This is a genomic window from Parabacteroides sp. PF5-6 (genome assembly GCF_029504695.1).
In the GTDB taxonomy this organism is placed as follows: domain Bacteria; phylum Bacteroidota; class Bacteroidia; order Bacteroidales; family Tannerellaceae; genus QVMG01.
In genome coordinates this window covers 403,699-461,369 of record NZ_JAQFIN010000001.1, presented here as the reverse complement: position 1 = coordinate 461,369, position 57,671 = coordinate 403,699, and the positions used below count along the sequence as shown (strand labels likewise).

Below are 57,671 nucleotides of genomic sequence, written 5' to 3'. Positions count from 1 at the left end.
GCTTTGCAACGGAAATGCCGGAAGAGCCGGTTGCGCCTATTGCGTTGGATGCGGAAGACCCAGGCGGCCGACGGCTCGTGGACGCCCCTTTGGTTTGGCGATCAGGACGCGGAGGACGAACGTTCACCGGTCTACGCCACGGCGATGACCATCGAGTATCTTTCCGGCTGCGAAGAACCTATTGCCCGGGAGATGGTACGCAAAGCGACCGCTTACCTGCTCGCCACGCAAAATGCCGACGGCGGCTGGGGAGGTGCCAAAGGCGTATCTTCGAAGATAACCCTGACCGCCCGCGCGTTGAGTGCCTTGGCTTCTTATCGCCATACGGACAACGAAGCGAAGAAGCGGGCTTTCGACTATCTCTACGGCATGTATAAAAGCGGTGACTTGTTCCGTGCCGAGCCCATCGGCCTCTATTTCTCCCGTTTGTGGTACTCCGAAGAGATGTATAACCTCACCTTTGTACTCAATGCTCTAAAGAAATACAAACTTAATATCTCATGATCATGAAAAAAGCGCTTATCCTTTGTTTATCGGTCTTTACCTTTTCGCTTTCCGCCCAGGAGGTGATTCAATGGCGCGGAACCGACCGTACCGGGATCTATAACGAGACCGGATTAATGAAATCATGGCCTGCCGACGGTCCGAAGATGCTTTGGCATTTCGATCAGTTGGGCGAAGGCTACTCTTCTGTGGCCATTGCGAACGGTAAAATTTATGTTGCCGGATCGGTCGACGGACAAGGCACCCTGTTTGTTTTTGATGCAAACGGGAAATTGCTCAACAAAAAGATCTACGGCCCGGAATGGACCACCAATTATGTCGGTGCCCGCTGTACGCCCACCATCAGTGAAGGCAAGATCTATCTTTATAGCGGGGAAGGCGATCTGGTGTGCCTGAATGAGAGTACACTCGCCACACTATGGAAGAAAAGTATCATCCATGATTTCCAGGGCGAGAACCTGCGCTTCGGCATCAACGAATCACCGTTGGTGGTCGACGACAAAGTATTTATCACTCCGGGCAAGAAGAACAACGTAGTCGCCCTGAATAAAAACACCGGCGAGGTGATCTGGACCTGTGCCGGAGAAGGCGACCTGGCCGCCTATTGTTCGCCCCTGTACCTGGGTGATCAGCCGGTTCCGCAGGTCGTAACGATCATGGGCAAGCATGTGTTGGGCATCGATGCCCGGACGGGTGAAAAGCTGTGGTCGTTTCCCTACAATAATCAACGGGATATCCATCCCAATACGCCCATCTACAGCGACAATATGCTCTTGTGTATCTACGGCTACGGCAAGGGTTCCATCATGTTGCGCCTGACCGACGGCGGCCGCAAGGTAGAGCAGGTATGGGAAAACAAAGAACTCGACTCCAAATTCGGCGGTGCGGTGAAGATCGGCGACTATGCCTATGCTTCGGGCGATAACAACCGCTACTGGTTCTGTGTGGATTGGAAGACCGGCGTAAACCAATACAAAGAAAAAGGATTAGCGATGGGTAATGTGATCTATGCCGACGGCATGCTCTATTGTTATTCCGACAAAGGCGAGATGGCGCTGGTCAGACCGACGCCCGAGAAGTTCGATATCGTCAGTCAATTCCCCATTACCCTGGGTACGGGAGAGCATTGGGCGCATACGGTGATCCATAACGGAGTGTTGTATGTGCGTCATGGAGATACCTTGATGGCTTACCAGATTAAACAGTAAAACAAGAAGATATGCGAAAGAGTTTTTTATTGCTTTTAGTGGCAAGCGTTGTTTTGTGTGCCAGAGCGCAGATCGGATGGCGAAACGACCATACGGGCATCTATAACGAAACGGGACTGATGCAGTCGTGGCCGGCCGATGGTCCGGAGCTGCTTTGGCATTTCGATGGGCTGGATCTGGGTTTTTCTTCGGTCTCGATAAACGGGGAGAAATTGTTTGTTACCGGCTTTACCGACGCCAAAGGTTACCTCTATGTCCTGGATAAGACAGGGAAATTGCTCAATAAAGTAGAATACGGTACGGAGTTTACCGGCGACAACTTCATCGGTACGCGCAGTACGGCGATCCCTCACCAGGGGAAAGTCTATGTGGTAAGCGGCATAGCCGAATTGTACTGCTACGATATGCAGACCTTGAAATTGTTGTGGAAAAAGAACTACGCGGCCGACTACGGTGCGGAGAATACGAAGCACGGTTGGAACGGTCCGCCGCTGATCCTCGATGAGAAATTGATCATCGCCCCGGGAGGCCCCACGCATAATGTGGTGGCGCTCGACAAAACCACCGGAGAGCTGCTCTGGTCGTCCGAAGGCATGAAAGGAATCTCCGGATACGGCACGCCGATCTTTCTCGACGACCAGGAAGTGCCGCAAATTGTCATTATGATGGGCGATCATATCCTGGGCCTGGATCCGACCAACGGCAAGATGCTCTGGTCGTACGCCCATACGAATCGTTTCAGCGAGCATCCCAACACACCGGTCTATAGTGATAACTGTTTGCTCTTTATGAGCGCCTACGGGCAGGGCGCCTTGATGTTGCGCCTGACCGACGGCGGACGGAAGGTCTCGCCCGTCTGGGAGATGAAGGAGCTGGGGCATACGATGGGGCACGTGATGAAGGTAGGCGACCATGTGTACGGCCCGGGCAACCGCACGAACTGGTATTGTGTGGATTGGCAAACGGGCGAAGTCGTCTATGCCGACAATACATTGGCCGTGGGCAATATCATTGCCGCCGACGGCCTGTTGTATTGTTATTCCGAAAAGGGAGAGATGGCGCTGGTCAGACCCAATCCGGAGAAGTTCGAGATCATCAGTAAGTTCCCCATTACAATGGGAACCGGACAGCATTGGGCGCATCCCGTGATTCACGAAGGGGTTCTGTATGTGCGCCACGGAGATACCTTGATGGCATACAAAATAAAGTAGAATACAGATATTGCCGCCGGATCATATTTTTGCCAAGGCGGTGGCAAAGTTTTGCCATGGTGAAGGCAAAGTTTTGCCAAGGTGGTGACAAAGTTTTGCCATGACGTTGGCAAAGTTTTGCCAAGGCGGGGCAAAAGCTAAAAAAAACGGAGAATAGTTTAAAAGACTTCATTTTATATGAAAAGAAACAGGATAGTATATGGTATTACCGCCTTTACGGTAGTTCTTTACACCGGATTGATCGTCGGGTGGCATCTTTATGCGCCTTATGCGGACCTTACTATCCAGGCTCCGGGTGCCGATAACCGTCCGGAAGGAACAGCGCGCAAAGCCGACGATGTCTTGATCGGCGAATTCTTTATGCAATATGAAGTCCTCGACGAAAACCCTTCGCTGACGGGCAAATGGAGCAGTTTCCGGGGCGAACAAACGACTAATATGATCCGCACGCCGGAAGCGATCCGCACCGGCGAAGGCGAATATCCCGAAGTTTGGAATATAGAGACGGGCGAAGGGCATGCGGCGCCGGTGATCTACAACGGCAGGGTTTATCTTTTGGATTATAACGAGCAGTTGAGCTCGGATGCGCTCCGCTGCTTCTCGCTGGCGACGGGACGGGAACTCTGGCGCCGGTGGTATCGCGTGCCGATCAAACGCAATCATGGCTTCTCGCGCACGGTTCCGGCGATCGGCGACAACTATATCATCACAATTGGCCCCGAAGGGCATGTGATGTGCTGCGATCCGGTGACGGGCGATCTGCGGTGGACAGTGGATATGCAGAAAGAGTACCAAACGGAGGTGCCGTTCTGGTACACCGGGCAATGCCCGCGTGTCGACAACGGCATCCTGATCCTTGCCCCGGCAGGCGAAGAGGTGTTATTGGCCGGCTTGGATTGCCTGACGGGAGAGACGCGCTGGACGACGCCAAACACCTTGGGTTATAAGATGTCGCATTCGTCGGTCATGCCGATGACGCTCGCCGGCAAGAAGACCTATGTCTATATCGGCGTAGGCGGGATCTGCGGAGTGTCGGCAGAGGCGGACGACCGGGGCACGCTTTTGTGGCAGACCTCGAAATGGCAACCGTCTGTCGTTGCTCCTTCCCCACTCCAGGTATCGGCCAACCAAATCTTCGTGGTCGCCGGTTATGGCACGGGAGGCGCGCTCTTGCAGGTGGACCGTTCGGGCAATCAATGGACGGCAACCGTAACCGATCAGTACAAACCCAGTGAAGGGCTGTCGAGCGAACAGCAAACGCCCATCTTCTACAACAATATGATCATCAGCGTGATGCCGAAAGACGGGGGCGCGAATCGGGGAAAGCTGGTGTGTTATTCGCCTTCCAACCTGCGTTCACCGGTATGGACCTCGGCGGCCGACGAACGCTTCGGGCTCGGTCCTTATCTGCTGATCAACAACAACCTGTTTGTCTTTAAAGACGACGGGGAGCTCTATGTCTATGAAGTGGGCCAACGGGAGATGAAGCTGCTCCGGAAGCAACGCATTATGGACGGCGCCGATGCCTGGGGACCGCTGGCGTATGCCGACGGGAGGCTGATCGTGCGCGATGCCCATGTAGTCAAATGTCTTAACATTGTATCCGATGAAGAATAAGATCTCACGAAAAGAATTCATACGGCTCTGCGGATCGATCCTGGCCGGCGGCAGTATATTGGGCGTCTCGGCGGTCTTGCTGATGAAAAGGAGAAACCCTAACCTGGCAGAGGGCATCCTGTCGACACGGGAGGCAACCGGGACATCTCCCTACCGGCCGGTATCGGCATTTACGGTACCCGATCCGATCGATGCCTTTGCCTTGTCCGGCGATAAACTGATTGTTGCCGCGGCCAACCAGGTGTATATCTATTCCCAGGAAGGTGTGTTACTAAATAACTTCGCCATAGGCAGCCACCTGCGCGATATCGCTGTGGCAGACGGACTATTCTATCTGCTCTTTCCGGCACGTATCGAGGTGTACGACGAAAACGGCGAACCGGTGCGCGACTGGGAAGCTTGCAGCGAGGAGTCCGACTATTGTGCGGTTGCGGTAAGCCCCGATGCGGTATTCGTTACGGACGCGGCCGGCAAGAACATCTGCAAATACACCTTGGAAGGCGGCTTGGTCAGGTTTATTCAAAGCCCTAACCGGTTTATCGTTCCCAGCTATTCGTTCGGTATCACCTATGCCGACGGCGTAGTCTATTGCTCCAACCCCGGACGGCATCAGGTAGAGAGCTATACGCCGGAAGGCGACTACCTGGGTGCCTTCGGTCAGGCAGGAAATGAAACAGGTATGTTCTGCGGATGCTGCAATCCGGTTCATCTGGCATATACCTCTTCCGGCGAAATTATTACTTCGGAGAAAGGCAATCCGCGAATCAGTTGTTACAGCGCCGACGGAACGTTCCGCAACGTGCTTCTCGACACAAAAGCCCTCGGAGGAGGCAATGCTGCTTACGACGTAAAGGTACAGGACGACAAACTATTCATCGCCGGAAAGAACAAAGTCTCCACCTTCCGTTACGATCAAACCCTGGCGAAAGAAACAGCCTGTTCCGTCTGCGGTGTCAGGAACTGCCCGCTGCGGAAAGGCCTGACAATATGATATTCAACTCTGCATCGGCAGAGAAAAGATAAGTGTTCTTTGACATATTGGTTTACACGTTTTATTCGTACCTTTGTTGTTGATAACCAACCAACAAAAAAGATATGGATCGGAAAGAATTGGAAGCGCAAAAGGCAATACTGGCACGCGAAATACTCAACACAGAGAACGAAGAACTGGAAATGGATGCGGAAGAACTCGAGAGGATCATTGATAATCTTCCCTTCGAACGCATTCCCGGCCTCCCCTATACGCATGAGGAGCGTATGGCTTCTCTGCGGAGGGCGGAGGAGCAACATCGGCTCGGCTTAAGTATTACAATGGAAGAACTTGAAGAGGAGATGAAGTCATGGTAGTACGCTGGGATCCGGAAGTTATTGACAACCCGCTTTCTGAACGTATTCCCGGCTTAGCCTATACGTACGCAGAACGCATTGCTGCGGTAAGAGAAACAATGGATGAAATACGTGCGGGTGTCTCTGGCATGGATTCCGAAGAAGTATACGAAAGGCTTCAAGAGCTTTACAAAAGATAATCTGAAATTATCCTGCAAGAGGGGCTTCCCTCCACAAAACGTGTAAACCCATATATAAAGTTTACACGTTTTTTTTTATTTGTATGAGATTTAGGAATAAGGATGAAGCAAAACGACGAAAATAGAAACAGCCCTATCGCCCGAAGGAAGTTCCTGCGGATCGTTGGGTCGGCCGTGGCGGGAGGAAGTATCCTTGCCGTGACGGGCGGACTGGTATATAAAGCCAAAGGCCGGCAGGCCAGCCATTACTGGCAGATCGATCCGCAGAAATGTACCCAATGCGGACGTTGCGAGACGCATTGTGTATTGCCGGTTTCGGCGGTCAAATGTATTCATGCCAATAAGGTATGCGGTTATTGCGACCTTTGTGGCGGATACTACCGTTCCAATGTGAAAGAGCTGAACACGGCGGCCGAGAACCTGATGTGTCCCACGGGCGCTATCGCTCGGAAGTACGTGGAAGATCCTTATTTTGAATATACGATCGACGAAGACCTGTGCAACGGCTGCGGCAAATGTGTGAAAGGGTGCAGCTCGTTTGGCAACGGATCCCTTTACCTGCAAATCAAACGCGACCTGTGCAAAGACTGTAACGAATGTAAGATCGCTACCGTCTGTGCCTCCGGAGCAATTACGCGTGTGCCGTTGGACTTCGCTTATAAACTGAAAGACTGATGAAGAAGATATTGACCTCCATATCCCTTTTACTGCCTACATTGGCAGCGGCGCAGAACAGGTTCCCCAAACCTGATTTTGAGTCGGGCTACCAGTATCCGGACATCTCTTATCCGGTGCCCGATGAGACCCTTTGGGTTACTTTAGACTTGATTCTTCTTGTCGTATTGATGAGTATTGTGGCCTGGGCGGTCATCAAAAAGCGAACGCGCAAGCCTATCCTCTGGGTATCGGTCGTCTCGGTGGCTTATTTCGGCTTCTATCGCAGCGGATGCGTATGCAGTATCGGTTCGATTCAGAATATTGCCCTGGCATTGGTCGACAATACCTACGTATTGCCCTTGTCGGTATTCCTTTTCTTTATGTTACCGATCGTGTTTGCCTTTCTGTTCGGCCGGGTGTTCTGCGCCGGGGTCTGTCCGTTCGGCGCTTTGCAGGAACTGGTGAATATAAAGAATTACCGGTTGCCCAAAGCATTGACTGCCGTCTTGGGCATGATCCCCTGGCTCTATCTGATCTTTGCCCTACTCTATGCCGTGACACGAAGCAGTTTTATCATCTGCCGGTTCGATCCGTTTATCGGCATCTTCCGCCTGGGGGGCGATTTGGGACTGATTATCTTCGGGGGGCTATTGCTTCTCGCGGCGGTGTTTACGGGTAGACCGTTCTGTCGCTTCATTTGTCCGTACGGGGCGCTGCTTAGTCTTTTCTCGCGCGTATCGATCTGGAAGGTGGAGCTGACGAAGAAGCCCTGCATCAATTGTGAGCTTTGCCATAACGCCTGTCCGGTAGATGCCATACGGGCGCCTTACGATAACAAGGTCAAAGAGAGCCGGCCGATGGGCGTACGCCGGATCGCGAACTACTTTATCCTCTTGCCGTTGATAATTGCTGTCGGGGCTTTCCTGTTGCAGTCGGTCAGTGGCGACCTCAGCCGGGTGCATAAAGACGTAAAATTATATGATCTGGTGGTGCAAAACGAAACCGATCCGCAGGATATCCTTTCCGTCGAGCTCGAAGCTTTTTACGGGCAGGGAGGAACGATCGAAGAATTGACGCAGCGGTATAATGCCGTGCAGGCGGATTTCCGGTTGTACGCAGCGATTGCCGGCGCCTTGATCGGACTGGTGATCGGGCTGACATTGATTAATCTTTCCCTGAAGCGCTCCCGCAAACAGTACGCGATCGATCAGGCAGCCTGCGTGGCTTGCGCCAAATGTTTCAGTTATTGTCCACAAAACAAGATAAAGCCTACTAATTTGATACGGAAATGAAAAAGATAGTTCTCAGAAACATACTTATTGTCTCGGCCATCTTTATCGTGGCCTTCTCCATCATGCTGATCACCAACTATTTTCAGGTGAGGGGAGCGACGCCGTTGCAGACCGAAGTGGTGGAAACACTCAAAGAGTTGAACGACACAAATGCCAATAACCCGGCTTTGCAGGAACAGATCCGCCAACTGGATCTCCTGGCGCGCAAAGCTTATTTTGTGCGGATGGATCATCTGATGGCCGGGGTATATATCCTGTTGGGCATGCTGGCGGTGTTCATTATCTGCTCGCGCTTTTACTTTGCCCGCGACAAGGATATCCCCGATAAGGCGATTGATCCGATCGACGAATGGGCGATCAAGACCCAGGCGCGTAAGTATGTGATCTGGGGCGCTTCCGGGCTGGCAGCCGTCGCCTTGGTCTTTGTCATCCTGTCTTCGCCTTATCTGCGCCCGTCGCAAACAGGGGAACAGCACAAAGAGACCGAACACGTGAGCCTGGCGCAGGAAGATGTAACGTATGAAGTCATCGCCGAGACTCCGGCGCCGGTCCCTACCGAAACAGAAGAAGATACCCCGGCGGAAGAGACGCTTCCGATTGCACCGGAAACCGAAACAACAGAAACACCCGTTGCCGAGGCCGCCCCACAACCGGCAGTATCGAAAGTCACCCATAACGCTTTCCGGGGAAATCACTCCAATGGCATTTCTTCAGCCAAAAGCATTCCCGTCAAATGGGACCTGAAGAGCGGCACCAATATTCTCTGGCGACAGGAGATCCCGCGCAAAGGATACAACTCGCCGGTGATCCATGGCAACCGGGTGTTCTTCTCCGGTGCCGACGAGCAGGCACGCGAATTGTATTGCTACGACCTGAACACCGGCGAAAAGCTTTGGTCATTGGCTGCCACGAATATCCCGGGTTCCCCGGCCCAAGTACCCAAGACAACGGAAGATACCGGATTGGCCGCTTCGACAGTAGCCACCAACGGCAATCAGGTGTGCGCCATCTTTGCCACCGGCGATCTGATCTGTGCCGACAGGGACGGCAAACAGCTCTGGGCAAAAAACCTGGGCGTTCCCGAAAACCATTATGGCTATGCCTCTTCCCTATTGATCTTCGGCAATGTGCTCATTGTGCAGTACGACAACCAGAACGCGCCGAAGGTGGCCGCCTTCGATCTGGCAACCGGCACCGAACGCTGGAGCAAGAACCGGACGGAGAAGGTGACCTGGAGCTCGCCTATCATTGCGACGGTAGGCAGTAGCCCCCAACTGGTCTTAATGGGCAATCCGGCCATCACCGGTTACAATCCGAACAACGGCGAACAGCTCTGGCGGGTGGAATGTCTGAGTGGCGAAGTGGCATCCAGCGCGTGTAGCGCCAACGGCATCATCTTCGGAGCCAGTGAATATGCCAAATTGGTGGCGATCAACGGTGCCGACGGCAGCCTCTTATGGGAGAGTACGGAATACCTGCCGGAAGTATCCAGCCCCGTGGCCACAAAAGACAACCTCTACCTGGCCACCAGCTACGGTGTAGTCGCTTCCTTCGACACCCAGACCGGCGAACTGCGCAAGGAACATGAACTGAACACCGAATTCTATTCTTCCCCCGTCATTGCCGAAGGCCGAATCTACCTCTTCAGCAACGATGGCAAGATGTATATATTCTCGGCAAACGACGAGTTCAATCTGATCGATTCCTTTGAAACCGGCGAGCGGACCTTTGCCACACCTGCCTTTACGGACGGTAAGATTGTGGTGCGTACCGAACAAAGTATTTACTGTGTAATAGCAAACGGAGATGGCGTGTCATTGTGAAAACAACCCAATAGAAACCCAAGAGGCAATGATTGCCCGTGTCGATGCCCTGATCGATCGGATCGGCACGTCGCGGCAGATCATTATCCCGCTATTACAAGCCCTGCAGGAAGAATTCAGCTACCTGCCGTCGGAGGCTGTCGAACGGATTTATGAACGTACGGAGATCGACCGGGCACAACTCATCAGTGTGTCTACCTTCTATTCCCAGTTCCGTCATATTCCTTACGGCAAACACCTGATCAAGGTATGTACGGGAACGGCCTGCCATGTCAAGGGGGCAGGCAATGTGTACGACTCTTTCCGCCGGGAACTGAAGATGGAAGACGACTCGATCACGACTGCCGATCAGTTGTTCTCGATCGAAAAGATTGCCTGCCTGGGCTGCTGCACGTTGGCTCCCGTGGTGCAGATCGATGAAAAGATCTACGGCCATGTCCTGCCCGGCAAGGTCAACGAAGTGATCGAGGACTTCCTGGCTCAGATAGAGAAAAAAGAACAAGCTTCCGCCCCAAACGCGCTGCGGCAAGTGGCCGGAGAGATACGCCTGGGCATGGGTTCCTGTTGCCAGGCAAGTGGCTCGGCCGATATCCTTAAAGAACTACATACGGCTTCCGCTGAATTGGGGATCGAGGTCAATATCAAATCCGTCGGTTGCGTGGGCGTATGTAATAAGGTGCCTTTGATCGATGTAGTGCTTCCCGACGGCACAGTTACCCGTTACCCCAACGTAAAAGCTGCCGAGATCAAAGAGATTCTATATCATCACTTCCAACCTGCCGGACGGTTGAAGCAGTTGAAGAACAAACTATTCAATCAGATCGACACCTTCCATACGGATACCACCTGGGAAAATGTGATCTGGAAAACAGAAGCGGAACGAACCGGCGTGATCGATCGTTTTCTTTCGGGACAAAAACATATCTCCACCGAAGGCTATGGTTTCCTTGCCCCACTGAATCTCGAAGAATACACGGAGTCCGGCGGATTCGAAGGATTGAAGAAAGTCCTTGCTTCCGGTAACCGGCAGGAGGTGATCGAGAGTATCCTGTCGAGCGGTATCCGTGGACGGGGCGGAGGCGGCTTTACTACGGGAAAGAAATGGGAGATCGTTGCCGCTTCCGAGAAAGAAGAGAAATATGTGATCTGCAATGGAGACGAAGGGGATCCCGGCGCCTTTATGGACCGGATGATGCTGGAGTCGTACCCCTTCCGCATCATCGAAGGCATGCTTATCGCCGGATATGCCGTAGGGGCCGACAAAGGCATCTTCTATGTCCGTGCCGAATACCCGTTGGCGGTCGTTCGGATCCGTACAGCGATTGAGTTGTGCCGCGCACAAAACCTGATCGGGGAAGATATTGCCGGAAGCGACTTCTCTTTCGACATCTCTATATTCGAAGGCGCCGGTGCCTTTGTCTGCGGTGAAGAGACCGCACTGATCGCTTCGATCGAAGGGGAACGCGGTTTTCCGAAACAGCGCCCACCTTATCCCGCGATAGAGGGCTTGTACGGCAAACCCACCTTGGTGAACAACGTAGAGACGCTCAGTCAGATCCCTTATATCCTTCGTAACGGCGCGGATTACTATAATAGAATAGGAACGGACCATAGTAAAGGCACCAAAGTGTTTGCCCTGGCCGGGAAGGTGCGCCATGGCGGACTGATCGAAGTGCCGATGGGCGTTACCCTGAACCAGATCATCCACGAGATCGGCGGCGGTGTGGAAGGCGGAGAGCAACTGAAAGCCGTACAGATCGGTGGTCCGTCGGGCGGTTGCATCCCGGCTCATCTTTGCGACGTGCAGGTCGACTTCGATGCCTTCAACCAGATGGGCGCCATGATGGGCTCCGGTGGGTTGGTCGTCTTGAGCGAGAGCGACTGCATGGTTGATATGGCCCGGTACTTCCTGAGCTTCACCTGCGAACAGTCTTGCGGCAAATGTACCTTCTGCCGGGTAGGGATCCGCCGCATGCTCGACATCCTGGATAAGATCTGCAGCGGAAAAGCCGTAATGGAAGATATTGATAAGTTGGAAGAACTGGCATTGAACGTAAAGAAATCCTCTCTTTGCGGACTTGGCAAGACAGCACCCAACCCGGTATTGACTACCCTGAAATACTTCCGCCACGAATACGAAGAACATGTGAACGGACGCTGCAAAACAGGCACCTGCAAAGAGATGGTGAAGTTCGTGGTTACCGAAGACTGCATCGGCTGTACCAAATGTGCGAAAGCTTGCCCGGTAGAAGCGATTCCCTATGCGCCCTATGAGGTACATACCATCAACGTAGAGGATTGTGTCTTATGCGGCCTTTGCATTGACGAATGTAAGTATAACGCGATTCAAAAAGTATCGATATGCAACTGACAATAAACAATACAGCGGTTGAGATCCGGGAAGGAGAAACCATCCTGGAAGCGGCCCGGCGCGTCGGATATACGATCCCTTCCCTCTGCTACGCCCCGGGGGCACGGCATAAATCGTCCTGCATGGTCTGTGCCGTCCGGAATACGGCAAACGGGCAAATCATCCCTTCGTGCACGACCTATCCGACCGACGGCATGCAGATCGATACGGAAAATGAGGAGGTGAAGCTTGTGCGCACCCTCTCACTCGAGCTCTTATTGAGCGACCATAAGGCCGATTGCGAGGCACCTTGCTCGATGGTCTGCCCCAAAGGTCTGGATGTGGAACGGATGTTGGCGTATTATGATACGGGAGAGATGGAAAAAGCTCATCTCCTGATCGCCGCGGCTTTTGCATTGCCGGAAGTGGGTTGTACCGATTGCAAAGCCCCTTGTGAGAAAGCCTGCCGGCGCGGTTCCATCGATCAGGCGGTGGCCATACGGGAGATCATCCAAGACGTTATCGCCCGATCCACCGAAACGCCCGGACAGGAAGGGCAGCCCATCCCGAAGAACGATAAGAACCAGTATTATTCCCGCCTGGGCCGGTTCACGGCGAAAGAGAAAGAGCGATTAAAAGAGACAGTCACCACCCCTTCCCGCTGCCTGCATTGCGCCTGTGCCGGACGGACGGACTGCAAACTGCGCCGGTACGCGACGGCCGAAGGCATCAAACGTCCGCGTTACGAAGCCTCTACCGCCCTTCCGGTGATGGAAAAGCAACAGATATCCGAACATCTCTGGTTCGAACCGGCGAAATGTATCCGCTGCGGCCTCTGCGTCTATAACAGTACGAATGGCTTCACCTTCCAGGACCGCGGATTCGGCATGCAGGTGGTTCTTCCCGAAGCGAACCGTTCCCATATCGGAGATGAATTCGCTGCCCTCTGCCCTACCGGCGCTATTTATCTGAAAGAAAACGAATCATGGAAGTGAGTTATGAAAACAAAAAAGATCTTATCCTCCATATACCATTGCCTCTTGTGGGTTGTTCTATTAACTGCCTGCAACAGGAATGTCAATACCCCGGTCAATACCGGTTCCATGGACTGGAAGCTTTTCCGGGGCAATCCGACGCTGAGTGGATATACCGACACGCCACTCCCCGAAAAACCGGTATTGAAATGGAGCTACAAAGGAGACACACGAACCGTCTCTTCGCCTGTGGTCGACAGCGGAACGACCTACTGGTCTGACAAAAGAGGGCTGGTCAGAGGAGTAGACATACACGGTGAACTGGTCTTCGAATACGACCTTAAGACCGCGGTAGAAGCAACCCCAATGATCTACGACTCCATCCTTTATATCGGACGGATCGATGGTTTCATGACCGCCATCTCCCTCGCCCGGAGAGATACCGTGTGGACATATGAAACGCTCGGGCAGATCTCCGCTTCACCCAACCTGATGAAATTCTCAGGCCGCAAAGCTATTGTCTTCGGCAGTTACGACAACTACCTCTATTGCCTCGATGCCAAAAACGGAGAGGAACTCAAGAAGTTTGAATCGGGCTATTACCTCAACGGTGCCGCCGCCCTGTGGAAAGGTCATGTCATCTTCGGCGGATGTGATGCCTGGGTGCGGATCATCGACTGTAAAACAGGCCTCTCGACCGACTCCTTGCAACTCGAGGCCTATGTGCCCGCCTCGCCGGCCATCAAAGGGGATTATTGTTATATCGGCGATTACTCCGGAAACATTTATAAGTTGATGCTGGAAGATGGGAAGATCATCCGCCATAAGAAAATCATCTCCGAAGACAGCGAAAACGGTTCATTCGTCTCTGTGCCCGCCATTTCAAGTGACGCCTTTTACTTCTTCTCCGGCGACAGGTACCTCCATGCCATTAGCCGCATGAACGGCAAACTGAACTGGAAATACCTCTTGAAAGGAAAGGTAGGCGAAAGCTCTCCAGTCGTATGCGACAATAAAATCATCGTATGCACGAAAACCGGTATCGTCTCCATCCTGAACGCCGACAACGGAGAACTGGTTTGGGAATACGATACCGGTGAACAAATCGTCGGCTCGCCCGCGATCATCAAAGATCATTTTATGATTCTAACCGCAAAAGGAACACTGTTCTGCTTCGGGAACAATAAAAAGTAAACCATTATGCCATTAGTTCAATTAGTCGATATACAAAAGAGTTTCCGCGATGGGGAGAACCGCTTGAACCATGTATTGCGGGGGGTGAACATGGGAGTAAACAAAGGGGAGTTTGTAGCCATCAAAGGGCAATCCGGCTCGGGCAAGACCACGCTCTTGTCGATCCTGGGCACGTTGCTTCCGCCCGATTCGGGCAGTTTCCTGTTAGACGGGCAGGAGATGGTGCGCGACGCCATGGATCACTCGGAAATCCGAAATAAACAGATCGGTTTTGTGTTCCAGGACCATCGGCTTATGCCGCAACTGACTGCCTGGGAGAATATCCTGTTGCCCACGCTTGCCTATCAACCGAAATCGACAATGGAGCAGCAGGAATATGCCCGCCATCTGATGGAGCTGACCCATATCTCAGGTATCCGCCAGCAGTACCCGCCGACCTTATCGGGCGGAGAAGCCAGCCGGGTAGCCGTTTGCCGCGCATTGATGATGAAACCTCTGTTATTACTGGCGGATGAACCGACCGGACAACTCGATACGGAAAACGCCCGCAACATCGCGACCTTATTGACAGAGATCAATCAACGCTTGGAAACCACCATTATCATGGTGACGCATTCCGACGAGACCTCTGCTGCCGCCCATCGTACACTCACTTTGAAAGAAGGCGTATTGCAATGACTCTCCAACAGCTGATCCATAGAAATATCGCCTATTTCACCCGCTACTACCGCTTGGTTGCCGTAGCGGTGGTGATCACGGTGGCGGTTATTGTCGGCAGTCTGGTGGTCGGCGACTCCGTACGCACGACCCTGATCAAACGCGTGACGGAGCGGCTGGGCGATACGGAAACGATCCTCTTTTCCCGCCAAGCCTTTATGGACGAGCAACTATTGAACGCGCCACTATGGGGTGAAGCGGCTAAAGGTTTTCTCTTGACGAATGGTTTTATCTCACAAAACGGCAAACTAATGCCTGTCTTTGTCTGGGGAACGGACGAATTCGCATTGGCGAAAGGGACTGCCAAAGTCAATCCCGCCCTGGCGAAAGAATTGGACATTGAGGACCAAACATCTATCGTATTGCGCTTGCCTGCTTCCGGTCTGGTGCCTTCGGGTTCCCTTTTCGTGACGGAGAATTACACCACCAGCCTGCGCCTGGATTACGATGGAGTTATCGAAGCCCAGGACGGTGGCAATCTCAATCTGAAGAACGAGCAGATCATGCCCCTCAATCTCTTTGTCAACCGCGAAGAACTGGCCGAAGCGATGCAAACCGAAGGCAAAGTGAATCTTATACTGACCGACCGGCACATTACTTCCGAAGCCCTGAACCAGGCCTGGCACTATACCGTTTCGGGCTTATCGCTCCACGCGAACAATGATTTTATGGAACTCCTCTCCGACCGGGTATTCCTGCAAGAAGAGGTGACGGAGGCGATTCGCCGGAATAATCCGGAGACCAACCGCCTCTTCTCTTACCTGGCCAATGCGCTGGGACGGGAAGGGCAGTCCGTCCCCTACTCCTTCGTGACGGCGATGGACCGTTTCCAGGGAGAGACTTTACAACGGAAGGATATTATCCTGTCGGATTATACCGCCAAACGCTTACAAGCTCAAACCGGCGATACGATCGATCTCAGCTTTTTCACCTCCGCCAATCTGAAAACATTGGATACCCAAACGATCAGGCTGAAGGTTAAGCAGATCGTGCCGCTATCGGATTTACAGAGCGACCCCACACTAAGCGCCGCTTTCCCCGGCCTGTCGGATGTAGAGAGATGTACCGACTGGGACAGCGACCTGCCCATCGATATGGAGCAGATCACCGATGAAGACGAGAGGTATTGGGAGCTTTACCGGTCTACCCCCAAAGCCATTCTCGCCTACGAGGCGGTAGCTGCCGACTGGGGTAACGCTTACGGCAATGCGACAGCCCTCCGAATCGGCAATGCCCGACCGGATCTCTCCGCATTGCGTGCCGAGATGTTCGGGATCCAGGTGATTCACCCGCGTGAGGCCGGGCTTTACGCGGCAAAGAACGGCGTGGACTTCGCAAGCCTCTTCCTCGCCTTGGGCTTCTTTATCATTGTGTCGGCTATCTTATTGATGCTCGTGCCCCTCTCCGAGATGCTTTGGCAACGACGACACGAGATCCATCTTTTGCAATCGCTCGGTTATACCCGCAAACGGATCATCCGGATCCTTTGGAGGGAATCGGCACCTATTGTTTTTCTTTCCGCTATCGTAGGTGTTGTTGCCGGACTACTCTATACGGCTCTGATCATGTGGCTGCTCGGCAACGTCTGGAAAGGAGCGACGCATACGGAAGGGTTCGCGGTGTATCCCGGAGGCATAACGATTGTGCTGGGACTTATCACCGGCATTGGTTTATCCCTGTTATTATTACGGTGGCGGATTGTAAGATCGTTGAAGGCGTATCATCCCAGCTCCCCTCCTTCTCTCCCACCACCCCGTCACGTCTTTGGCGTGCCATCCCTCCTCTGGCAGAAGGGGAATTTGGGGGGAGTATACCCCATCCTGGCCAGCGCACTTGCCATAGGCATTCTCGTCCTCAACCTGTTTACTCTACACTCCGTTGTTCTTTTTGTCTTGGCGGGAGTTGTTCTGATCGGCACAGCCGCTCTATGGGGTAACTATCTGATATGCCGGAACGGGGCTGTCTCTACTGCGGCCTTCCATTCCGAAAAGATCATCTGGAGCTCCCTTTTCGCAAACCGGAAACAGGCATTGCTTTCCTTTTTCGCCCTGACTACCGGCGTATTTATCGTCTTCTCCGTCGGGCTCAACCGCAAAGGCTTTGCCGACAGTGCGCAGATCCGTACCGGCACCGGCGGTTACTCCCTCTGGTGCGAGAGCAGCGTTCCGGTCTATCACAATATGAATACCCCGGCGGGGCAAGCCAAACTATCCCTGACGGATCTGCCGGCCAACACTTCCATCCTACAATGCCTGCGTTACGGCGCGGATGACGCGAGTTGCCTCAACCTAAATAAGGTAAGTACTCCGACTGTTCTGGGTGTCGATATGCAAGCCTTGTCGAAAAGCGATTTCCAGATCGAACAGAACCTCTGGTCGGCAGATAGAATAAATGTATTCCAACAGATGCGGACAGCCACCGATTCGGTTTATCCTGCCTTGATCGACGCCACCGTACTGACCTGGAGCCTGATGATGCACCTCGGCGATACACTCCGTTATACCAACGACAAAGGCGAAACGGTGGCTATCCGCCTGGCCGGTACGCTCTCGAACTCTATCTTCCAGGGGCATATCTTAGTCGACCGCCCCCTCTTCTCCCGGATCTGGCCGGAGACGACCGGCAGCGAGGTCTTCCTGTTGAAAGTAGACGAAGCAGAAAAAGAAGAAGTGAAAACCCTATTCGCGCAAGCCTTAAATGAATACGGCGTACGCGTGACAACGACAAACGACCGGCTCCGCCAGTTCCATACGGTAACAGACACTTACCTGACGATCTTCCTGACGTTAGGCGGCTTGGGACTCCTACTCGGCATTATGAGCTTTATCATTGTCGTACGCAAGAACCTTTCCATGCGCCGGCAAGAGATCGAGCTGTATCGCACCATAGGTTTCACGGACCGTAAAATCAGACAAATACTGAACCGCGAAAACCTGTTCGTGCCCTTGTATGCCGTCGCCACCGGCGTAATAAGTTCCTTGGTGGGCGTAAGCGCCGGTTTCGCGCATACGTCCACAGGCGTATGGCTACTCGCCTTTGGTTTCGCCTGTTTTTTTGTGGGTTGCATCCTGGTCTTCGTGCGCCAATCCGTCGAAAGAGAAATAGAAAGAAATAGAATACCACTAATATAAATATGTATGATGATTTTTAAGTTCAAAGAGAAATGCGTTTACGCAAGCGTAGCCGTGGCTTCATTTCTGATGATCACGGAAGCAACAGCACAATCCCAATACGGCTGGCGAGGCCCTAACCGGGATGGTATCTATCCCGAGAGCGGATTGTTGAAAACCTGGCCTGCCGAAGGGCCGCAACTGGCATGGGAAACCGAGGATGCCGGCAAAGGCTATTCCAGCCCCGTGATTGTGGGCGATCGCCTGTACCTCACCGGCATGAATGAAGACGAAGACAAAGAGATCTTCTCGGCCTATACACTCGACGGAAAGAAGATCTACGAAGTAGTCTACGGCTCGCCCTGGAAAGACTCCTACCCCGAAACCCGCACCACCCCGGCGATCGTAGGCGATAAAGCCTATGTCATCAGCGGGAACGGTGAAGTCGTTTGCCTGCGTACCGCCAACGGCGATATCGTCTGGACAGTCGATGGGAACACCAGCTTCGGACGAAAGACCGGTACCTGGGGAACATCCGAATGCCCGTTGGTGTTCGATAACAAAGTGATCTTCTGCCCCGGGGGCGAGCAGACCGCGATGGTGGCCCTAAATGCCGAGACCGGCGAGACCGTTTGGAAAAGCCCTTCCTTGAACGATATCAGCAACTACGCCTCTCCCCTATTGATCACCCATAACGGCAAACGACAGATCGTCGCGTTGAGCGGCAAAGCGGTGATTGGTGTTGATCCCGATAATGGCCGCATCGCTTGGACCTTCGATGACTGGGGACAAAGCGCGACAGCACAGGGATGGGAAAAGATATCGCCCAATATGCCGCTGTATAAAGACGGCCGGATCTTTAGTTGTAACGGATACGATATGAACTCTTTTCTGTTGGAACTCAACGACGACGCCACGGCAGTCAAGCTGGTGTGGAGAAACGACGACCTCGACACCCATGTCGGTGGATTCGTCCTGGTCGACGGCACCATCTACGGCTCCAACTGGATCAATAACGGCCAGGGCAACTGGCTCGCCGTGGATTGGAAGACCGGCAAAACCCTATACGACACCGCTTGGGGTGGCGGAAAGAGCAAAGGCTCCATCATCGCTGCCGACGGTATGCTCTACTGCTACGACGAACGCCGGGGTGCCGTAGGCCTGGTGAACCCGACACCCGAGAAGTTCGATGTGGTCAGCGAATTCCGTATCACCAAAGGCGAAGGTCCCCACTGGGCACATCCCGTGGTTCACAACGGCATCCTCTATATCCGCCACGGCAACGCGCTGATGGCCTATAAAGTCAAATAATTATGGGATAGCTGCCGACAGATGCAGCCGGTTTCGCTTTCAGCCTTTGATTTTTCGCTTTCCTGCATATTTCGTCATCGGGAAAGAAAGAATTGAATAAATTGCATTCAACTTTCTATACGACAAACAAATAAAACATGAAAACAAAGGTTCTTTTTGCCGTAATCGGTCTGTTCTTTTTGGCTTCCTGTCCGGCTCTTAAAGCACAGGACTGGCCACAGTTCCTCGGTCCCGACCGGGATAGTAAATCCACACAACAGGGCTTGTTGAGAAATTGGCCGACAGAAGGCCCCGAAGTATTGTGGGCCGTAGAGGTCGGTATCGGTTATGGCGGCCCGGTAGTCAAGGACGGCAAGGTGTTCCTGCTCGACCGCGACGAGGAAGTGGGAGATATAATGCGGTGTTTTGATCTGCAAAGCGGCAAAGAACGCTGGAAGTACAGTTACGATGCTCCGGGAGACATTCCTTTTCCCGGCTCACGCAGTGTGCCCGTTGTCGATGATCGCCACGTCTATTCCTGTGGCCCTTATGGTGATCTGTATTGCTTTGATGTACAAACCGGACAGCCGGTATGGAAGAAAAACGTATGGACTGACTTCGGCGGTGAAAAGATCCCTATGTGGGCCATCTCGCAATGCCCGGTTCTCTATGGCGATCTGTTGATTGTGGCTTCGCAGGCTCCGGAAGCCGGGGTGGTGGCCTACAACAAACAGACCGGCGAGGTCGCGTGGAAAACACCCAACCTCGGCAATGTCAGCTATGTCAGTCCCAAAGTATTGAAGATACACGGGCAAGATCAGGTAGTATGGCTTAGTTCTTCGACCAATACTTTTCAAAACCGCGATGCGGAGATCACGATGGGTAAGGTCGTGGGATTAGATCCCCAAACAGGTAAACAACTGTGGCAGTACGCGAACTGGGATTGCCATATCTCCGTGCCTTGCCCGGTTGCCGCCGGCGATAATAAACTACTGATCACCGGCGGATATGAACGGGGAGCCACGATGATACAGGTAAACAAAAAAGCCGACGGCACATTCGATACCGCTGAACTCTTCACCACCTTGGAATTTGGCGACCAGACCAAACCGCCCCTCTTCCATAACGGTCATTTCTATGCGATGTACCGCACGAACCAGAAGCGCGATGGCCTGGTATGTATGGATACCGAAGGGAATATCAAATGGAAGACCGGGCGCAACCCGAATTTCGACCGGGGCAGTATGATCCTGGCCGACGGTCTCTTATTAGCCACCGACGGATTGAAGAGCCTTTACCTGATCGAACCGGACCCGACGGCTTTCAAACAAATAGCGAAAGCGGATGTATTGACCGAAGGCGGTGCCGGTATTGAAGGCATGGCACGCATGGGTGGCGGCACGCAGAACTGGGCGCCTATCGCATTGGCCGATGGTAAACTCTTAGTGCGCGACCAGGCCAAGATGGTTTGTGTCAAAGTGGTTAAGTAATCCGAAAGATAGATGAATAAGAAAGAATTGAAACAGCGTACGGTAGCCTATTTTCCTTCGGCTGCGATCCTGACCATCAGTGCACTCGACGGAACCGGTATCGACGAATGGCTGAAAGAGGCTACCTCCAACCCGGACGCCCGCAACCGACCCATCGGTTTACGGAAGTGGTATAAAATATTTGCAAATTCTCAAAAGCCTGCTTACCTTGTCCGAAATTTCAAAAAAGGGTGGGAAGGATAAGAACATATTCACAACGAGAGGAACTCTTCAACAGCCTATCGCATGCCGCAGGTATTGCGTTGGGGCTGGTGGCGGCGTATATCCTTTTATCCAAAGCTTATCAGAGCCAGGACGGCTGGAAGATCTACAGTGTATGGGTGTATCTTTTCGGGATGCTGTCGTGCTACATCATCTCGACATCCTATCATGCCTGCAAAGCCGGAAAAAAGAAATGGCTATTACAGAAGTTCGACCATGCCTCCATCTACCTGCATATCGCCGGAACCTATACGCCGTTTACGCTGGTCACGCTCCGAAACGAGGCCTTATGGGGCTGGTCGTTATTCGCCTTCGTCTGGCTAAGCGCGATAGCCGGCATAGTGATTAGCTTCAAGAAGCAGAATGGACATAGCTACATCGAAACAGCCTGTTACGTTCTTATGGGCTGTTCCATCATCGTCGCTTTCAAGCCCTTGATCGATGTGTTAAGCCATACCGGAGAAATGGATGCGCTCTACCGGCTCATTGCCGGTGGCGCCTCCTACATTACGGGTGCTTTGTTTTATTCGTTTGCCCATAAGGAATATATGCATACCGTTTTCCACTTCTTCGTACTCGGAGGAAGTATATTCCACATCCTGGCGATCTATGTGATCCTTTGATTACCAGACTTTCGATAATTCTTCTTTGATCTTGTCATTTCCCGGATAACCGGTCGCTTCAAAGACTTTATTCCCGTTCTTATCGAAGATCATATACGTGGGAATTCCCTGAATATCATATTTATCTGATAACGTCTGCCATTGATCTCCTTTCAGATAATAGTGCAGACCGCCGATCTCCGGCAGCATGGTTGTCCATTTGCCTTGCGGCGAAGAGGTATTGGTAATATAAATAGAGACCACTCCTTTCTCTGCCATTTCCGGTTTAAACGGTTTGATGGTCTTCATCGCATTCAGACAGGGTCCGCACCAGGTAGCCCAGAAGTCGACAAAGACCACTTTGCCTTTGTATTCCGCGATAATGGCATCCAGGAGCTTGTCGCCGGCAACCTCCGGTGTCGCCTGAATCGTGAAACCGCCCTGGCTCAGGGCCGCTTCATATTGTTTCTTTACCGTTTCGGCAAGGTGTTTATACATCTGCGTGAAATAAGGTGAAGAGGCCGACGCCAACGCGCTTTCCATCTCCGGTTTGAGTGGTTCCCGGTTGATCGCCTGTGTCATCGCCGGAATACTTTTACGCAGGTCTTGCAACAGCCCGTTTTCAGAGCCGGTCAGCTCGTTCAATACCGTTTCCGAAGAAACCTTTGTCGCCAAGGCTGAACCGGCATAAGGGAATGCGGTCGAATAGATCCAGTTCCGATCATTCAGACCAATCTCTTTCAACAGAAGCAATTCTTTATCGGTCAACGCCGGTATTTTGAAATCAATCGGTTCATTATAATCGATCTTGTTCTTTCTGCGGTACAGGCTCTCATAGACCAAGGGCATATTCAATGCCGTATTGACCAGGCTACTTTTAAGTTCTTCGGCCAGGAACTGTTTGATTGGCGTGGAGAAGGCGGACTGATCGATCTCATTCCTTTTCTCTTTGTAGAGCGCGATCAACGCTTTGATAAAGTCGGCGGCATTCAGGTTCAGTAAGGCATAATTCTCCCTGACATTGATCTCATAGTCGCGCAATTGACCGGCCACCGTAAGCAATTGATTGTTCACGTCAGCATAGTGTCCCCGGTATCCGGCATAGACAATCTCCGGTTGCGGATGATAACGGGAGCTCTTTCGGGCATAAGCCTTCAGGTCGAAATAAACTTCCGCCTCTTCACCGGGTTCGAGCAACAGAATCTCAAAGCTCTGACCGACCATCAGAAAAGCCGGCGAGGTAGTGTACTGATCGATCTCAAACACATATTTCCCATCCGCTTCTTTCTTTCCGTCGACCTCATTGCGTTGACGGCTAAAAGGATCGGTAATAGACAACCGGGAACTGGGTTCGTAACCTTCGACTAATCCGGTAACGAAAAGGCTTACTTTGGTCTTTCCCATCTTCAATTCAGGCGTTTCCAGCTTTGTCGTCCGGTCGGGTTCGGCTTGAAGAATATCCTGCGGCAGGTCAGGCCGATACGCTCCCGCTTTCCCGGTCAGGTCGATATCCCAGATCTTGAAACAATCGGCACAGTCCGACTCGATAAAATCGATAGACTTCGTATTCTTCGGTATGGGAGGAAAGAACAGTTTGAAATGATCTTCTCCGGTATCCGGCATCCAATGCTCGGCATGCAACACGATGCCCTCGGCGCCCTGCACCGTATAATTCTTTCCATTCGCCCGGATATAGGTTGCCGAATCGATGCGTATCCAATTGTTCGGATAGAAATAGGCATCCACATAAAGGATAGTCGCCGAATCGGTCAGTTCAACCTTGTCGATCTCCAGCGTAGTATTGTTTTGAAAGCCGTAAACCGGACGTTCAATCACCCGGTCTGCCCGGTTCTGGCATTGAACGAAAAAGAAACTAAAGAAAAGAATAAGTAAATAGTGGAACTGTTTCATGGCCTGCATGGTTTTAAAAGATTATCAAAGCCGAAATATAAGCTTTTTCTTTACACATTTCGTTGTAAACACACAGAAATACAAAACATATCCTTATTTTTACCTCTTCATTTCAATTCAATCGGATTATGAATAAAACACTTTTCTTTTCTGTAGCGCTTATGAGTATCATGTCTTTATCTTCTTTTGCGCAATCTTCCCAAGGGGTTATCGCTCCCGGTGCCCAGATCGTCAGACTGGCCGAAGGTTTTAGCTTTACCGAAGGGCCGGCGGCCGATCACGAGGGCAATGTCTATTTCACCGACCAGCCCAATAACCGGATACATATCTGGACAACAGATGGCAAACTCAAGACATTCCTGCATAAAAGCGGACGGGCCAACGGGCTTTACTTCGACCGGCAAGGCAACCTGCTCTCCTGCTCGGATATGGAGAATGAGCTTTGGAGTATCGATAAAGACGGCAATCATACCGTATTGATCACCGACTACGAAGGGAAGAAACTCAATGGGCCTAACGACCTTTGGATCCATCCCGACGGCGGTATTTACTTTACCGACCCGCTGTACAAAAGAGATTACTGGACGCGCAACCCGGAGATGCAACAGGATGGCCAACATCTGTATTACCTGACGCCGGACCGCAAGCAGGTTATCCGCGTGGACGACAAATTGGTGCAACCCAATGGCATTATCGGTACGCCCGACGGCAAACGCTTGTATGTAGCCGATATCGCCGACCGCAAAACGTATGTCTATGATATCAAACGGGACGGTTCATTGGCAAACCGGAAGCTCTTCACCGCCATGGGCTCGGATGGTATGACGATCGATACAAAAGGCAATATCTACCTGACCGGCCGGGGCGTTACCGTCTTCAACCCCCAAGGCGAACAAATCGACCATATCCCCGTAGAAGCCGGCTGGACCGCCAACGTCTGCTTCGGTGGCAAAGACGGGAAAACGCTTTTCATCACCGCGTCGGAATACCTGTACGCTATCGAGATTAAATAATCAGCCCCTCCTCGTTCCACTTTTGTGACAAGCGAAGGACATGGGAAGGTTTTCTTCGGTAGTTAGTAGTTGGTAGTTGGTAGTTAGTAGGCGCGCAGCGGTAAATCGAAGAAAATTTGAAGATTTTCTTCGGTAGTTAGTAGTGGGTAGTTAGTAGTTGGTAGGCGCGAAGCGGTAAATAGAAGAAAATTTGAAGGTGCAGGATAATAGCAAGTGGACTATCTCGGCTCCCCTCCTTTTCAAAGGAGGGGGTGGACCGCTGCTTGCAGCGGTGGGGTGGTTAGATCTTTTAAGTGACTATTAATTAGCAATATAAGAATCTAACCACCTCCCGGCTCGTACCTCGCCGTACTCCTCCTTTTGGCTAAGGCCGATCTTCGATTCAAAGGAGGAGAGCCAAGATAGCAACAGTCGCAAATCCTCAATTATCAAAATAATTGAAGATCCGAAAGAACAAAAACCCCAAAAATCCCCTCCGAACAGAGTTTTTCGTTTTTTTACTTACATCATACAGGATTTTCTTTCGCCTCTGTATATCAATCATATAGTTATTTCAGATAATAAAAAAAGCAGTGAAAATCCTGTAAGTAACTTTTCGATACCTGTAGGAGAGCCCCATCAGTGATCGGTTTAACATTGTCGCCTGTCCCGGCTGTATGATGGTAGTAAAAAAATGAAAAACTATGTTCGGGATGATCGGTTTACCACTATCTAACGTTTGCATTTGTTAACATCCGGCTTCGACTACAAAAAATAGCTTCTTTCACTGAAAAGGCCGCCGGAGTTTTCCAAAAGGCCGGCAGGGTTTTGCAAAAGGCCGGCGGCCTTTTTCGGGAAGGTCTGACGTTTTTTTAAGTATGCCTTTACCTTTCACCCGAAACGCTGATCAACACAGGGATCTGGCGACCGGGTGAAAGGTGAAGACCGGACTAAAAACTTTTATGTGATAAACTACCGGTACTTTGCGCGCAAACTACTAATAGTTTGTCACCAAACTACCGGTACTTTGTGCGCAAACTACCGGTAGTTTGGGAAGGGAATATTAAGATCTCATTTTCAATGATTTAGGAGTTACGTCGAAGAAAATCGGAAGATTTACTTCAGAAGATAGAAGATAGAAGGCGTAGGGCGGGGAATGGAAGAGGATGTCCATCTGTTACCCCGGAAAACCTTCACTTGATCAACGGAACAACACAGAGAGTGATGATCCGCTGATTCCTCTAAAAAAGCCCCCTCTTCAACAAAGAGGGGGCTTTTTCAATAGGAGGAAGAATAGACTCTATCAAAACCACCAATAACCGAGCTATAAAGAGATAAGTGTCTTAGCGATTGCCTCTCTTTTCTCTTTCTCTACGCCTGCCTTAATCGCATAAGAAGTCCAAGAGCCGACTTTCTCATTGATTTCATCAATTATATCCTTTGACTTCTTGTTACGAATAGATTTTCCAATGATCATCAGATCCTCCCGTGTAATGTTTTCTCTTTTGCCATTGATACTTAGCGCATGCCGGCTAACCCATTCGCTACCGGGACGATAGGCGTGACAAACATCGTAAGCAGGAGCCAACTCCCAACGACCACCTTGTTTCAGCAGAAATGAAAAGTTCTTGGTATGGTCGTCACAATTACGCGCAATAACGTTGAACACCATCCGCCGAAACATCTGTTCAGCATCTGCATAAGTTAGTTTTAATTCCCGCATTGTCTGGAATAGTTGTTCATAACTATAACTGTTTATCCGGTTATAATCAAGATGTTTCATCGCACAGAAGGTTTGAGTATGATGTTTCGTATAATCGCCTTCCCTATCGAACCGCTTGGTCATAAAATGCGCGCGTCCGTTTTCTTCCAGTAAGCGACAAGATGTCATCTCTATTCCACAGTCAATCGCCATAAGATAATAGGCATATTCCACCCGTCCAAAACCATGCGTAGCACCCAGTTGGACCTCGCTCACTCCATCGAGTTTAATCAGCCAGTGTTCAAAGCCTTCAGGAGCACGCGTCTGTCCGGAACGGATCTCACCGGTCTTTTCATTATAGGCTATTACGGCCTTGGGGCGTGCTCCACCCGCAGAGGTCCCGATCCTCAGGATATCCCGTACGGCTTTTTCTTCATCCGCCTTCAGATTGGTAACAAACGCTTCTTTTCGGGAAAGCATCTTGCCCGCGATATCCACCAGGCTATCGACTTCTATGGAAAAGGTATTGACATTCTGTTTCAAAAGAGAAGGTTCAAACTCTAACGCTCCCATCCCTCTTTTGCCGATAAAGCATAACATTTCCACCGGATTCATGCTGTCGACCGGACGCCCTTGTTGTGCCAGCCACAAATTAATAAGTTCATTTCCATAGCGATCGGGCAGCATATCGGCAAGTAATCCGGGCAAGCCTTTAAAGGTATCATAAACAGAGTCTCTTTCTTTACGCAATTCAGGGAATGAATAGATCCTGGAATCTCCGGTCAGTGGCATTTTCAAAGGCGATAATTCCCATCCAAGCCTTTTAAAAGCAGACGTATATTCAAAAGAGGCTATTCCGTTTCTTTCATTCCAGGCAACAGCTCCCACTTCTTTATCCCATATTTTTATTATTGCCGTATTCATCTTACCAGTCAACCTCTTCGTTTATATCCGTTTCCTTTTTTCTTGGAAGAACCACCCGCTGCCTTTTCTTTTTTTCGGTTTGGGCAAGCAGAATAGGGCTTGGTTGCTGAATGAGGATGAACCCGTCAAAGGCCTGAAGCTGGTCCAACACACGTAACACCTGGATAAGAATAGTTACCGTCACTGCTTCACCTTTTTCTAACAAACTAAGTGTAGAACGACTTATTCCGGCCTCTTTTGCCAGTACCTCCTGGGTTTTGTTTTGTTGTATACGGTGATGCTTTACGAACTCCCCGATCTTTCGGGAAATACCGTCATCACTCAACCCACTCCAATTGTAGGATATATCATTCATAACAAACTATTTTAACGTACAACGCATGAAATACCATACAAATATAACAAAAACACTCAATGATCACACAATATCCATTCTTTATTGATATTCCACCACTACCCTGCCGGCTGTGGTGCGGGCCTGTGTTTCGGTGTCGTACATCGCTTCGCATTGGATGGCGGGCAAAGCGAAGGAGCCGGCATAGGTGGCTTGCAGGCGGATATCGAAGGTTTTTGAACTATTCCTTTCCAGATCGAAATAGGTCAATACACGGTCGTCGTGGATATCGCGGTAGGTATAGGTATGGGCTTCCGCATCCGGTTGCACCATGCGTTCATTGTAGATCTCCCATCCGGCAGGGATGATATGGGTCAGGGCGATATCGTTGTAGTCGGTAAAGGTATTTGTGTTGGCTACCGTTACCCGGGCGACCAGGTCGGTTCCCTGTTTCAGCCTGGAGATATCTAATGCCTGACCGTTCATATCCATATAACGGACGGTCAGGCGGAGGTTATGGGCGATCTCGGGCAGGTTGTCCTTTTCCAACTGGGTTCTTGTTACCAGATCGACATAAAGCGTTCCGGTTCCTTTATTCGAAACGGAGACTTTACCCTCTTTCGGCGACAGAGGCAGATCGGCTTGATAGACGGCGCGGGAGGATTTGACCACCGGCTGCTCTTTACCATTCAACGACCACGCCATATCGATTGCTCCGGAAAGCTTCTCCGCCAGCCGCCCCATGGCCATCAGGGCAAAGGCGGTCGACTGGGTACTGAAATAGGTTTCCCGCGACAGGTTCTTCGAGATCTTCTGTGCCTGGGTAAAGGCTTCGCGGTCACGGCCCATCAATACCAATGTTTCGAGGATCATCGCTTCGTCGCGGTCGGACGAACCGTAAACCGAATTGCCGGAAGAATAGGCTTTAATCGTTGTTTCGGAATTGAAGACCAACTCATTCGCCGGTGTGGTCTTTCCGTCCAGCGCGTAAGCGGCAGCCAAGCGCCAGCGGGCTTGCAGGGAGAGGTCTTTCATCTCTTTCATGCGGTTCATGGCTCCTTGCTCGGGGGCTCCGGCAAGCGCTAATGTATAAAGACGGTAGGCCTGTTGCAGGTCGGACTGCCAGTAGTGCCAGTCGGACTCACGGCTCAAGGGTGTCCAGTGCTGCGCCGCCCGTTTCTGATAGGCTTTCCATTTGTTCAGGACGTAAGCGCTTACCTCGTATCCTTTCTCTTGTGCCATCACCAGGAAGCTGCCGGCGTAAGAGGTGATCCATTCATTCACTTCGGGATTGCCGGGCCAGTACACAAAGCCACCGTTGGGCAACTGCCGTCCGTAGAGGTTGCGGATCGCTTCTTGCACGTTCTGTTTGATCATCTGTTGCTCCTGCTCCGTCACCGCTTTGAATTGCGAGACGAATAACAAAGGCAAGGCGCAGGAAGTCAACTGTTCCGTACAAGAGTGTGCGTAGTTGTAGAGGAAATCGAAACGGCGGCTGATATCGACCGACGGGATACGCGCGACTTCCAGTTTCACCCAACTATCGCTTACGTTCCCACTGACTGTGTAGGCAAGATCGGCCGTTTGTCCGGGTTCGAGCCCTTTACTTTCGTACCGGGTGACTACCGGGTTGGGGTTGCGCACATCGATCTCAACGGTTTCATACGTCGTATGTCCGTTTCCGGTCGCTTTGATCTTTATCGTTTCTTTTTGCGTGATCCTGCCGGCTTTCAATTGGAAATAGAGCATTTGATCGCCCGGTTCGGTGAAGGTGACGGCTTGTTTGTTTTCGCCGTCTATCCGCAGGTTGTCCGAAGTTTCCACTGTGACCGTCACATTCTTCACTTCATTCTCCATAGCGAATACATTGACGGGCACCCGGATCTCTTCGCCGATACTGATCACACGGGGCAATGTGGATAACAGCATCAATGGCGTACGTACCGGAGTGGTTTTCTCCGCCTGACCGTAAGCACCCTCTTGCCCGGCGATCACCATCGTCCGCACCGAACCGACATACATCGGCAGCGTGATCGCATGGGTCTCGGTCTTGCCGGGAGACAGGTAATACGGTCCGTAGAACTTCACCACGGGACGGAACCGGTTTGCCTTACTGTCCTGCCCTTTCAGCATCTCATCGCCTCCGATACTGAACAGGGAACTGTAACTGCCCGTATAGGCGCCGATCACCTGATCGAACATATCCCAGGTACGGATACCCAAGGCTTCGCGGGCATAGAACTCCGACCAGGGATCGGGTGTCTTAAAGTTAGTCAGATCCAATAAGCCGTCGTCGACGATCGCCAGGGTATAGGTCATTCCTTTGCCGTTCTTCTCGCTGACGGCTACTTTAAATTCGGTTTCGGGACGTAAGACATCCGGCATTTTGATCTGCGGTTCCAGGCGGGAATCTTTATTGTGGATAAACACCGGAACAACGCCATACATCCGCACCGGCAGTTCGTTGGCCGTTTGCGCGTGGGGTTGTAACAGGCTGATATGAACATAGATATTAGGTGCCATCTCCGGAGTTACTTTAAACTGATAGCGGATATCTTCTTTACCTTTTATCGCTACCCATTCGCGCTGCATCACCGTCGAGCCGTTCTCCAAAGCGACAAGGGCGCGACCGCCTTCAGCGGCTCCCGGAATGATAACCGTCACGTTCTCTCCTACTTCGTACGACTCTTTATCGACCGAGAAGGTCAGCATCGTTATGCCACTCGGATCGGTTTTGTCGGAACGGCCACGCCAGTCGGGCCAGTCGATATAGACGGTTCCGCCCGTCGCGTGTCCGCTTTCCGGATCTTTCACATATACCAGGTAACGGCCCCAGGAGGGATAATTCACCCGGAAACTAAATTGCCCCTTGCCGTTTGTGGTGGAGAGGGTTCCTTTAGCGACGGGGGTATACGAACTGTTATGGATATAAGAAGCAAACGACTCATCGCGGTTTTCCCACCACCAGCTCCAGCCAATCCGGTAGATCTTGTATTCGAGGTTCTTCCGGTTCACCGGCTGACCGTCCGCGTCGACCGTGACCACATCAAACCGGTGGTCGATATCCGTTTCGATATACTTATTCTTCGGTTGATTCAGATTGATGCCCACATAAGAAGAGAAAGGAGAGAAAGGAACTGTCAGTGTATGGATACTGGCATCGCCTCCCGGTTCGTAGACGCGGGTCGTAATGGCCGCGCGCAATATACCCGGCGCGTTCTGCGACTCGGGCGCTTTGAGGTTGAACCGGACATTTCCCTGTCCGTCTAACGTTCCGTCGAATACTTCCGTTTTACTTGCGGTAAACTCCGTTGCCGGATTGGTAAAGAGGAATGAGTTGTAGTTGGGGAATGGCGCGTTTGTCTTCGACAGGGTCATTTCCACCTTGGCTTTCAGGTTACCCGCTTTAGCGCCGGTCAACCATTCCGAATGGAGTTCAACCGGGATCTGTTTCTTTGAAGCATCAATGTAAGTGCCTTCTATTTTCGGGTTTATTTTCAATCGGTTAGGCTTGATCGTTTCGATACGAAATGCTTTGTGAAACGAAGCGCCTCCCACCTTTACATAACCATTCCATAAGCCGGTCGGATCATTCGCGCCGGTGGGTACCTGGAAGGTATAAAAACCGTTTATACCTTTCGTTGAGATCATCTTCTTATAAAACTGTCCCTGAGGGTTATAGAGTTCAAAAGAGACCGGATGCGTATCGGGTATCTGCTTATTCCGATCTTCCATCACAAAGGTTATATGCAGGGTATCTCCCGGACGCCATACGCCCCTCTCCCCGTAAACGAATCCTTTCAGTCCTTTCTGAATTTCTTTTCCTCCGGTATCGAAACGGCTGACGGATTTCTCTTCGCCGTCGGGTACTTTCAGGTAGGTTTTCTGTTTCCCTTGCGAGGCGATCACGATAAACGGTTTGTTGCGGGGTTCGATCTCCAGGAAACCATTCAGGTCGGTCTTGCCGCTGCCGACGGGTTGTAACTGGAAGTTGTAGACCGTCACATCCGCCTGCGCCACCGGCTGGGTGTCGAGGATATGGGTTACGGTAATCCACATCTTGTTGTTCTTGTTCTGTTTGACGATAAGCCCCAGGTTGCTCGCCAAGACATTGATTGCGATCCCCCGGCTGTTGTAGGCATAATAAGAGGGGTGACAAGGGTTATCGGTCTCATCCCAATCGAACGTACGCCAATCCATATCGCTGTAGAACGCGTCGTAGTAGGCATTCGGTTGATCCCAAACGGCGTTTTCCTCTTCATCCGGCGCGCCACTGGCCAAGCGGGTTAATCCCTCTGTTGCGGAAGCGGTTGTATTCTCCTCACTGCCTTCCAAACAGGAATAGGTCGAATAAGCCGCACGCATGGAAAGCTCTACCCGGTAGATCGCTCCCGGCTCCTGCCGGATCAGTTTGGAAAGATCGATGGTATAGGTATCCCATTGGCTCAGGTCTTTGTCGGTATCCGTATCCAGGCGCAGGGTTTGTTTGTAGACCACACGCCCCGAACGGCGCAGTTCGTTGGTTCCCGACAGGGAATTATTCTGCAGGAACATCAGTACATTATCCTCGAATATACGAAGAACCCGCACATCGACTGCTTTGAGATTGACCGCCCGGAAGGGGATGATCAGGTTCTTTGAGTCGGGGATAATGGTTCCGGAGCTGAGGATCTCGATCGCCGGTTTATGATTCTGCTTACTGAAAGCGATCCGTCCCTCTTCTTGCATCTGCTCGCCGAGGTAACTCTTTATGCCTTTATCGATCGCAACAGTCAGATCGCCGGAGAGGGTATAGGGTTCGAAATAAACATTTACCTTATCGTCGATAATCTGAAATACCGGGGATGAAAGACCTACGATGGAGATCAGCCCCGTCAGGTCCTGCGACTCCTGCAGAGGTTCCGAGAAAGAAAGCTGGATGCCGTTCTCCGGTTCCGTAATCCGCCGTCCGGTCAGGAACCGGAACGAGTGCATGGCCGGGATACGAATCGTTTCTTCCGCTTTTTTGGTCATTCCGGCTTTTTCACCGTTTACCGTCAAAGTCAATATGAGATCTTCTTCGCTCCGCCGGATACCGGAGATCGTAAAGGCGTAATGATCGGATTTCTCCTGAGGTTCGAGGGCTACGGTTAAGGATTGTTTATCACTGCTTTTCACGGCAAACATCTTTTCCACCTCTTGCCGTTCCATCACATCACTCAGGCGGATCACGCCTTGATAAGAGGCCTGGTCGGGGGTGTTCGGTGAGATATCGATCCCCTGCAGATCAAGTATAAAACTACGTTCCATCACCCGGAAAGAGAATTCGAATTTCTCCAGTCCTTTCGGCACAGACGCATAGTCGCTCAAGGGGAAACTCACCCGGTAGGTCTGTCCGGATTTCAACGCTCGCTCTTCCGGCACAAACTCCAGGGTCTTATTGTCACGCCAGTAGGTCTTGCCTTTCAACGCGGGAGTGAAACGGAACGGATTGCCTCCCACCTCCGCATTGAGATCGACCATCTCCAGCGGTTGCGCCAGTTGCACCATCACCGAGGCGGTCTGCGAGATCACACCGCCGGTATAGGCACTGACATAAGGAGTGTACTCCCCCGAAGGGATTATTTCTTCCGGCTTGTGTTGCTTACACGATAAGAAAAACAAAACCAACAGCAAAAACGGCAGTAAAGATCTGGAGACAGCTTTCATGACTTTGGGGTTTTAATGTCCCACAAATATAGTCATTTCCGCTTCTCTCCGGCTGAAGAACGTACCGGAAATAATTTTGTCAATACTTTTCTATTCATTACTTTTGATGCCAAAACAAACGCAAATGAAAATAATTAACTTAAGCGACACCCATTCTATCCTGAACCGGTTTGTGTCCGAACTGCGCGACGTGACGATACAGCGCGACAGTATGCGTTTCCGCCGCAATGTGGAACGGATCGGCGAGATCATGGCTTACGAGATCAGCCAAACATTCACGTACGAAGAAAAAAACATCCAGTCGCCATTGGGCATCGCCCCGATGTCGCTCTATACCGATCGCGTGGTATTGGCCACGATCCTGCGTGCCGGTCTGCCTTTCCACCAGGGCTTTCTGAGTTATATGGACAATGCCGAGAACGCGTTCGTTTCGGCTTACCGCAAATACAAAGACCGGTTGAACTTCGATATCCATATCGAATATATCGCCTCTCCCCTGCTCGACGGGAAGACCTTATTGATCACCGACCCGATGCTGGCCACCGGCAGCTCGATGGAACTGGCCTACCAGGCGCTTCTGTCGAAAGGAATGCCTCAGAAAGTACATATGGCTTCGATCATTGCCAGCCGCCAGGCTCTGTCTTACCTGCAGGAGAAATTCCCCGATCTCGATGTGACCGTCTGGGTAGCCGCCTTAGACAACGAGCTCGACGAGCATGCCTATATTGTTCCCGGTCTGGGCGACGCCGGCGACCTCTCCTATGGGGCGAAAGAATAACAGAGAAATCCATAGAGTACGCAGATAACGCAGACTAAAGTACAGATAAGAAAGGCCGCCCGGATTACCCGGGCGGCCTCTTTTGATTTATTCTATCGGTAGCGACTTACGGCATGGCTGTCAGGTTCCAGCCTTCGCGATAGTTATGCTTGATCAGCTCTTCGGCAAATGCTTTGGCATTGATCGGATCGGTCATATCTTTCTTGAAGGAAGGATGTCCGTCTTTGATCGTAAAGCCGTCTTTGATCACGATCTTGAACTCTTCGTTGTCGTTGATATTGGTGAAACGCATATTCGGTCCATCCCACAACAGTTCTTTATTCAACGCTTGCAGACGAACAGCCAATACACCCATAACCACCATTTCATTGAACGGACCGGCTTCGGAGAAGTCTGACTTCGTCAACACGCGGTTGGAAGCGTTTTCTTTAGCGGCACGGATCCAGTCTTGCTGATGTCCGCTACGGCCTTCGATGCGGCGTTCGGTTTTTGTCGTATTGGGTACGCGGCCGGAGAGTAACCAAGGCTCTGCTCCGTAGCATCCGCAGAATAAGGTATCTTTCGTTCCGTGGAAGATCACACCCCCACCCTGCACATTCATGCTCTTTCCATCGGGGAAGCCACAAGGACGATCCGGAGTCAGTCCGCCGTCATACCAATGTACTTCCACTTCGGGCATAGCTACCTTCGGCATATTGTCGCGAGCGGGGAATACCAGCTTCACATGCTGTGCCTGCGGTGCGCAGTCTCTCAATAACAGGGTAGAAGAACCCTGAACGCGGGTCGGATAACCCAGTTTCAACGATTTGAATACCGGATGCAGGATATGACAAGCCATATCGCCCAATGCTCCAGTACCATACGCCCACCAGCCGCGCCAGTTCCAAGCGTGGTAAAGGTTGCTGAACGGACGCATTTCTGCCGGACCGGTAAACAGATCCCAATTCAATGTGTTAGGAATCTTATCGGCTTTCTCCGGAGTCATCAGACCTTGCGGCCAGATCGGACGGTCGGTGAATGCTTCTACTTTCGTGATCTCACCGATCTCACCGTTCCAGATCCATTCGCACATCAGGTTTACACCTTCTGCCGATGATCCCTGGTTACCCATCTGTGTAGCCACTTTGTGTTTGGCTGCCAATTTGGTCAACAAACGAGATTCATACACCGAGTGCGTCAACGGTTTCTCGCAATACACGTGCTTGCCCATAGACATAGCCTGTGCCGCGATGATCGCGTGCGTATGGTCGGCCGTAGCTACCATTACACCGTCGATAGAGTCACCCATTTCGTCGAACAGCTTACGATAGTCCCAATACTTTTTCGCTTGCGCGTATTTGTCGAAGACCGGCTTAGCGTATTTCCAGTCGACGTCGCACATAGCTACCAGGTTTTCCGTTTCCATGCCACGCAGTACGCCCGCACCTCTACCACCGATACCAATACCGGCGATATTCAGCTTGTCAGTCGGAGCCGTATAACCATGGCTTTTACCGAGAATAGAACTTGGGACGATTGTCAATGCCGCAGCTGCAGCAGTTCCTCTTTTGAGGAAAGATCTTCTTGAGATGTTTGTCATAATCTTAGATTTTAATAAAACTACATTTAATTATTATTCATACACAAAAAACCCCGCTAAAGATAGCAGAAGTTCATACGCTAAAGAATTGGAACCAAATATAGGGCATTTTTTTGTAGTTTTGTATTTTCTTCAGTAAAAATACAATATGAAAAGATATATTCTGCTCTTGTTCGTGTTAACCGGTTTATCAAACGGGGTGGATGCGGCAGCATTTGAGAATAAAGGGAACAACAAACAAATAGAAATTGCCTCGCCCGGGCCTGATGGCTTTCCGGTTTTGATCTCCGGGGCGATTCCCGTGACCGTCAATGCCTATCATCCCGAATCCCCTGTCCGGCAAATGACTTATTCCTGCTTTGTGGACGGAAAGAAACTCTTCACCGGCCGTCGCTTGACGCAGGCGACCGACTGGAGTTGGAAAGACATGATCCATCTGCCGAACCGTCCGGTCGGCAAGACTGTTCGGATCAAGGCTACTGCCGTCTTCAGCAACGGGGAAAGAATAGAGAAAGAAGTCAGCTTCACCTACCATGCCCGGGCTGATCTGGTCGACCTGCGGGAGAACTGGGACAACCTCGCCGGCAACGCCTCACATACGGGCCGCAGCGTTTCGGCTGTCGATCCGCCACTGCAAATGGCCTGGACCGTCAATATCGGTGCCCTGATCGAACGCACTTCGCCGGTCGTGCACCAAGGAAGAATCTATCTCGCTTCGATCGATCAGGGACGCAAAAGCAAAGCTTATCTCTACGCCTTAGACAGCCAGACCGGCAACCTGCGCTGGAAATACCCGGTGATCCATTCGGTAAAGAATACGATCGTTGTGGAAGACAGCGCGGTCTACGCCCAGACGGTCGACGGCAGCCTGCACGCGATCAAAACGGTCGACGGCAGCCTCAAATGGGGCACACAACTGCACGTCAGCGACCACTCGCCACTGACCGACGGCCTGGCCATCGCCAACGGCGTGCTCTATGCCGGAACGGGCACCGGGCTTTGTGCATTGAACGCCCGCAACGGAAAGGTACTCTGGGAAAACACCGCCTGGTCGCAGGGAGAGGCTACCGCGGCGACACTGACCGTCGGCGCCAACCGATTGATCGGTTCGGCACAAGGCCTGGGCTTATACGGTAACGACGCGACCACCGGCGAACTGAAATGGCATCTCGACCGCAACGGGATCACCCAACGCGCCGCCTCCCCTGCCCTGCATGGCGGACTGCTCTATGTCACCTCCGCCCAGTCGCTCTTTATCATCGACGCGGCAACGGGTCTGATCATCGTGCGCCGAACCTATCCTTTCGACCTGTCGGTCACCTCTACCCCACTCTTGACCGACCGCCTGATAGTCTTTGGCTCGGCCGATAACGGACTCGTTGCTGTCGACCGGGAGACATTGGATGTCGAATGGCAGTTTGCTGTTCCCCAAGCCATAGAGACCAGTCCCGTACTCTCGGGCAACACCATCTATTTCGGTGCTTCCGACGGTAACCTCTACGGCGTCGACAAAGACTCCGGCCAACAGGTCTGGCAACACCCGACAGGCGCTCCGGTTTTGGCTTCGGTCGCGATCTCCGGAAACGCATTGATCGCCGTCGACTTCGGCGGGAATGTGTACGCGTTCACCACCAAACGTTAATCACCATTAAAGTATAGTTATATGAAAAAGCTAAATGTCTTTCTTTTCTTACTCTTTCTCTCGCTTTCCGTCCGGGCGGCTACGGTCTCTACGGTCGAAGTCTACAGCAACGCCATGAAAAAGAACGTACAGACCGTTGTGATCACGCCAGAGAAGAGTGATACGCCGAGCGCGGTCATCTACCTGTTGCACGGCTATAGCGGAAATGCAAAAAGCTGGATAGAGCTCAAGCCCGAGTTGGCCGCCATCGCCGACCGCCACAACCTGATCTTTGTTTGTCCCGACGGCAAGAACAGTTGGTACTGGGACAGTCCGAAAGATCCGGCTTATCGTTATGAGACCTTTGTCGCCAACGAACTGGTGTCGTATATCGACACGAACTATCCCACCCGGAAAGACCGAAAGGCACGCGCCATCACCGGCTTGAGTATGGGCGGGCACGGCGCCTTATGGATTGCTTTCCGTCATACGGAGACCTTCGGCGCGGCCGGAAGCACCAGCGGCGGAGTCGATATCCGTCCTTTCCCCCAGAACTGGGAGATGAATAAACAGTTGGGCACGATGGCCGAGAATCCCCAGCTTTGGGAAAGCCATACGGTGATCAATCAGATCGACCGGATCAAAGACGGCGACCTGGCATTGATCATCGATTGCGGAACCGACGATTTCTTCTTCGAAGTCAACAACAACTTCCATCAGAAGCTACTCGACAAAGGCATCAGCCACGATTACCTGGTACGCCCCGGCGGGCATAACGGCGAGTACTGGAAGAATTCGATGGATTATCAGATTTTGTTTTTTCTAAAGAAATTACCATGATCATCACCGGCTTAGCTTCTTACGGCATGTCAGGCTCAGTCTTTCATGCTCCCTTTCTGGATACTCATCCGGGCTTTCAACTGCATACGATCGTTGAACGTTCCAAAGACCTGGCGCGCAAGCGTTATCCTTCAGTTAATATTGTGCGTTCGTTCGACGAGCTTCTCCGGATAGACGAGATCCAACTGGTGATTGTCAACACACCGGACGTGACACATTACGACTATGTCAAAAAAGCCTTGTCGGCCGGCAAACACGTAGTGGTTGAGAAACCGTTTGTTTTCAAAGCAACAGAAGGAGAAGAACTGGTTGAGCTGGCGCAAAAGAAAGGCTTATTGCTGGCGGTCTACCAGAACCGGCGTTGGGACGGGGATTTCCTGACGGTACAGCGAATCATCGAATCGGGCGTCTTAGGCCGGGTGGTTGAATTTCAGTCGACCTATCAGCGCTTCCGAAAGTTTATCCAACCGGGCACCTGGAAAGAACGGGCGGACGGACAGGTCGGGCTAACCTTCAACCTGGGCTCACACATGATCGACCAGGCGGTAGTTCTTTTCGGAAAGCCCCAGGCTGTCTACGCCGATATCGACCGGTTGCGCGACCGGAGCGAAGTCGATGATTATTATTTCATCAAACTGATCTATCCGAAGGTGAAAGTAACCCTGCGCGCCGGCTACCTGATGCGCGAAGAAATCCCACGTTATTCGATTAACGGCACGGAAGGCTCCTTTATCAAATACGGACTCGATCCGCAGGAGGAACTATTGAAAGCCGGCGCAATCCCTTCCGGTGCGCAGTGGGGAAAAGAGCCGGAAACGGAATGGGGCACGTTGAATACCGATATCCAAGGCTTGCATTACCGGGGTAAAGTCGAGACCTTGCCCGGAAACTACATGGCTTTCTACGACGACATCCACCATGCCCTCACCCGGGGCGTCAAGCCACAGACCGATGCGGCGGCTGTGTTGACGGTTATTCGTATTATTGAGGCGGCTTTCGAGAGTAGTTGCAGTGGGAGAGAAATTGCTATAGCTTCTCGGCCATAGCCAGCAACAAATCCGCAAAGTCGGTCGCATCGCCGTTCTCCGAGAAGACACCCAACAGGTAACGGTCTTGCCACAGGATAGGAATATCGCCATTGTAGCGATCGGCAACCACTTGTTGCCCTTGCCGGATCTCCACCTCCTGACGGGCGAACGCATAATACTTAATCAATACCTCCCGGGCGTTCTCCGGCGTGCCGGCATCGATCAGAAAAAGCTGGAAAGGTTTGCCGTCCTTCTCGTAACGCGCCAGGTAGACATTGCGCAGGAATTCATGTCCGATATAATTGGCAGTGATATAGGCTTCCGAATAGTCCTTTTTCCCTTCTTTGGGAAAGGCGGCAACCAGCGGCGGATAAGTCGCTTCCGGATCGATCTTGTCGGCCAGTCCTTTGGCAATGCGTACCAACACATCGCCCAGATCTCCTTCCGACGTGCCCCACATCTTTATATAGATGTTCCCGGCAAAAAAGAAAAAGCTGACCTCATCGCCCTGCGCCTCTCCCCCGACCGGGTAATTAGGCAGTTCGGGCGTACGTTCAACCGAATACATACCGAACGCATCCTCGGGCGTCGCATGGCGGTAGGCCTGGATGGTGATATAGTCGTCGCCGTCGACATACTCCAGGCTGGTCATCTCCCGGAAGTTGTTTTCGAGAAACAGGGGTGCCGCGCCATTGATGCGGTCGAAGAGGTTGTCGGGATTAAATACTTCGATCTCTTCGGTGATCGTCCATCCTTCGACCGGCGGCAGCCAGGCTTTCAACTGTTCCGGCGTCTGTGCCGTTCCATTCAGTCCGCAAACGCAGAAAGCCAACAGGCAGATATATTTTAGCTGTTTCATGTACTGAAGATTAAGATAAGAACTCAGTCGGCATCGTTCGTACCGGAGCGATCGCGGCGATCTTACGCCCGACATTAAAGCCGGAAGGACAACGCACTTGGCAACTCTCACAATTGGCGCAAATATCTTCGGGCAGATTCAGCTCTTCCAGCGTTTCTTTCGACAGCTGGGCATACTTATAGCCGTACGCATACATATAGGCGCGCATAAGATCGGGGATCGGCAGTTTCTCCGGACACTGGTCGAGGCACTTCCCGCATTGCTGGCAGTAGAGTCCTTCCTGCTGACAGAGTGCAGCCAGGTATTCCTTCTCGCCGCCGGTCAGGGTCGTATCGGCGACAGCCGCCAGGCATTCGTCCAGTTCATCGAAATTGGTAAATCCCGGGATCGCCGTTGTGATATATTCGTTCTGCCAGGCCCACTTCAGACAAGCCTGCGCATTGACTTTCTTATTGCCTTCGGCATCTTCACGCCCACCGGTCATCGTTTTCATCGCTACAAATCCGATGCCCGCCTTAGCGGCTTTTTCGATAGAGGCTTCTAAAGCGGTCAGATTTTCCAACTTGAAGTTATAACTCAACAGGATAATATCGTAGACACCGGTCTCTACTGCCGCATCGATCACCTCCGGGTTGTTGGCATGCATGGACAGAGCGAGGAATTTCGTTTTGCCGTCGGACTTGAACTTTTTGATCACCTCGAGCAGACGCTCATTCTTCACCTGTTCGCCGTCTTTCAGGTCGTGCACATAGAACCAGTCCACATGATCCATCTGTAAACGGTTCAGACTCAAATCGAACATAGCGGTAAACTCCTGTTCGAAGTGATCCGACAAAGGCCAGGTGGGTTTGCATTTGGTCGCGATCCGAAAGCTATCGCGCGGTTTATCCTTAAAGAAGTTGCCCAACATCGTTTCATTCGTTCCCCGGCCGTAGCCATGCGCCGTATCGAAATGGATCAGGCCTGCGTTGTAAGCCGCACGCACGACATTCGGATTATCGGCACGCATCACGCCCATACTCAACAAGGGCAATTGGATACCCGTCCGTCCCAACGTGCGCATGGGGAAACTTGTTTTTTCCGGCATGACCGTTTTATTCAAGGTCGAAGCCGTAGCTCCGGGAATCAATAACGCACCGGCGCCTGCCGTAGCAGAGATCCGGAGAAAGTTTCTTCTGTTTACACCTTTCTTTTCCATACATTATATTATTAGTGGTTTACTCGCGTCGCTCGCCTGGCCGACCACTTTCGATCCGCCGGGCTATGCCCCACAAAAATAAGAATATATTCAAACCAACTTGAAAAATGTAATCACTTTCTTGAGGATATTAAAAAGCACAACTTGTACGGGTTGTAAATCCTGTTCACTTTCTTGCCGATTTCAGGAAATTCAACTCATCGAAGCTTTTTCTTCACTTTTTCATGAAAAAAAATTTCCCTACTTCCGGCACCCCACGTACATTCGCATATCGGTCGACGCGAAAGACCGGTTTAAGGGTAAATATTGAGATTAGTTAAACAGCGATTTTAAAGGATTTATTATGAACACTACGAATGTATTTCAGACTCAGCTTTTAGGACTTCAGGACAACATGATGTGTTTTGCCATGCAATTAACCGCGAATATCGAAGATGCACAGGATTTACTGCAAGACACCACGTTGAAGGTTTTAGACAATCAGGACAAGTTTACGGACAATACCAATTTCAAAGGTTGGGTACTGACCGTGATGCGCAACATTTTCATCAACAACTATCACAAGGTCGTACGTATACAGACGATGGTCGATAAAGGGACCGATATATACAATGTAGACACGATCAATCACTCCGGTTTCGATTCTCCGGAAGGCACCTGTGATATCAAAGAAATCAACAAAGCCATCGAAGGCTTGAACGAAGAGATGCGTATCCCCTTTGCCATGTACGTCAGCGGATACAAATACAACGAGATCGCCGAAAAGCTGGACATCCCGATGGGAACGGTCAAGAGCCGCATCTTTACCGCTCGCCAGGAACTGCAAGGCGAACTGCAAGACTTTTATTACAACTAAGATCCACCACAAGTAAAATACGCTTCATATACATTTTTTTGATTGTGCTCCCCGGTCGCTTGATCGGGGAGTTTTTTTGGCTCCATCCGGGCATTTTTTCCAAGAGATCACCCTCTTTTTCCAAGAGATCACCCTCTTTTTTTCAAGAGATTACCGGGAGTTTTTGCTAAGAGGTACGTCATAATTTGCTAAGAGGTACCTCATAATTATTTTTGAGGTACCTCATAATTTGTTTTGAGGTACCTCTTAGCAAATTATGACGTACCTCTTAGTAAAAATTCTGCCCTAACCAACCAAAAAAAACACCGTATAGCAGTAGAAAAAAGACTTAGGTATATAAAAAACAGTATCTTTATCGCTCTAAAGAAAATAGACTATGAACAACGGGTTTATCAAAGTAGCCGCAGCAACCCCACGGGTTCGGGTGGCGGATTGCGAATATAACAAAAGACAAATAGAAGATATGATACGCCGGGCTTCGGCCGAGGGAGTGCAGCTTATCGTCTTTCCCGAATTGGCTCTTACCGGCTATAGTTGCCAGGATCTTTTCTCGCAACAAACGTTGCTGAATGAAGCGGAAACGCAGTTAGTGAACTTATATATTGATACAAACGACTTACCGATCCTGGTTTTTGTCGGTGTCCCTCTTCAGGCGGATGGCGTAGTTGTGAATGCGTGCGTTGCGTTCCAGCAAGGGAAAGTACTGGGCGTGGTACCTAAAACCTATCTCCCGAACTACAAAGAGTTTCAGGAGAAACGCTGGTTTACCTCCGCGCATGAGTTAAAACAAACGACAATTCCGGTCTGTACGGAGCCTATTCCTATGAGTCCCTCGCTATTGTTCACTTGCGGAGGCACCCGGGTGGGCGTTGAGCTCTGCGAAGATCTTTGGATGCCCTCTCCCCCCAGTTCACGGCTGGCCATGGCAGGCGCCCAAATCATCGTCAATCCTTCGGCAAGCAATGAACTGGCAGGCAAACACAGTTACCGCAAACAACTGGTCAGTCAGCAATCCGCCCGTTGCATCTCTGCCTACCTCTATGCCGCCACGGGTTACGGAGAATCGACCACCGACCTGGTGTTTGCCGGCGGTTCCCTGATCGCCGAGAACGGCACGATCTTGGCCGAAGCACCGCGTTTCTCTATGGAAGAGCAACTGATCATTACAGAGATCGATATAGAATACCTGATGCACGACCGGCGGTTGAACACCAACTTCACAGAAGGGCTGAAAGCATATAAGGACAAAGACTTTACGGATATACGTTTCTTTCAAACCCTTCCAAAGAAAGACACCCCGTTCTTCCGCACCATCAACCCCTATCCTTTTATCCCCTCGGGAGAAGCATTGGATGAAAGATGCGAAGAGATTTTCCGGATTCAGATAGCCGGCCTGGCCAAGCGCCTGGAGCATACGCACTGCCAAACGGCGGTGATCGGCATCTCCGGTGGACTGGATTCGACACTCGCCTTATTGGTTACGGCCATGACATTTGATGCCTTGCAGATTCCCCGCCGGCAGATTATCGGCGTTACTATGCCCGGCTTCGGCACTTCCGACCGGACTTACACGAACGCGATCGAATTGATGAAGTCGCTCGACGTCACCCTCCGGGAAATCCCAATCCGGGAAGCGGTCTTACAACACTTCAAAGATATCAGTCACAACCCCGACCAACACGACGTCACCTACGAGAACGCTCAGGCGCGCGAACGGACTCAGATCCTGATGGATATCGCCAATCAGCAGGGCGGGATGGTGATCGGCACGGGCGACCTGTCGGAACTGGCCTTGGGCTGGGCGACCTATAACGGCGACCACATGTCGATGTACGGCTTGAATGCCGGTATCCCCAAGACATTGATCAAGTACCTGGTGAAATGGATTGCCCAACATAAAGTGAACGACAGTTCACGCCATACCCTACTCGACATCGTCGATACCCCCATCAGCCCTGAATTGATTCCTTCCGGTACCAACGGAGAGATCTGCCAGCGGACAGAAGACCTGGTAGGCCCCTACGAATTGCACGATTTCTTCCTCTATCATTTCCTGCGCCACGGCGCTCACCCGGCGAAAATATTTAACTTAACCCGCCTGGCCTTCGGTGAACAGTATGAAGAAAAAGAAATCGTCAAATGGATGCATACCTTCTTCCGTCGTTTCTTCCAACAACAATTCAAACGTAATTGCCTGCCCGACGGGCCCAAGGTGGGAAGCATTAGCCTTTCTCCCCGCGGCGACTGGCGGATGCCCAGCGATACGGCTGCCACTGTCTGGTTAGATGCAGTAGAGTATCTCGAGTCTTTGCTTGATGAAGAGTTCTAAAAACCCTTCTACGATCACCGATCTGCAACGGCAATACGAGCTGCTTCAGCAGGAATTTGCGTACGAGAAAGAGATGTACCGCCAGCAAACCGAGCGCACCGGCCTGTGGCGAAAGAGGCAACAGGGGCTCTGTTGGTATCCCGTCGTGCCGGGGCGAAGCTATTACAACTCATTGAATCAGCTGGTCGTTGTGGTCGAACGCCGCGAAGGGCGGGAGATAGAGCATAACTTCGAGTACGGCCGGCCGGTGACGTTCTTCACGACCGACAGCAGCGGCGCGATCCGTTACCTGAATTTCTCGGCAACGATCAGTTATGTCGAAGACGATCAGATGGTGGTCGTCCTGCCCTCCTCCGATGCCCTCGTTGAGATACAAGGGAAAAGCGATCTGGGTATTCAGCTCTATTTCGACGAGACAAGCTACAAGACCATGTTTGCCGCCCTGTCGGATGTGATGCGTGCAAAAGACAATCGATTGGCGGAACTCCGGGAAGTCCTGTTGGGCAAGACGCCTCTTTCCGTTCGCGAATTCTTCCCCATCCGTTTTCCCTGGCTTAATCCTTCGCAGGAAACGGCCGTCAACAAAGTATTGATGGCCAAAGATGTTTCGATCGTTCACGGCCCACCCGGAACAGGAAAAACAACGACACTGGTCGAAGCCATCTACGAAACCCTGCACCGGGAGAACCAGGTATTGGTCTGTGCACAAAGTAATACCGCCGTCGATTGGATCTCCGAGAAACTGGTCGACCGGGGCATCCAGGTGTTGCGCATCGGCAACCCGACGCGAGTCAACGATAAGATGCTTTCTTTCACCTACGAACGCCGTTTCGAAGCGCATCCCGACTATCCCGAACTCTGGAGCATCCGCAAACATATCCGCGACATCCAATCCGGCCTGCGCAAAAAGAGCCGGAGCGAACGCGACACGGAACGCAACCGGCTCTCGCGCCTGAAGTTCAGGGCAACGGAACTGGAAGTAAAGATCGACAGCGAGCTTTTCGATGAAGCGCGTGTTATTGCCTGTACATTGGTCGGCTCGGCCAACCGGGTGATGATGAACCGGCATTTCACCTCGCTCTTTATCGACGAAGCGGCACAAGCTTTGGAAGCGGCTTGCTGGATCGCCATCAGCCGGGCCGACCGGGTGATCCTCGCCGGCGATCATTGTCAACTACCCCCGACGATCAAATGTATCGAAGCGGCACGCGGCGGGCTCGATCATACGCTGATGGAAAAGATTGCGGCAAACCAACCGGCAAGCGTCTCCCTGTTGACTTTGCAATACCGGATGCACCGGGATATCATGGCTTTTCCTTCCCATTGGTTCTACCATAACCGCCTCGAAGCCGCTCCGGAAGTGAAAGACCGCGGCATCCTCGAATGGGATCATCCGATCGTTTGGATCGATACCTCCGAACTGGAATTCCACGAAGAACTCAATGCCGACACCCTCAGCCGCGTCAACAAAGAAGAAGCCGAGTTGCTCGTCGCCACCCTCAAAATATACATCGAAAAGATCGGAAGGGAAAGAATACTCGAAGAACAGATCGACTTCGGCCTGATCTCCCCCTACAAAGCACAGGTGCACTACCTGCGGGGACTCGTCAAACGCGACGCTTTCTTCAAACCTTATAAACGTTTACTCACCATCCATACCGTCGACGGTTTCCAGGGACAAGAGCGCGATGTGATCCTGATCAGCCTGGTCCGTGCCAACGCCACCGGCCAGATCGGCTTCCTCAACGACCTGCGCCGCATGAACGTCGCCATCACCCGCGCCCGCATGAAACTCATCATCCTGGGAGATGCCCCCACCCTCACCCGACATCCCTTCTATCGGGAACTGTATAGGTATATCAAACAAAATAATCAAGAAACAGATAACACAGATTAAAGCAAATGACCGCAGATATGATAAATAAAATCAATCTGCGGTCATCTGTTTAATCTGTGTTATCTCCGTGCTGAAAATACTTCAGTCAGAGCAGACAGCTCGTTACTTCATTTCTTTGATCCGGATGTTGCGGAACTTAACCGGAGAGCCATGACCCAGGAAAGCGATATGCCCTTTCTTGTTGAAGAGGCCGGGATGCTGCTTGCCGTCGATCGTTCCGTTCTTGGCGGCTTCGCGGATATTGCCGTCGAGGATGACTTCGCCGTTCAACGTGATCCGGATATGGTCGCCGTTGGCAATCACTTCTTGTGTGTTCCATTCGCCTGTCGGTTTCAAGAAACCACGCTTGGCGGGGATCACGCCGTAGACCGAACCGTGGTATTGATACACTTCCAAGTCTTTGTAAACCGGATGCTCGCTGTCGAGGATCTGCAACTCCATACCCACGTAAGCGGCATCGCCTTCCATCGGTGTACGGATACCCAAGCCGTTATTGGCTGCCGGAGTCAACTGAAAGTCGAAGCGAAGAACAAAGTTTCCATATTCCTTTTTGGTATACAGGTTACCGCCGGAGCCTTTGCTGGGTACCAATGAGATCGTTCCGTCTTCCAGGGTATAGTCTACCGTATTGCCGGTCCACTCATACATATTCGTTCCGTCGAAAAGAATCTGATAGCCTTCTTTCTGTTCTTCGGCAGAGAGTTGGAACGGTTCCGTGCGTTCGAGTTCTTTCACATAGATATCGCGGTAATAAACCTTGCTGCCGTGTGCCTGCAGTTCGAGTTGCTCGACAGGGAAGATCGGTTGCTTGCGGTTCCAATAGTTTTCGAGGATCACATCGTTGGTGACTAACTCGCCGTTGAGGTAAACCGTCACCCGGTCGCCCACCATCTTAATATACATACTGTTCCATTCGCCCAACTTATTGTCGGCTACCTTCAAAGGTTTGCTTTCGTGCGTCTGGTTGTTGTACAGTCCGCCGGAGCCTACCTGAGCGCCTACATTGGTGCGGGCGATATCCCACATCTGTACCTGGGGTGTGCCGCGCAGATAAATACCCGCATCGGCTTCCGGACCGGCCGGATCCAGCATCCAGTCGATATACATTTCGATATCGCCATAAGCTTTCTCTGAGCAGAGGTTATCATAACCCGTTCCGTCGAACAACAGGATTCCGTTCTCCACCTTCCAGTCGTTGCGCATCTGCTCGTCGGCTTTCACCTGGGCGGCAGCCAACTGCTTGGGTGTCATCTTTGCTCTTTTGATCGGATTCTCTACCAGTCCTTTCCATCCCGTCAGGTCTTTGCCGTTGAAAAGCGAAACGAAACCTTCGCCTTGCGGCATCTCCGCCAAATGCTTGCGGATAGCTTCTTTCTGGTAACCGGCGTCCGGGTTGTTCAATACGGCGATCACCTTATTCAAGAGGTCGCGTACCGTCTGACCGGTAAAAGAGGCATCTCCCAAAGCGATATTCATCACCGCCTGTGCTGCCGCTTCCTGTACCGCTTTATCATCGAGGTAACGGCCGGCAAAGATCAGTCCCTGGAAGGTTCCCGCCCGTTGGACCTGGCGTAGGACCGTACGTTTCTGATCATCCGTCTTGGCAATACCCATGGCTTTACGCAGTTGCAACACACGGTTCTCCGCCGTAATAGACGGATTGGAGACCAGACGGATATAAGCCGCCAGCGCACGATCAAAATAAGAAGAAGCATCTTTGTCGGTTGCGATCGTATAGAGTTCATCGGCCACTTCCGGTCCCTGCCATTGCAGTAAAGCTTCAAAAGCTTCGTCTTTGGCTACGCCACGTCCGGCTTTAAAGCCATCGACCAACGCTTGCAACGCCTGCGCTTCGCCGGTAGTTGCCAAAGCGGTGTAATACAAATGTTTCTTATTCGCTCCCGCCTGGATCATGCGGCGGTTCAGGGTATTCACCCGCGTGTCCGGTGTCTGCGTAGCGAGCGAAGAGATCACAGCCGCCTGAAGCGGTTTCACCTCATCCGCTCCGGCCAGTTCCAACATCCCGGCAAGCAGGGTAAAGTCTTTCTCCCGGACCACATCCTTCAACGCTTTATACGCTGCCGCTTGCACAGCCGGAGAAGAAGACTTCGTCTGGTCGAGTACCGTATTGATTGTGGCATCTGCCTTGCGCAAAGCCAGCAGTTCCAAAGCGGCAATCTTTCCTTTATCGCCTGATTGTGCGAAACTGCGTACCACCGCCTGGTCGATATCCCCCGGGAAACCGGCCAATCCTTGTTGTGCCAGAAGAACTACTGCTTCATCCTTATCCGCCAATAAGCCGGTCAATACCGGGATATTCACCGGATCACCGATCTTCACCAATGCCCATACAGCCGCTTCTTTCACATCGTAGGCGTTATCTTTCAGTTGGTTTACGATCACCTGCCGCGCCGGCAGATCGAAACGGATATCCAGCTTCTTCAGGATCGGGTTCTTTTGTGGACAGGTTGCTTCGCGTCCGATCCAGTTCAGGACATCGATCTTCACCTCCGGTTTGGCTTTCGCCATGGCTTTGATCACTTCGATATAAAGCGGTGCATCGGCAGAAGCGGAAGCATAGTCCAATGCTGCGTTGCGGTATTCTTTATTCGTATCTTTCAAGGCAGAGAGAAGTTCTTTGGTGGCGTTTGCCTTTCTCAGGTCGAACAGGATTTCCTGCGCAGCGACACGCGTAGCCGTTTGTCCGGCTTTAGTGGCTTTCTTCAACAGATCAACGGCCGCTTTTTCGGCTTCTTTTGTTTGGCCTTGTTCGGCAAGGCGTTTAATCAACTGGATATAGGCTTCGTTCGCCTGTGTCTTTTCGTAACGGTAACCCGTTTTATCCGCAGCATCTGCTAAAGGCTTCAGGGCTTTCACCGATCCGATACGGCTCAAGGCATACAATACCACCCGTTGGAACTCGGTATCTCCATTGCCTACCATACCCAGGATCAACTCTTCACCCACCGGCAACTGCGCTTCGCCAATGGCCAGGATCGCATCTGCCTGTGTCCGGGCGGTTCCCATCCGGCGCATCAGGGAAGCTTGCAACGCTTGCTTGGCTTTCTCCGTACCGATAGCTGCCAGGGCACGGGCGGCAGGGCCACTCAGTTCTTCCCCGTTCAGGTAACGTCCCAGCGCCTCTACGCTTTCATCGCCACCGACAAGCTGCAACTGACGGATCACAAAAGCTTTCGTTTCCCGCTCTTCTACTTTCGCCAGCGCTTTCAGGTAACCATTCACTACGGCTGTGCGTGCCGTTTCCTGCCCTTGGGCTGCTACATAATGGGTCAATCCGCTCAACGCGTACTCCACCTGTGCGTTACTTCCTTTACCCGGTGCATGCATCATATCGATAAGCATCAATACGCCTTCTTCACCCGTAGAAGCCAGGTCGCCAATCTGTTTATTGTAATCGGCCGCTCTCTCCGCCGGCATCTGTGCCAATACATCGGCGACTATCGTTTTATTTGTCCGCCCGCTTTGGGCTGATATGGATGTTGATGCAATCAACATCCATATCAGTAATTGACAATTAATACCTTTAATATATCTCAATAGTTTCATTACTTCTTGTTTTATTTCTGTTTGTGATTACTCTTCTTTTTCACTCTTGCTTTCTAACGACTCTAAGCCATTAATTGTCAATCGAAGATCGGCCTTAGCCAATTGTCAATTATCAATTGTCAATTAGGGACATTTGAATCGCAGATTCAAATGTTCCACGGCGCCCGCATCGGTTGATCGATCAACCGGTTGGCGGCTTCATCGTTGATAAATTCCAGTTTCACCGGATCGAAATGCAGTGTCCGGTTCAAGCGAAGCGCCACAGCTCCCATGTTTACGATGGTAGCCGAACGGAAACCGTTCTGCTCGTTCAAAGCAAACGGCTGACGCGTACGCACACATTCGATAAAGTCCGTCACCTGGGGTTCCGGCTCGGGGAAGGCCGCCAGTTTCTTTTCCCAGTCCGGGATATCACAAACAAAGTTCTTATATACATTCCCGTTCGGTCCGGAGATGTAAGGCGTATTGGGATCGCCATAGTCGCCACCCCAAAGCACGATCTGGCAACCGTCTTCATAGGTATAGGTAATCGAGCGCCAGGTTCCCACCGCGTCGGGATGTTGCTGCGGAGCATCGACCTCCACCTTCACCGGGCTGGTATGGTCTTTGCCAAGGATGTATTGCACGGGGTCGATATAGTGTTGTCCCATATCGCCCAATCCGCCGCCGTCGTAATCCCAGTAACCCCGGAAGGTACTATGTGTCCGGTGTGCGTTATAGGGTTTATAAGGTGCCGGGCCCAGCCACATATCGTAATCGAGCTCTGCCGGAACGGGTTGCGGTTCGAGGTATTCTTTGCCTACCCAGTAGAACTTCCAGTCGAAGCCGGTATGTTTGCTGATCGTCACCTTCAACGGCCAGCCCAACAGACCACTTTGTACCAACTTCTTCAACGGCTTAACAGGCGTACCCAAGCCATAGAACGGATCGGTAAAGCGGAACCAGGTGTTCAAGCGGAACATCCGTCCATGTTGTTTGACGGCTTCCATCACCCGTTTCCCTTCTCCGATGGTCCGGGTCATCGGTTTCTCGCACCAGATATCTTTTCCCGCCTTCGCCGCTTCGGTCGACATCAAGCCGTGCCAATGCGGCGGCGTAGCGATATGCACGATATCCACATTCGGATCGAGGATTAGGTCGCGGAAATCATGGTAGGCCGCGATCTTATCTTTCACCAGTTGTTTACCCAGCTCCAGGTGTTTCTTATCCACATCGCAAACGGCCACCAGGCGCGTACCGGCATAGTTCACATGCCCGCGCCCCATGCCTCCGGTTCCGATAATTCCTTTTGTCAGTTGATCACTTGGAGCAATAAAGCCACTTCCCAGCACGTGCCGGGGTACAATCGTAAAGGCAGCTATTCCCCCAAGCGTCTTGAGGAAGTCCCTTCTGTTTGTTCTCATAGTATATAATTTATTTAAAGTAAATAGATTCGAGTAATAGAAATGCAAATATAGAAATAAAGAACGACAGATGCAGTAAATCAACCGACGCCTTTGTATTCTTTTATAATAATTCGTGTGGAGCCCAACTTGAGTTTGGAGTCGATACGGATAGGCACTTTGTTCTGGTCGTTCGAGATATAGACCGTCATGGCTTCACTACCGTTTTCGAACGCTTTCTCATTGAGGATCATCACCAGTTTGATGCAATAATACTCCCGACCGTCGTTGGCTTTGACGGTTTCTATTCCGCGGTACTGGATATCCATATTCTCCATGCGTCGGCCGGTAAAATAAGCGATCGAGAGTTTATCTCCTTTCTTCATCGAGGCAAAATCATACGTTCGGGCATAATAGATCACACTGATCATATCGTAGATCGGCACATCGGAGACCTGCAGCGTATCAAACTTCAGTTCGCCGTTCTTGATGCGCTTGCCCCGCAGTTCCACCACGCCGGTAGAAGGGTATTGATAGGTTGCCCGTTCGATGGTATGATCGCTGTTCTCGTGCGCGTCTTTGGTGTACGCCAATGGGCGCAGATCTTTCCCCATATACGACGATAAGGTATCGGCCACGGAAAAGAAAGCTTTGACCGCGCCCGACGATTTGCCGCAAAGGCTAAACTTATAAGCCATTTGATCCGCATAGACGGTCTCTTCCGTTTTCAAGATAGAAACACCCGCTTTGGTATTAATCAACCCGTAGCGGAAGTACATATCATAAGTCAACTCCTCGCCCACCTTAAAAGGAAGAGTGCCGGTATGCTGCTGGGCATGAATATCCGAAGCCAGCAATCCGAAAAGCATCAAAGCCACATAGATCAGTCTGTTCATTTCGCAAAGATAAAAGCTAGTTTTCACAATGCAAGTTAATTATTGTTCGAAATAGTATTACCTTTGCTTTCCTTTAATAGATTTAGTCCAAATGGAACCTTCCGACACAAGAAAAAAAATACTGATCCGCACTTCATGGATCAGCACCATAGGAAACGGTGTACTTTCTATCGCCAAAATTATCATCGGACTGACCGCCGGTAGCTTGGCCGTTCTCGGCGACGGTATCGATTCGGCTACGGATGTATTTATCTCCGTCGTGATGATCTTTACTGCCCGGATCGTAAGCAAACCGCCCAGCCGTAAATATGTTTTCGGTTATGAGAAAGCCGAAAGTATAGCCACCAAAATCCTTTCCCTGGTGATCTTTTATGCCGGTGTGCAGATGCTTGTATCCTCTATCGAACGGATCTTCTCGTCCGAGCCCCGGGCGTTACCGGGTATGTTGGCGTTGTATGTCACCGTATTCTCGATCCTCGGCAAATGGGCGCTGGCTTGGTATCAGATCAAACAGGGAAAGAAGATCAACAGTTCGATGTTGATTGCCAACGCGAAGAATATGCAGAATGATGTATTGATCTCGGTCAGTGTACTTGTCGGCTTGTTCTTTACCTTTATCCTTCACCTGCCGATCCTGGACACGATCACCGGATTAGTTATCAGCGGCTTTATCATCAAGACCTCCATCACTATCTTTATGGAGTCCAACGTAGAACTGATGGACGGCGTAAAAGACGAATCCGTTTACGAGAAGATCTTCGACGCGGTCGAACGGGTGCCCGGCGCCCATAATCCGCACCGGGTACGTTCTCGACAGATCGGCGGCATGTATATGATCGACCTGGATGTCGAAGCCGACGGTAAGATCAGCTTGTACGAAGCCCATGATATTGCGCATGCCGTGGAGAGAAGCATCAAAGAGTCAGTGGAGAATGTCTACGATATAGTCGTGCATATCGAACCCGAAGGCAAATGCCACGAGGCCGAACAGTTCGGGATATGCAAAGAAGATTGATTACCGTATAAAATTAGTCCACGCCCGTTCTTCTTTCTCGGGGAACGCGATTCCGGCAGCTTTTCCCGCTTCAATGCAACGAAGCAGCCAGGCCATATTGCGCCCCAAGACACGCATGGTCTGCACCCCTTCGACGTCTTGAAGAACTTCACCGGCTTCGGCGCCATGCACCATATTCCAATACTGCGAAGTGACCACCGGCATCTGGCTCAGGGTCATGTATTTCATCAACTGATCCAGAGCTGCCGTTGAACCGGCACGCCGACAACTGACCACCACCGCTCCGGGTTTATACGCCATCTTTCCTCCTGCGGCAAAGAACGCCCGGTCCATAAACGAAGTGATCGCTCCCGATCCGGAGGCGTAATGCACCGGCGAGCCGAAAACAAAACCATCGTACTGATCGATCTGCGCAATAAACGGATTGACCACATCCGTATCGATAACACATTTACCCGTCTGCGCACAATGCCCGCATCCGCGGCAACCGGCAATCGGTTTGAGTCCCAACTGAAAGATTTCAGTTTCCACACCATTCTTTTCCAATGCCGAAGCCACTTCGCTCAAAGCCGTGAAAGTGCATCCTTTCGCATGCGGACTTCCGTTTACTAATAATACTTTCATTTTACTTATGTTCTTGATTATTCATTTTCTGAAACGCTATTCTTTCCGTGCCATTATCCGTATAGATAATGCCGCAGGCGGTATACCCGTTCTTCTCCAGGATATGTTGCATCACCCGGTTGTCTCGGTGGGTATCGATCCGCATATTTCCGCACTGACGGAAGCACCAACGCAGGCAATGATCGGCTACGCCCCGCACTTTCCCGTTTGTAGCGATGCGGTGCACCACCCCATAAGGTGCTTCATTCAGCCAATGTCCTTCTTCGATCCGGGCATAGGTGCGATCTTCTCCGATCCGGAAATAAAACACACCGGCAATGCCGAACACCGGATCCACACAGACATAACAATTTCTGTCCGTAATATCTTTTACGATCAGTTCGCGCGCGGGATAACCGTCGATCCATTGATTGGCATTACCGGTCTTTTGCATGAATTCGCGGGCATAACGGTAGGCTTCCATTATGATATCCAGGTCTTCTAAACGGGCTTTTCGTATCTTCATGGTGTTTTCTTTGTAAGCTATAAGAAATGTAAAGATATTCTTTTCCGCCAAAAACACCAAAAGTTTGCCCGAACGCGCCTCCTCTTATTGTTTTATTGCTATTTTTGTGCCTTTATATTATAAACAAGTAAAGGACAAGTATCGGAAATGAGAAAGTGGCGTATTGAAGACTCCGAAGAGCTGTACAACGTGGCAGGCTGGGGTATCAATTACTTCTCCGTAAATGAGAAGGGTAATGTAGTAGTAACTCCTAAAAAAGGTTATGCGAGTGTCGACCTGAAAGAATTGATCGATGAACTACAGATCAAGGACATCTCTACGCCTATGTTGATTCGTTTCCCGGATATCCTGGACAACCGGATCGAGCAGATCTCCAAATGCTTCAAGATCGCTGCCGAAGAATACAACTACCAGGCGGAGAACTTTATCATCTATCCCATCAAGGTGAACCAGATGAAGCCGGTTGTCGAAGAGATCATCAGCCACGGCAAGAAATTCAATATCGGACTGGAAGCCGGATCGAAACCGGAACTGCATGCCGTGATCGCGATGTATCCCGACTCCGAGTCGTTGATCATCTGCAACGGCTACAAAGACGAAAGCTATATCGAACTGGCCCTCTTGGCACAGAAGATGGGCAAACGCATCTTCCTTGTCGTAGAGAAACTGAACGAGCTCAAGCTGATCACCAAGATCGCCAAGCAATTGAATATCCGTCCCAATATCGGTATCCGCATCAAACTGTCGAGCTCCGGCAGTGGCAAGTGGGAAGATTCGGGAGGCGACGGCAGTAAGTTCGGCCTGAACTCCAGCGAACTGCTCGAAGCGCTTGAGTTTATTGAAAAGAATAAGATGGAAGACTGCCTGCGCCTGATCCATTTCCATATCGGCAGCCAGGTGACCAAGATACGCCGCATCAAGAACGCCCTGCGCGAAGCTTCGCAATTCTATGTGCAACTGCGCACGATGGGATTCAATATTGAGTTCGTCGATATCGGTGGCGGTCTGGGCGTGGATTACGACGGCACGCATTCGTCGAACAGTGAAAGCAGCATCAACTATACCATTCAGGAGTATGTGAACGACTCGATCGCCACGATGGTCGATGCCAGCGACAAGAACAATATCCCTCATCCGAATATCATTACCGAGTCGGGACGCTCACTGACGGCCCATCACTCCGTATTGATCTTCGAAGTGTTGGAAACCACCACCCTGCCGGAATGGAACCCGGACGATACGGTGACCGAAGAAGATCATGAGCTGGTGCGCGAACTCTACGAGATCATGCAAGGCCTCGACCAGTTGCGCGTATTGGAATCCTGGCACGATGCCCAACAGATCCGCGAAGAAGGCCTCGACCGTTTCGGATTGGGCATGCTCGATCTGCGTACACGCGGACAGATCGAACGGCTCTACTGGACTATCGCCCGCGAAGTGCATGCCATCGCCAGTCAGATGCGTCACGCGCCGGAAGAACTACGTCAGTTGGCAAAGATACTGCCCGACAAATATTTCTGTAACTTCTCCCTGTTCCAGTCGCTACCCGACTCCTGGGCAATCGACCAGGTATTCCCGATCATGCCGATACACCGGTTGGACGAACGTCCCTCGCGTACGGCTACCTTGCAGGATGTGACTTGCGACTCCGACGGAAAGATCGTCAACTTCATCTCGACCAAGAACTATTCCTATTACCTGCCCGTGCACCCGTTCAAATCGAAAGACTCCTATTATATCGGTGTCTTCCTTGTCGGAGCCTATCAGGAGATCCTGGGCGATTTGCACAACCTGTTTGGCGACACCAACGCCGTGCATGTCAGTGTGGATGAGAAAGCATACTCCATCGACCAGATCATCGACGGCGAGACCGTAGCCGAAGTCCTCGACTACGTGCAATACAACCCCAAGAAGATGGTTCGCACGCTCGAAACCTGGGTCACCTCCTCCGTCAAAGCCGGCAAGATCACCGTCGAAGAGGGCAAAGAATTCCTCTCCAACTACCGCTCCGGCTTGTATGGATATTGCTATTTGGAGTAATAAAACGGTATCACCAATGAATCAAGCCAATAGATAAACCCTCCGGTTTCGTTTGCCGGAGGTTTTTAGGAATCCTTCTTCCAAGAGGGTTTCCAGGTCTTTTTTTGCCTGGTAACGTGAACAGGCCATAAGTTTGGAATAGCCCAGGACATGGATAAAGGGTTCCCGCTCCAAATAAGTATTCAGGATCGTTTTTCGCTTGTCCAATGAAGTCGTTTTCTTTTTTAAACGTTCATCATCCACATGGATCTCGGCCGCACGCAAGCGTTTGCGCAGGGTCGGGCTACTGCGGAAATTCACGCCGTTGATACGCACTTCGACCATTGGGTTTTCCGCTTCATCCTTTTTCATCTGCGTGCCAACCGACAACGATAAAATGCCAATCTCTTCCATCTCTACCGTATACCCATCGCGCAACGACCGGGCGACAAACAGGGCAATGCCATCCAACACCGCTTTGATCTGTGCCGAGTTAATCCCTTTTTCATACAATGTATCACAGATTTCGCTCAGTCGACGAACGCCTTTAGACTGTACCCTCGCATGAAATTTCTTCGCTGTATCCCCAGAAGTAGAAGGCTGGGGAGTTTCATAAATACCTACGTTTACTTTCATAGTTTTTTACCTTATAATAATGTGCAACATTGCCGGAGTTGAAATGTGCTGATAGTTATCGGCACAAGTGCTGATAATTATCGGCACAAGTGCTGATAGCTATCGGCACAAGTGTCGACAATTATCGGCACAAGTGTCGACAAATATCAGCAATTTTATTTCCCCGAAGAAAAATGAAAAGATATTCTTGAACATATTACGAAAAAGAGATTGAGATCGATGGTTTTCTATTTGATTTTCACTACATTTACCCGGATTACAAACCCTAATACCCAAAGAACATGCCTTATTACCACCCCATCAAGAAAATCACGGATTGCGAAGAGCGGAATCGTGTGATTGAGAAGTTACTCGTGTTGCGGCGGCAGTTGGACCGGGAGATCCCGCAGAAGACGGCGACGGAAACGCTTTTGTTGGCGACTTGGAACATCCGGGAGTTTGGCGATAACCGAAGTCTCGAAAGCTTGTATTACATTGCGGAGATCATTAGCCGCTTCAATCTGGTGGCCATACAGGAAGTATCGGCCAACCTCAAAGGGCTGGAAGCGGTGATGCATCTGTTGGGACACAACTGGGATTATATCGTGACCGACAGCACCGATGGCACTGCCGGTGGCGGGGAGCGTACGGCGTTTGTGTATGATACGAATAAGATCTTCTTCCGC

43 protein-coding genes (2 of these 43 only partly in view) are annotated in these 57,671 nt (G+C 51.3%); 30 read left to right on the top strand and 13 right to left on the bottom strand.

Translation table 11 applies throughout. The features are described 5' to 3' along the window. The 19 genes from M2133_RS01815 to M2133_RS01725 all read left to right on the top strand — a co-directional run. A protein-coding gene (locus tag M2133_RS01815) for a prenyltransferase/squalene oxidase repeat-containing protein (RefSeq protein ID WP_277464250.1) crosses the window boundary here: on the top strand, nucleotides 1-504 show its 3' end. It extends 1,239 nt beyond the left edge of the window; only the last 504 of its 1,743 coding nucleotides appear in the window; its start codon lies beyond the left edge, outside the window; the stop codon is at nucleotides 502-504. 2 nt (nucleotides 505-506) lie between these two features. Continuing rightward, complete coding sequence (locus tag M2133_RS01810) at nucleotides 507-1,712, top strand: PQQ-binding-like beta-propeller repeat protein (protein WP_277464249.1); 1,206 nt, start codon at nucleotides 507-509, stop codon at nucleotides 1,710-1,712. 11 nt (nucleotides 1,713-1,723) lie between these two features. Then, the gene (locus tag M2133_RS01805) at nucleotides 1,724-2,923 is read left to right on the top strand and encodes a PQQ-binding-like beta-propeller repeat protein (RefSeq protein ID WP_277464248.1); all 1,200 of its coding nucleotides are present in this window, start codon (nucleotides 1,724-1,726) and stop codon (nucleotides 2,921-2,923) included. Between the two features lie 177 nt (nucleotides 2,924-3,100). Next, a complete protein-coding gene (locus M2133_RS01800; RefSeq protein WP_277464247.1) occupies nucleotides 3,101-4,540 on the top strand; it encodes a PQQ-binding-like beta-propeller repeat protein in 1,440 nt (479 codons plus the stop codon). Next, nucleotides 4,530-5,531 (top strand): hypothetical protein, encoded by a 1,002-nt coding sequence (locus M2133_RS01795; protein ID WP_277464246.1) that lies wholly within the window; start codon nucleotides 4,530-4,532, stop codon nucleotides 5,529-5,531. Before M2133_RS01800 ends, M2133_RS01795 begins: the two co-directional genes overlap by 11 nt. Nucleotides 5,532-5,635: 104 nt before the next feature. Then, nucleotides 5,636-5,887, top strand: coding sequence for a hypothetical protein (locus M2133_RS01790; RefSeq protein WP_277464245.1), 252 nt, complete (start codon nucleotides 5,636-5,638; stop codon nucleotides 5,885-5,887). Beyond that, nucleotides 5,881-6,066: a hypothetical protein gene (locus M2133_RS01785; RefSeq protein ID WP_277464244.1), complete on the top strand. Its 186-nt coding sequence runs from the start codon at nucleotides 5,881-5,883 to the stop codon at nucleotides 6,064-6,066. The genes M2133_RS01790 and M2133_RS01785 overlap by 7 nt, the downstream gene beginning before the upstream one ends. 102 nt (nucleotides 6,067-6,168) lie before the next feature. Next, nucleotides 6,169-6,741, top strand: coding sequence for a ferredoxin (locus M2133_RS01780; protein ID WP_277464243.1), 573 nt, complete (start codon nucleotides 6,169-6,171; stop codon nucleotides 6,739-6,741). Beyond that, nucleotides 6,741-8,015: a 4Fe-4S binding protein gene (locus tag M2133_RS01775; protein ID WP_277464242.1), complete on the top strand. Its 1,275-nt coding sequence runs from the start codon at nucleotides 6,741-6,743 to the stop codon at nucleotides 8,013-8,015. Before M2133_RS01780 ends, M2133_RS01775 begins: the two co-directional genes overlap by 1 nt. Further along, nucleotides 8,012-9,838: a PQQ-binding-like beta-propeller repeat protein gene (locus M2133_RS01770; RefSeq protein ID WP_277464241.1), complete on the top strand. Its 1,827-nt coding sequence runs from the start codon at nucleotides 8,012-8,014 to the stop codon at nucleotides 9,836-9,838. The genes M2133_RS01775 and M2133_RS01770 overlap by 4 nt, the downstream gene beginning before the upstream one ends. Beyond that, a complete protein-coding gene (locus tag M2133_RS01765) occupies nucleotides 9,822-12,209 on the top strand; it encodes an NAD(P)H-dependent oxidoreductase subunit E (RefSeq protein ID WP_277464240.1) in 2,388 nt (795 codons plus the stop codon). Before M2133_RS01770 ends, M2133_RS01765 begins: the two co-directional genes overlap by 17 nt. Continuing rightward, nucleotides 12,200-13,183, top strand: coding sequence for a 2Fe-2S iron-sulfur cluster-binding protein (locus M2133_RS01760; protein ID WP_277464239.1), 984 nt, complete (start codon nucleotides 12,200-12,202; stop codon nucleotides 13,181-13,183). Before M2133_RS01765 ends, M2133_RS01760 begins: the two co-directional genes overlap by 10 nt. A 3-nt stretch (nucleotides 13,184-13,186) precedes the next feature. Beyond that, a complete protein-coding gene (locus M2133_RS01755; RefSeq protein WP_277464238.1) occupies nucleotides 13,187-14,356 on the top strand; it encodes a PQQ-binding-like beta-propeller repeat protein in 1,170 nt (389 codons plus the stop codon). Nucleotides 14,357-14,362: 6 nt separating this feature from the next. Beyond that, a complete protein-coding gene (locus M2133_RS01750) occupies nucleotides 14,363-15,034 on the top strand; it encodes an ABC transporter ATP-binding protein (RefSeq protein WP_277464237.1) in 672 nt (223 codons plus the stop codon). Further along, nucleotides 15,031-18,204 (top strand): ABC transporter permease, encoded by a 3,174-nt coding sequence (locus tag M2133_RS01745; RefSeq protein ID WP_277464236.1) that lies wholly within the window; start codon nucleotides 15,031-15,033, stop codon nucleotides 18,202-18,204. The genes M2133_RS01750 and M2133_RS01745 overlap by 4 nt, the downstream gene beginning before the upstream one ends. Nucleotides 18,205-18,210: 6 nt before the next feature. After that, entirely contained in the window at nucleotides 18,211-19,494 is a 1,284-nt protein-coding gene (locus M2133_RS01740) for a PQQ-binding-like beta-propeller repeat protein (protein WP_277464235.1), read from the top strand. Between the two features lie 137 nt (nucleotides 19,495-19,631). Then, entirely contained in the window at nucleotides 19,632-20,963 is a 1,332-nt protein-coding gene (locus M2133_RS01735) for a PQQ-binding-like beta-propeller repeat protein (protein ID WP_277464234.1), read from the top strand. Between the two features lie 12 nt (nucleotides 20,964-20,975). Next, nucleotides 20,976-21,206 carry a hypothetical protein gene (locus M2133_RS01730; RefSeq protein ID WP_277464233.1) on the top strand — a complete coding sequence of 77 codons (231 nt, stop codon included), beginning with the start codon at nucleotides 20,976-20,978 and terminating at the stop codon, nucleotides 21,204-21,206. Beyond that, the gene (locus M2133_RS01725; protein WP_277464232.1) at nucleotides 21,194-21,847 is read left to right on the top strand and encodes a hemolysin III family protein; all 654 of its coding nucleotides are present in this window, start codon (nucleotides 21,194-21,196) and stop codon (nucleotides 21,845-21,847) included. Before M2133_RS01730 ends, M2133_RS01725 begins: the two co-directional genes overlap by 13 nt. On the opposite strand, the gene M2133_RS01720 is transcribed toward M2133_RS01725, so the two are convergent. Continuing rightward, nucleotides 21,848-23,737 carry a TlpA disulfide reductase family protein gene (locus tag M2133_RS01720; protein ID WP_277464231.1) on the bottom strand — a complete coding sequence of 630 codons (1,890 nt, stop codon included), beginning with the start codon at nucleotides 23,735-23,737 and terminating at the stop codon, nucleotides 21,848-21,850. Nucleotides 23,738-23,865: 128 nt separating this feature from the next. Between M2133_RS01720 and M2133_RS01715 the strand changes: the two genes are divergently transcribed. Then, on the top strand, nucleotides 23,866-24,750 hold the full coding sequence (locus M2133_RS01715) for an SMP-30/gluconolactonase/LRE family protein (protein WP_277464230.1): 885 nt from the start codon (nucleotides 23,866-23,868) through the stop codon (nucleotides 24,748-24,750). A gap of 1,303 nt (nucleotides 24,751-26,053) precedes the next feature. Here the strand turns inward: M2133_RS01715 and M2133_RS01710 are convergent. From M2133_RS01710 to M2133_RS01700, 3 genes are all read right to left on the bottom strand, one after another. Further along, complete coding sequence (locus tag M2133_RS01710; RefSeq protein WP_277464229.1) at nucleotides 26,054-27,355, bottom strand: type II toxin-antitoxin system HipA family toxin; 1,302 nt, start codon at nucleotides 27,353-27,355, stop codon at nucleotides 26,054-26,056. Nucleotide 27,356: 1 nt separating this feature from the next. Further along, on the bottom strand, nucleotides 27,357-27,710 hold the full coding sequence (locus tag M2133_RS01705) for a helix-turn-helix transcriptional regulator (protein WP_277464228.1): 354 nt from the start codon (nucleotides 27,708-27,710) through the stop codon (nucleotides 27,357-27,359). An 81-nt stretch (nucleotides 27,711-27,791) separates the two neighbouring features. Beyond that, the gene (locus tag M2133_RS01700; RefSeq protein WP_277464227.1) at nucleotides 27,792-33,377 is read right to left on the bottom strand and encodes an MG2 domain-containing protein; all 5,586 of its coding nucleotides are present in this window, start codon (nucleotides 33,375-33,377) and stop codon (nucleotides 27,792-27,794) included. 124 nt (nucleotides 33,378-33,501) lie between these two features. Between M2133_RS01700 and upp the strand changes: the two genes are divergently transcribed. Further along, on the top strand, nucleotides 33,502-34,155 hold the full coding sequence (upp, locus tag M2133_RS01695) for a uracil phosphoribosyltransferase (protein ID WP_277464226.1): 654 nt from the start codon (nucleotides 33,502-33,504) through the stop codon (nucleotides 34,153-34,155). A gap of 106 nt (nucleotides 34,156-34,261) precedes the next feature. Here upp and M2133_RS01690 read toward each other — a convergent pair whose 3' ends face one another. Continuing rightward, nucleotides 34,262-35,734: a Gfo/Idh/MocA family oxidoreductase gene (locus tag M2133_RS01690; protein WP_277464225.1), complete on the bottom strand. Its 1,473-nt coding sequence runs from the start codon at nucleotides 35,732-35,734 to the stop codon at nucleotides 34,262-34,264. 148 nt (nucleotides 35,735-35,882) lie between these two features. Between M2133_RS01690 and M2133_RS01685 the strand changes: the two genes are divergently transcribed. Genes M2133_RS01685 through M2133_RS01675 form a run of 3 tightly spaced genes read left to right on the top strand, consistent with a single transcriptional unit; the run spans nucleotide 35,883 to nucleotide 39,241 of the window. Beyond that, nucleotides 35,883-37,376 (top strand): PQQ-binding-like beta-propeller repeat protein, encoded by a 1,494-nt coding sequence (locus M2133_RS01685; RefSeq protein WP_277464224.1) that lies wholly within the window; start codon nucleotides 35,883-35,885, stop codon nucleotides 37,374-37,376. A 21-nt stretch (nucleotides 37,377-37,397) separates the two neighbouring features. Beyond that, entirely contained in the window at nucleotides 37,398-38,195 is a 798-nt protein-coding gene (locus M2133_RS01680; protein ID WP_277464223.1) for an alpha/beta hydrolase family protein, read from the top strand. Beyond that, the gene (locus M2133_RS01675; RefSeq protein WP_277464316.1) at nucleotides 38,186-39,241 is read left to right on the top strand and encodes a Gfo/Idh/MocA family oxidoreductase; all 1,056 of its coding nucleotides are present in this window, start codon (nucleotides 38,186-38,188) and stop codon (nucleotides 39,239-39,241) included. Before M2133_RS01680 ends, M2133_RS01675 begins: the two co-directional genes overlap by 10 nt. Here M2133_RS01675 and M2133_RS01670 read toward each other — a convergent pair. Together M2133_RS01670 and M2133_RS01665 are read right to left on the bottom strand one after the other, a co-directional pair. Continuing rightward, nucleotides 39,222-40,082 carry a DUF6599 family protein gene (locus M2133_RS01670; protein ID WP_277464222.1) on the bottom strand — a complete coding sequence of 287 codons (861 nt, stop codon included), beginning with the start codon at nucleotides 40,080-40,082 and terminating at the stop codon, nucleotides 39,222-39,224. The two genes, M2133_RS01675 and M2133_RS01670, sit on opposite strands and share 20 nt — an antisense overlap. Nucleotides 40,083-40,092: 10 nt before the next feature. Then, the gene (locus M2133_RS01665) at nucleotides 40,093-41,280 is read right to left on the bottom strand and encodes an aldo/keto reductase (RefSeq protein ID WP_277464221.1); all 1,188 of its coding nucleotides are present in this window, start codon (nucleotides 41,278-41,280) and stop codon (nucleotides 40,093-40,095) included. 343 nt (nucleotides 41,281-41,623) lie between these two features. Here M2133_RS01665 and M2133_RS01660 point away from each other — a divergent pair, with 343 nt between their 5' ends. From M2133_RS01660 to M2133_RS01650, 3 genes are all read left to right on the top strand, one after another. Continuing rightward, a complete protein-coding gene (locus M2133_RS01660; RefSeq protein ID WP_277464220.1) occupies nucleotides 41,624-42,136 on the top strand; it encodes a sigma-70 family RNA polymerase sigma factor in 513 nt (170 codons plus the stop codon). 376 nt (nucleotides 42,137-42,512) lie between these two features. Further along, a complete protein-coding gene (locus M2133_RS01655; protein ID WP_277464219.1) occupies nucleotides 42,513-44,465 on the top strand; it encodes an NAD(+) synthase in 1,953 nt (650 codons plus the stop codon). Continuing rightward, entirely contained in the window at nucleotides 44,452-46,362 is a 1,911-nt protein-coding gene (locus tag M2133_RS01650; RefSeq protein ID WP_277464218.1) for an AAA domain-containing protein, read from the top strand. The genes M2133_RS01655 and M2133_RS01650 overlap by 14 nt, the downstream gene beginning before the upstream one ends. A gap of 102 nt (nucleotides 46,363-46,464) precedes the next feature. Here the strand turns inward: M2133_RS01650 and M2133_RS01645 are convergent, their stop codons facing one another. The 3 genes from M2133_RS01645 to M2133_RS01635 form a co-directional block, all read right to left on the bottom strand. Beyond that, nucleotides 46,465-49,878 (bottom strand): family 16 glycoside hydrolase, encoded by a 3,414-nt coding sequence (locus tag M2133_RS01645; RefSeq protein WP_346843224.1) that lies wholly within the window; start codon nucleotides 49,876-49,878, stop codon nucleotides 46,465-46,467. Nucleotides 49,879-50,075: 197 nt separating this feature from the next. Continuing rightward, nucleotides 50,076-51,332, bottom strand: coding sequence for a Gfo/Idh/MocA family oxidoreductase (locus tag M2133_RS01640; protein ID WP_277464216.1), 1,257 nt, complete (start codon nucleotides 51,330-51,332; stop codon nucleotides 50,076-50,078). An 80-nt stretch (nucleotides 51,333-51,412) separates the two neighbouring features. Next, nucleotides 51,413-52,207, bottom strand: coding sequence for a DUF3108 domain-containing protein (locus tag M2133_RS01635; protein ID WP_277464215.1), 795 nt, complete (start codon nucleotides 52,205-52,207; stop codon nucleotides 51,413-51,415). A 91-nt stretch (nucleotides 52,208-52,298) separates the two neighbouring features. Between M2133_RS01635 and M2133_RS01630 the strand changes: the two genes are divergently transcribed. Next, nucleotides 52,299-53,222, top strand: a complete 924-nt coding sequence (locus M2133_RS01630) for a cation diffusion facilitator family transporter (RefSeq protein ID WP_277464214.1) — start codon at nucleotides 52,299-52,301, stop codon at nucleotides 53,220-53,222. On the opposite strand, the gene M2133_RS01625 is transcribed toward M2133_RS01630, so the two are convergent. Continuing rightward, nucleotides 53,223-53,846: a flavodoxin family protein gene (locus tag M2133_RS01625; RefSeq protein ID WP_277464213.1), complete on the bottom strand. Its 624-nt coding sequence runs from the start codon at nucleotides 53,844-53,846 to the stop codon at nucleotides 53,223-53,225. Between the two features lies 1 nt (nucleotide 53,847). Next, nucleotides 53,848-54,351, bottom strand: a complete 504-nt coding sequence (locus M2133_RS01620) for a GNAT family N-acetyltransferase (protein ID WP_277464212.1) — start codon at nucleotides 54,349-54,351, stop codon at nucleotides 53,848-53,850. A 147-nt stretch (nucleotides 54,352-54,498) separates the two neighbouring features. Here M2133_RS01620 and speA point away from each other — a divergent pair, with 147 nt between their 5' ends. After that, nucleotides 54,499-56,391, top strand: a complete 1,893-nt coding sequence (speA, locus tag M2133_RS01615; RefSeq protein WP_277464211.1) for a biosynthetic arginine decarboxylase — start codon at nucleotides 54,499-54,501, stop codon at nucleotides 56,389-56,391. A 21-nt stretch (nucleotides 56,392-56,412) separates the two neighbouring features. Here speA and M2133_RS01610 read toward each other — a convergent pair whose 3' ends face one another. Then, the gene (locus tag M2133_RS01610) at nucleotides 56,413-57,006 is read right to left on the bottom strand and encodes a hypothetical protein (protein ID WP_277464210.1); all 594 of its coding nucleotides are present in this window, start codon (nucleotides 57,004-57,006) and stop codon (nucleotides 56,413-56,415) included. Nucleotides 57,007-57,287: 281 nt separating this feature from the next. Here M2133_RS01610 and M2133_RS01605 point away from each other — a divergent pair, with 281 nt between their 5' ends. Then, nucleotides 57,288-57,671: the 5' portion of an endonuclease/exonuclease/phosphatase family protein gene (locus M2133_RS01605; RefSeq protein WP_277464209.1), read on the top strand. Its footprint extends 648 nt past the window's final position; only the first 384 of its 1,032 coding nucleotides appear in the window; it begins with the start codon at nucleotides 57,288-57,290; the stop codon falls past the right edge of the window.

Bases quoted from the DNA above. Each gene is read 5' to 3' on its own strand.
- M2133_RS01810 (WP_277464249.1), top strand. From the start codon at position 507: ATGAAAAAAGCGCTTATCCTTTGTTTATCGGTCTTTACCTTTTCGCTT.
- M2133_RS01740 (WP_277464235.1), top strand. From the start codon at position 18,211: ATGATGATTTTTAAGTTCAAAGAGAAATGCGTTTACGCAAGCGTAGCC.
- M2133_RS01730 (WP_277464233.1), top strand. From the start codon at position 20,976: ATGAATAAGAAAGAATTGAAACAGCGTACGGTAGCCTATTTTCCTTCG.
- M2133_RS01710 (WP_277464229.1), bottom strand. From the start codon at position 27,355: ATGAATACGGCAATAATAAAAATATGGGATAAAGAAGTGGGAGCTGTT.
- M2133_RS01645 (WP_346843224.1), bottom strand. From the start codon at position 49,878: ATGTTGATTGCATCAACATCCATATCAGCCCAAAGCGGGCGGACAAAT.
- M2133_RS01680 (WP_277464223.1), top strand. From the start codon at position 37,398: ATGAAAAAGCTAAATGTCTTTCTTTTCTTACTCTTTCTCTCGCTTTCC.
- M2133_RS01670 (WP_277464222.1), bottom strand. From the start codon at position 40,082: ATGAAACAGCTAAAATATATCTGCCTGTTGGCTTTCTGCGTTTGCGGA.
- M2133_RS01720 (WP_277464231.1), bottom strand. From the start codon at position 23,737: ATGAAACAGTTCCACTATTTACTTATTCTTTTCTTTAGTTTCTTTTTC.
- speA (WP_277464211.1), top strand. From the start codon at position 54,499: ATGAGAAAGTGGCGTATTGAAGACTCCGAAGAGCTGTACAACGTGGCA.
- M2133_RS01795 (WP_277464246.1), top strand. From the start codon at position 4,530: ATGAAGAATAAGATCTCACGAAAAGAATTCATACGGCTCTGCGGATCG.
- M2133_RS01690 (WP_277464225.1), bottom strand. From the start codon at position 35,734: ATGACAAACATCTCAAGAAGATCTTTCCTCAAAAGAGGAACTGCTGCA.
- M2133_RS01620 (WP_277464212.1), bottom strand. From the start codon at position 54,351: ATGAAGATACGAAAAGCCCGTTTAGAAGACCTGGATATCATAATGGAA.
- M2133_RS01610 (WP_277464210.1), bottom strand. From the start codon at position 57,006: ATGAAAGTAAACGTAGGTATTTATGAAACTCCCCAGCCTTCTACTTCT.
- M2133_RS01665 (WP_277464221.1), bottom strand. From the start codon at position 41,280: ATGGAAAAGAAAGGTGTAAACAGAAGAAACTTTCTCCGGATCTCTGCT.
- M2133_RS01705 (WP_277464228.1), bottom strand. From the start codon at position 27,710: ATGAATGATATATCCTACAATTGGAGTGGGTTGAGTGATGACGGTATT.
- M2133_RS01700 (WP_277464227.1), bottom strand. From the start codon at position 33,377: ATGAAAGCTGTCTCCAGATCTTTACTGCCGTTTTTGCTGTTGGTTTTG.
- M2133_RS01655 (WP_277464219.1), top strand. From the start codon at position 42,513: ATGAACAACGGGTTTATCAAAGTAGCCGCAGCAACCCCACGGGTTCGG.
- M2133_RS01785 (WP_277464244.1), top strand. From the start codon at position 5,881: ATGGTAGTACGCTGGGATCCGGAAGTTATTGACAACCCGCTTTCTGAA.
- M2133_RS01745 (WP_277464236.1), top strand. From the start codon at position 15,031: ATGACTCTCCAACAGCTGATCCATAGAAATATCGCCTATTTCACCCGC.
- M2133_RS01650 (WP_277464218.1), top strand. From the start codon at position 44,452: ATGAAGAGTTCTAAAAACCCTTCTACGATCACCGATCTGCAACGGCAA.
- M2133_RS01735 (WP_277464234.1), top strand. From the start codon at position 19,632: ATGAAAACAAAGGTTCTTTTTGCCGTAATCGGTCTGTTCTTTTTGGCT.
- M2133_RS01640 (WP_277464216.1), bottom strand. From the start codon at position 51,332: ATGAGAACAAACAGAAGGGACTTCCTCAAGACGCTTGGGGGAATAGCT.
- M2133_RS01770 (WP_277464241.1), top strand. From the start codon at position 8,012: ATGAAAAAGATAGTTCTCAGAAACATACTTATTGTCTCGGCCATCTTT.
- upp (WP_277464226.1), top strand. From the start codon at position 33,502: ATGAAAATAATTAACTTAAGCGACACCCATTCTATCCTGAACCGGTTT.
- M2133_RS01630 (WP_277464214.1), top strand. From the start codon at position 52,299: ATGGAACCTTCCGACACAAGAAAAAAAATACTGATCCGCACTTCATGG.
- M2133_RS01750 (WP_277464237.1), top strand. From the start codon at position 14,363: ATGCCATTAGTTCAATTAGTCGATATACAAAAGAGTTTCCGCGATGGG.
- M2133_RS01755 (WP_277464238.1), top strand. From the start codon at position 13,187: ATGAAAACAAAAAAGATCTTATCCTCCATATACCATTGCCTCTTGTGG.
- M2133_RS01685 (WP_277464224.1), top strand. From the start codon at position 35,883: ATGAAAAGATATATTCTGCTCTTGTTCGTGTTAACCGGTTTATCAAAC.
- M2133_RS01635 (WP_277464215.1), bottom strand. From the start codon at position 52,207: ATGAACAGACTGATCTATGTGGCTTTGATGCTTTTCGGATTGCTGGCT.
- M2133_RS01715 (WP_277464230.1), top strand. From the start codon at position 23,866: ATGAATAAAACACTTTTCTTTTCTGTAGCGCTTATGAGTATCATGTCT.
- M2133_RS01800 (WP_277464247.1), top strand. From the start codon at position 3,101: ATGAAAAGAAACAGGATAGTATATGGTATTACCGCCTTTACGGTAGTT.
- M2133_RS01765 (WP_277464240.1), top strand. From the start codon at position 9,822: ATGGCGTGTCATTGTGAAAACAACCCAATAGAAACCCAAGAGGCAATG.
- M2133_RS01790 (WP_277464245.1), top strand. From the start codon at position 5,636: ATGGATCGGAAAGAATTGGAAGCGCAAAAGGCAATACTGGCACGCGAA.
- M2133_RS01775 (WP_277464242.1), top strand. From the start codon at position 6,741: ATGAAGAAGATATTGACCTCCATATCCCTTTTACTGCCTACATTGGCA.
- M2133_RS01625 (WP_277464213.1), bottom strand. From the start codon at position 53,846: ATGAAAGTATTATTAGTAAACGGAAGTCCGCATGCGAAAGGATGCACT.
- M2133_RS01780 (WP_277464243.1), top strand. From the start codon at position 6,169: ATGAAGCAAAACGACGAAAATAGAAACAGCCCTATCGCCCGAAGGAAG.
- M2133_RS01805 (WP_277464248.1), top strand. From the start codon at position 1,724: ATGCGAAAGAGTTTTTTATTGCTTTTAGTGGCAAGCGTTGTTTTGTGT.
- M2133_RS01760 (WP_277464239.1), top strand. From the start codon at position 12,200: ATGCAACTGACAATAAACAATACAGCGGTTGAGATCCGGGAAGGAGAA.
- M2133_RS01660 (WP_277464220.1), top strand. From the start codon at position 41,624: ATGAACACTACGAATGTATTTCAGACTCAGCTTTTAGGACTTCAGGAC.